Here is a 49,971-nt window from a genome sequence, read left to right on the forward strand (position 1 = left end):
GCGGACTGTCTGCCGAGCAAATTCCTGTGCTGGTGGTAAGAGATCGCAGTGGTCAGCAGGCAGACTTCAAGTTGGAAAAGCTGGATGCACAGCACATAGGGGAGCGGCTACGCCCGCTGATAGACGCGGATGCGATTCTCTGTACTGACAGCGCAGGTGTCTACGCCCATTTCGCCAAGGTTGAAGGCATCACTCACCGACCGATTAACCCGAGCCAGAATCGACGGGTTGATGGTGCTTTCCACATCCAGAACGTGAATGCCTACGACAGCCGACTCAAGAGCTGGATGATTCCTTTTCATGGTGTGGCCACCAAGTACCTAACGAACTATCTGGGCTGGCGCCGCCTGCTTGAGCGCTACAAAACACAGCTCAACCCATTGATTTGCTTGAAAGAGGCGTTGGGGTATAGGGATATGCAACAGTTAACTCAGACATAGCCATAAAAAAAGCCCGCATCTTTCGATGCGGGCTTTTTCGTTACAACACTGGCGGGCAAGGCCGCGCCAATACAGCCTTAGAGCAGCGGCAGGGTGTAGCTGACGATCAGACGGTTCTGGTCAACATCAGTTGCAGCGTTGCCACGCAGCACGCCGTAACGCCAGCCCAGACCCAGACCCTTCAGGGCGCCATCCTGGAATACGTAGTCCAGAGCGACGTCACGCTCCCATTCTTTAGCCTCAGTACCGTCGGCACGCTGCACATTGGTGCCCTTCAGGTAAGCAACCGAAGCTTTAAGCCCCGGGACGCCGACACCAGCGAAATCGTAGGTGTACTGACCAAAGGTGGTGCGCTCACCAGCACGGGTGAAGCTGTGAGCCAGACGGTCGGTCAGCAGATACACGCTAGCGCCCGCAGAACCTTCGATACCGCCCTGGTTCAGCTGTACGAAGTTGCTGTCCTCGGAAACGCGCTGATAACCCAGCATGAGCGCGTGGCTCTGCAGGGTGTAGGTGAAGGCAGCGCTCCAGGTGTTGTTATCGATCTCGCCGGTGCCGTCACCGAAGGTTCGGTTGGCAGAATAACCCGCAGTGCGACCGGCGGCGTTGCCGTTCTTGCCATCAGAAGTGGTACGGAAGTAACGCAGATCAGTCTTCAGGCTGCCCTCACCCAGCGCCAGGTTGTGGCCCAGGCCGGCAAAGTGCTGCTTGTAATAGTCTTCAAGGTTGGCGTAGTAGTACTGCGCAGTCAGATCCTTGTTGATCTTCCAGTCACCACCACCAAAGTAGAACTTGTTGGAGGCTTGGCTACCACCATCCACAGCCAGACCGGTGCTGTTGCTCGAGGCACGGCCTACTGCGTGCTCGATCTGACCAGCAGTCAGGGTCAGATTGTCAATCTCGTTGGAGGTGATCATGCCACCTTCGAACAGCTGCGGCAGCATACGACCGTCGTTGGAGACCAGGATCGGCAGACGCGGAGTCAGGGTACCAATGCGAGCCTCAGTCTTGGAGACACGAACCTTACCGGTCAGGCCGCCCTTGCTGAACTCATCAACAGCGCTGCCATCGCTTTCCAGCGGGAACAGCTGACCCGGAGTACGGTCACGGCCAGCCTTGGTGTTGCGGCCACCACCATCCAGACGCACGCCCAGCATGCCGACAGCATCGACACCAAAGCCAACGGTGCCTTCAGTGAAACCGGACTGATAGTTGAGAATAAAGCCCTGGCCCCACTCGCTGGCCTCACCATTGTTGTTGGTGGTGTTCACGGTGTTCTGGTCGAAGTAGAAGTTGCGCATGGTCAGGCTGGCTTTGCTGTCACCGATGAAATCGGCGAAGGCGACTTGGCTCAGGCCCAGGGTGCTGGCGGCTACGGCCAGTGCCAGGGAGGTCTTTCTCATTATGTTTCTCTCCAGTGTGTTTAAGGTGACGCATCGTCCGGCGCAGACTTCGGCACGAAGAGGCAGGCCGGAACGAATAGGGCACACACACCCACGAGCCAGGGCACGGCAAAGCCAGGCTCGAATGGGCGTATGAAAAACTCAGGAAGAACAGAACAACGGCGAACGCAGCGCAGCGGCCGAAATAAAGCGGGCAGAGTGGTGCATGGTGAATGCTCTCTCGTCGTTGTTATTGTGCGCCGACATCCTGGCCGGCATCTGCCGGAGCCTATGCAGATAACGCGCCAGTTCCTTATAGCAAGCCCGCGAGGCCTCTAGAACAATAGGTTACATTTTTCCTGCAGCACAGTGACCATGTAATGACAATCAAGATAGGCAAATTTCCGCTTATGAGAACCTGTTCCCAGGCGGAAAACCGCCAGAACCTCAGCCCAGGACGATCTGGTTCTTGCCTTGGCGCTTGGCCGTGTACATGGCGGCATCGGCGCGCGCATAGAGCCCATCGAGGCTGGCGTCCGTCGCACGCATCACGGTCAGCCCCTGACTGACCGTGATGCCGAAATGCCGGCCCTCATGCTGGAAGCCGAGGCGCTGCACCTCACGCTGCAGCCGCTCTGCAATCTGCAGGGCCACATCTTGCTCACAACCAGGAAACAGCGCCGCGAACTCCTCACCGCCAATACGCCCGAACAGATCGCCGCGCCTCAGGGCATTGCTGCCGCAATGCGCCAGGCGCCGCAACACTTCATCACCGACCTGATGGCCGTACTGATCATTGATTTTCTTGAAATCATCGAGATCGAGCAGTAGGAAAGCCAGCGGGCTGCCGAACTGGCGCGCCTGTTCGAACTCACTGCGGGCACATTCGAAGAAATGCCGGCGATTGCTGCTCTGAGTCAGCACATCGGTGGTGGCCAGGCGATGCAGTTCGCCTTCCAGACGCTTTTTCTCGGTGATGTCTTCGGCAATACCAACAATCACGCAGCCCTGCTCGGCGCTTCCCATGCGGGGGCTGACGAAACACTTGTCGCTGAGCCAGCGCAATTGGCCATCAGCGCGAATGATGCGGTACTCGCGAGACTCCACCGCACCGGCTTCCAGCACCTTGCCAGGCTTTCGGCAGCGTAGTCGATATCGTCCGGATAGATGCTGTTGCGCCATTCGCCATAATCGGCCAAAAGCAGCGCGGCGGAACGACCGAAGATACGCTCATAGGCAGGGCTGACATAGATCATCCGCTGCTCGTTCCAGTCGAAGGCCCAGAGCACGGCATTGACGCTACCAAGCAGGCTGCTGAACAGTTGCTCACGCTCGCCCAGGCGCTCCACTTCGGCCCGACTGTGCAGCAGAGCCAGGGTCAGCGCCTCCAACTCGGAAACAGCGTTGCCTTGATCGTCCATTACAGCGGCCATCCGTCCTTCGCCTCGCATTGAAATGAACATAGTGCGAGCTGTTGGACATACACAAAGGCCCGCCAGTTCGGCGGGCCTTTGCTTGTAACGAGCGGCGATCAGGCAGTTGCGCTGGACGGTCGCAGCGAGTAGGTCTTGAGCTGCTCGGCAAACTCACGCAGCGACTGGATACCGCTGGCCTCGGCCTCGTGTACCCACTGCTTTATGGCTTCGAGCATGTCGTGGCCGTTGCTGCTGGTCTTGACCCAGATCTGCTGCAGCGCCAGACGCTTCTCGTAGATCACCTTGAGAGCCTGACTTTGCGCCAGCATATCGGCGATGTGCGCGTGATGCTGCTCTTCCAGCAGGCTCGGCTCACGCGAGAGCAGGCGCTTGGCGCGACGGAACAGGTAACGCACGGACTCGTCCGCCTTGGCCATTTCCTGCTTGACCAGCGGTACGATAACCAGCTTGCGGTACTGCGCCATGATCTGAAAGCGGTTGTTGAGGATGGCCATGGCGGTGTCCATGTCCAGATTGCGCTTGCCTTCGACGCGATGGGCGATGGGCGCTACACGCTGCACCTGAGCCAGGCCGAAGAAGCTGAACAGCTTGATCCAGGCCCAGCCCATGTCGAACTCCCACTTCTTCACCGACAGCTTGGCGCTGTTGGGGTAGGTGTGGTGGTTGTTGTGCAGTTCTTCACCGCCGATCAGGATGCCCCAGGGCACCAGATTGGTGGCAGCGTCGCGGCATTCGAAGTTGCGGTAGCCGACAGCATGGCCAAGACCGTTGATCACGCCCGCGGCCCATACCGGAATCCACATCATCTGGATCGCCCAGACGGTCATACCGAGCACACCGAACAGGGCCAGATCGATGATCGCCATCAACGTCACGCCGCCAATCGGATAGCGGCTGTAGACATTGCGCTCGATCCAGTCATCCGGGCAGTTCTTGCCGTAGATACGCAGGGTTTCCTGGTTCTTTGCCTCTTCCTGATAGAGTTCGGCGCCCTTGCGCAGCACAGTGCCCAACCCCTTGATGACCGGGCTGTGCGGGTCATCGACGGTTTCGCACTTGGCGTGATGTTTGCGGTGGATGGCCGTCCACTCACGGGTGTTCTGGCCGGTGGTCAACCACAGCCAGAAGCGGAAGAAATGCTTGAGTGCAGGATGCAGCTCCAGCGCACGGTGCGCGGAGTAGCGGTGCAGGTAGACGGTGACGCTGACGATGGTGACATGCGTCATCAGCAGAGTGACTGCCACCAATTGCCAGACCGACAGGTCGAGTAAACCGTTGTACCACATGGGCGCTGTTGTCTCTTGAAAGGGGGGAACGCGGCTTGTCCTGCAAGGACGAACCTGATCACATTATCCCTGACCCATGCCAGAAAACCAGGTGGTCTTTTAGATGAGAATGTTTCAGCAGTGAAGCATATATACTGGCCAGCATTTACAGGGAGCACTGCCGCTTGCCCATGCGTATCGACATCGCCGCCTTGCGTCTGACCCTGGGCTACCTCCTGCTCGCCGCTCTGTGGATTCTTTTCAGCGACCATCTGTTGACCGCCCTGGGCCTGTCCGTGACGCAGCAGGAGCACGCGCAATCCCTCAAGGGCCTGTTGTTCGTCGCGCTCACCAGTTCGCTGCTCTACTTGGTGCTGCACCGCTATGCCCTGCAGTACCGCCGCGCACGCCTGGAACTGGCCAGTAACGAGGAGCGTCTGCGCCTGGCGTTGGATGCCACGCGCGATGGCCTGTGGGATTGGGACGTGTCCAGACGCAAGGTATTCTTCTCCGAGAGCTACGCCAGGCTCCTCGGCCTCACTCCGCAAACCCTGGGCGATACCCGCGAAGACTGGGCCGCGCGCCTGCATCCGGATGACATGGAGCGCGCGCTGCATACGCTCAACACCGAGTTCAACGAACAGCACTACGACAACATCTATCGCCTGCGCCATGCCGATGGCAGCTATCGCTGGATTCACTCGCGCGGTCGCCTGCTGCGTGACGAAAACGGCCAACCACAGCGCTTCATCGGCATCGCCAGCGACATCACCCAGCAACGCGCCATCGACGACAGCATGCGCCAGGCCGCAGCGGTGTTCGATGCCACCCAGGAAGGGGTACTGGTTACCGATGCCGAACAACGCATCGTTCACGTCAACCCGGCCTTCAGCCGCATCACCGGTTACAGCAGCGAGGAAATCCTCGGTCAGCACCCCGGCCTGCTCAAATCCGGCCGTCATGACACCGCCTTCTACCAGAGCCTGTGGCACGCCCTGCAGAACCGCGGCGCCTGGAGTGGCGAGGTGTGGAACCGACGCAAGAGCGGCGAAATCTACCCACAGTGGCAATGCATCCGCGTCATCCACGACGCGCAGGGGCGCGTCAGCCATTACGTGGCGGTGTTCTCCGACATCACGGCGCTCAAGCGTTCGCAGCGTGAGCTGGATTACCTGGCCCACCACGATCCGCTGAGCAACCTGCCCAATCGCCTGCTGTTCACCGAGCGCGTCGCCCATGCACTGGAGCGCAGCAAGATCGAGGAACTGCGCGGCGCAGTGCTGCTGATCGACCTGGACCATTTCAAACACATCAACGAGAGCCTCGGCCACAACGTCGGCGACCTGCTGCTCAAGGGCGTCGGTGAACGCCTGCAGCAGGACTTGCCCAGTGGCTGCACGCTGGCCCGGCTGGGCGGCGACGAGTTCGGCCTGCTCAGCGAAAATTGCGCCGACGCCGCTCAGGCAGCTGAGCTTGCACAACGCCTGCTGCGCAGCCTGGAAACGTTCTTTCACCTCGACGGTCACGAGCTCTACATTGGCGCCAGCATCGGCATCAGCCTGTTCCCCGAAGATGCCGATAGCGTCGAGCAGATCCTGCGTAACGCCGACTCGGCGCTGTTCAAGGCCAAGAGCAGCGGCCGTGAAGGCTATGCCTTCTACGTGCAGGAGCTGACCGATTACGCCCGTCAGCGCGTGGAACTGGCCAGCAGCCTGCGCCATGCCCTGGACAATGACGAGCTACGCGTTTACTACCAGCCGCTGCATGACCTGGGTGCCGGTAGCCAGGTGGGCATGGAGGCACTGGTGCGCTGGCAGCACCCGCAACGTGGGCTGATTGCGCCTGGCGAATTTATCCCGATTGCCGAAGATAACGGCATGATCGCCGCCATCGACGCCTGGGTGCTGGAGCAGGCCTGCCGCCAGATGGTGCGCTGGAACGCCGAAGGTGGTGGGCTGAGTTTCGTCGCGGTGAACGTCTCCAGCCGCCTGTTCAGCCGCGGCGAGCTGGACCAGAAAGTTGCCAGCGTGCTGGCTGCCACCGGCCTGCCACCCGAGCAGCTGGAGCTGGAAGTGACCGAGAGCGCGATCATGGAAGACCCTGACGCCGCCCTGAAACTGCTCACCAGCCTGCGTGCACTGGGCGTGCGCCTGGCCATCGACGACTTCGGCACCGGTTATAGCTCGCTGGCGCGGTTGAAGCGCCTGCCGGTAGACAAGCTCAAGCTCGATCAGAGTTTCGTGCGTGGCCTGCCTGACGACCCGGAGGATGCCGCCATCGCCCGCGCAGTGATCGCCCTGGGCAAGAGCCTGGGCCTCAAGGTTCTCGCCGAAGGTATCGAACAACCCGCTCAAGCCGCCTTCCTGCGCGAGCTAGGCTGCAATTACGGCCAGGGCTACCACTTCGGCCGTCCGCAACCTGTAGCCAGAGCCGTCGACGCCACCACACTGAGCGAAGCGAAGGATAGCCCGTCCAGCACCAGGAGCTGAGCATGCGTGTGCTGATTCTCGAAGACGATCCCTGGATCGCCGATCTCCTCAAGCAGATCGTACTGAGCCTACGCCCCGGCGCTCGCGTCGACTGCCAGGTGCGCGTGGCAGACGCCATCTCGGCCTGGCAGCGCGAACCGGCGCAGTTGGTGATCGCCGACTGGAACCTGCCGGACGGCAGCGGCACTCTGCTGTTGCAGGCGGTACGCAGCCAGGACCCTGAGGTGGCGCTGGTGATGATCACCGCGCGCGCCGACCGCGGCAGCGTACTCGAGGTGCGCGCCCTGGGCATCAACGCCTTTATCAGCAAACCCTTCCAGGTACCCAAGGTTCTGGACTGCCTGCGCCGCCTGTTACCCGACGATGATGAGCCGCACGTGGCGGCAGCCAACGACGAGGATTTTCTTCACCATCTCGGCGCCTTGCCCGATGAGGAGCTCGATCTGCCACTGCATGACGAGCTCTTTCAGCAACTGCGCGACATCACGGCAGCACCCGGTACCTTGGAGCAACTCGGCGAACACTGGCAGCAGGACCCAGCCGTGCAGGCGCGGCTGATCGCTGCGGCCAACAGCAGCCTCTACAACAGCACCGGACAGCCCTGCGTCAGCCTGCCCGATGCCGTGCGCCGACTGGGCGCAGCCACCGCGCTGAATCTGATTCAGGGCCTGGCGCTACGCCCGGCAGCCAGCCTGCAGGACGCCGACCTGAGAACCCTGGGCCAGAATCTGATGCAGACGCAGTTGGACCTGCGGCACAAGGTCGGTGCACTGGCCAAAGCCTGTCAGCTAGACCCGGCACCCCTGCACAGCGCTGCCCTGCTACAACGCATGGGCGAGCTGGCCGTGCTGCAGCAGGCGCAGATCTGGCGCAACCGCGGTCTGCCGTTGAGCGAGGAACAAGTGCAACAAGCGCTGCGCCAATACAGCGGCGAACTGGCCAACCGCCTCAAGGCAAATTGGCGTTTGCCCATCGGGCTGCGTGAACTGATCGGCGCCTGTTACGGCCTGGCTCCCGGCAATACGCGCCGCGAGCCGATTCTCATGCGCCTGGCCAGCGTCGAACAGCAGAACGCCGATAGTCAGGAAGTACAGCGCCTGCGCCGCCTGGCCGGGCTGAGCTGAGGCGCGACGAATGAGTAAACCGAGGCTGAGTAATCGCTGGTTCGGTCAATTCAATGCCAGTGGCCGCGGCGCCAGTGGTCGGGACGCCGGCCGCCGGGACGCCGGCCGCTGGATAGTCATCGGTGGCAGCCTGTGTCTGGCGCTGTTCTTCGCCTTTCTCGGGCGCCAGGCGCTGAACGAGCGCGAAGCGCTCTGGCAACTGCAGATCAGCAAACAGGCAGACATCCAGCGCATGGCCCTGAACAGCACCCAGCATGGGATGCAGGAACGCGCGCAGTTGCTGGCGGAAACCATCGCTGCCGATGCCTGGGTGACGGAGTTGGTGCGCCAGGCTCACGCCCTGCCGGCGAGCGATCCGCAAAGCCTGGCCAGCATCCGCAGTCAGCTCTACACCCGCCTGGCGCCGCGCTGGCGCAACCTGCAGGCGCACCAGCCGTTTCGGCTGTACGTGCACCTGGCGCCAGACGTGAAGGTGCTGCTGCGCGTGCACGAACCCGAGCACTTTGGCGACCTGCAGATTGGCTGGCGCCCGATGGTGCTGGAGGCGCTGCGCAGCGCCAGGAGCCAGGCCGGTCTGGGTCTGACCCGCGGCAGCGTCGGCATGCGCGCCATTGTCCCGTTGCCGGCCGAGAGCAACAACGGACCCCAACAGGTCGGCGCCATCGAAGTGGCAATGGGCGTGCTCGAGGATCTTGCCCAGCTGGACCGCGAGTTCGACAGCGGTGTGGCCCTGCTGCTGCGCGACGACCTGCTGCTGAGTTCGGACAGCGGCGAAGAACTACGCGGCCTGCCCGGCGATACCCAGCGCTGGCAGTTGATGGATCATTCGCGGCCCCAGGTCCTGGCCTGGCAACAGCAACAGCGACTGCCCGCCCCGAGCGAGGGCGATAGCGTGCGCCTGCTGGACGATGGCGAACGCCATTATCTGGTCAATCAGGTGGCGCTGAGCAGCTACCGGCAACGTCACGACCCCAGCGCAGCGCCTCTGGCGGTCGCACTGATCTGGCACGACGTCAGCGATCAGTTCAACCTGCACCGCAGCGACAAGCGCTGGCTGGTGATCAAATGGCTGCTCGCCTGGTGCGGCGCCGAGGCCCTGCTGCTGGTTCTGCTGCGCAGCACCCGGCGCAGCACGCAGCGCCTGATGCAGCGCCAACAGGCGGTGCTGCGCGCGCTCAATGAGATCGCTGCGCTGCCCAGCCTGAGCCGCACCGAGCAACTGCGCCAGGCGCTGCGCCTGGGCGCGGAGCATTTCGGCATGCCGCTGGGCATCATCAGCCGTATCCAGGGCGAGCAGTACCAGGTGCTGGTACAGGTATCTCCCGACGACGCCCTCAGCGACGGCCAACTGTTCGAACTGGGCGACACCTACTGCAGCCTGGCCTTGCAGCACAACGATGTGCTGGCCATCACCCATATGGCCGACTCGCCACACAGGCACCAACCCTGCTATCGCCAGTTCGCCCTGGAAAGCTATATCGGCACCGTCGTGCGCGTGGAGGGCAAGCCATTCGGCACCCTGGCCTTCGCCAACCCCGAGCGACGCAGGCAGCCATTCGATGACGCCGACCGCGACTTCCTCGGTTTGTTCGCCCGCTGGGTCGGCGCCATTCTGGAACGCCAGCAGCAGGAGCGCGCCGTGCGCGCGGCACGCACCTATCTGCAAGCGGTGCTGGACTCGGCCACCGGGGTATCGATCATCGCCACCGATGCCGGCGGCACCATCAGCCTGTTCAATTCCGGCGCCGAGCGTCTGCTCGGCTACAGCGCCGAGGAGATGATCGGACAGCGGACTCCGGCAATGCTTCATCTCGCGGACGAAATCCAGACCCGCGCCCGCGAGCTCAGCGAGGTCGCCGGCCACCCGCTGGAGAGCTTCGAAGTCTTAGTACACAACGTCCGTGGCGGCGAGCCGGAAACCCGCCAGTGGACCTATCGCCACAAGGACGGCAGCCTGCGCCAGGTCAACCTCACCGTCAGCGCCATGTTCGACGAGAGTAGCCAGATCAACGGCTTTCTCGGCATCGCCAGCGATATCAGCGAGTTGCAACAGGCCACCCGCGCCTTGCAGAAGAGCGAGAGCCGCTTCCGCGGCCTGGTGGCCAACCTGCCTGGTGTGGTGTATCGCTGCGCCAACGACGCCGACTGGAGCATGCGCTACATCAGCGATGAAATTGCCAACCTCAGCGGTTACCCGGCCAGCGACTTCATCGACAACCAGGTGCGCAGCTTTTCCAGCATCGTGCATCCCGACGACCTGGCCATCACCTACCGTATCGGCGAGGCCATCGCGCGCCAGGAAAGGTTCGAGCTCACCTACCGCCTGCGCCATGCCGATGGCCATAACGTCTGGGTGCGCGAGAAAGGCCGTGGCGAATACAACAGCCACGGCAGGCTGTTGTGGATCGACGGTTTCATCTGGGACATCAGCGAACGCCAGGCCATGGAGGACGAACTGCGCCTGAGCCAACAGCGTTTTCTCAATGCCTTCAATACCGCGCCACAGGGCATGGCACTGGTCAGCCCGGACGGCCGCTGGCTGGAGGTTAACGACGAGCTGTGCCGCATGCTCGGCTACGACCGCGAAGAGCTGCTGGCCTGTACCTACCAGCAGGTCACCCATCCGGATGATCTCGATGCCGATCGGCAGAACGTCGCCGATCTGCTGGCCGGGCGGATCAACGCCTATCAGATGGAGAAACGCTACCTGGACAAGCGGGGACGCACGCTGTGGGTACTGCTCAGCGTGTCGCTGGTACGTGACGGCGAGGGTCGGCCTGTGCATTTCGTCTCGCAGATTCAGGATTTCAGTGATCGTGTCGCTGCCGAGCGCGCGGTGCGCGAGCGCGAGCATTACCTCAGTACCCTGCTCGACAACGTGGTCGACGCCATCGTCACCATCGATGAACAGGGCCGCATCGAGACCTTCAACCATGCGGCCGAAGCGATATTCGGCTATCGCCAGCCCGAGGTCGCCGGTCAGAGCATCACCCAACTGGTTCCGCACCTGGCGAGCGACTTACTGCGGCAGGGCTGCGCCATCAACCAGCTCTGCGAAATGGAAGGCCTGCGTCAGGATGGTGAATGCTTCCCCATAGAGCTGGCGATGTCACAGATCAGCCACCAGGGGCAGCGCCGCTTTATCGCGGTGATCCGCGACATCGCCGAGCGCAAGCGCACCGAACAGATGAAGAACGAGTTCATCTCCACCGTCAGCCACGAACTGCGCACCCCGCTCACCGCCATCGCCGGCTCACTCGGCCTGATCAATGGCGGCGCCCTTGGCGCGGTGCCGGAGCAGATGCAGCAGATGCTGGAAATTGCCCAGAGCAACAGCCAGCGCCTGCGCAAGCTGATCGACGACCTGCTGGACATCGACAAGCTGGCCGCTGGCAAGATGCGCTTCGATCTGCAGCCGTTAGCCCTGCGCCCACTGCTGGAGCAGGCGCTGCGCAGCAACCAGCCCTATGCCGAGCAGTACGGGGTGCAACTGGTGCTACTGCCGGGCATCAATTGCCAGGTATATGCCGATGCCCAGCGCCTGGAGCAGGTGCTGGCCAACCTGCTGGCCAATGCCGCCAAGTTTTCTGCCGCCGGACAGAGCGTGGAGCTGGCAGCCGTGCCCACGGACGGCTGGGTACGCATCAGCGTGCGAGACCAGGGCCAGGGCATCGCGCAAGACTTCAAGCCGCGCATCTTCAGCAAATTTTCTCAGGCCGATGCCGGCGACACCCGCCGCCAGGGCGGCACAGGCCTGGGCCTGGCGATCAGCAAGGAGCTCATCGAACACATGGGTGGCCGTATCGGCTTCGACTCCGTGGAGGGGCAAGGCAGCACCTTCTGGCTGGAGCTGCCGCAAGTCGGGGTGCAGCCATGAACGACAACATCACGCTACGCCTGCAACTGCTCGGGCAGCTGTTCAGCCACAAAAATCTGTTGGCCTGGGGCGTGCTGGCGCTGGCGCTCGGCGCGACGCTGCTGGCCTGGGACAGCTTGCGCCAGAGCCAGAGCGCGTCCGCCTCACGCCAGCTCGAGCTCCTTGCCGACGAAATCAGCGAGGCCATCATCCAGCGCATGCATAACCAGGAAAGCATCCTGCTCGGCGGCGCCGCCCTGCTCGATGCCAATAAAGAGGTCAGTCGCGACGACTGGCGCACCTACGCGCGTCGACTGAACCTGGAAGAACGCTACCCAGGCATCCAGGGCCTGGGGTTCAGCCAGGTATTGCCAGCCGAACAGCTGCACGCCTTCGAAACCGAAATGCGTGCCGAGGGCTACCCCAACTTCCGCGTGCGCCCGCTTGGCGAGCGTACGCTGTACAGCGCCATTCGCTATATCGAGCCTTTCACCAGACGTAATCTGGTCGCCTTCGGCTTCGACATGCTGTCCGAACCCGTGCGCCAGGCCGCCATGCTGAGCGCCGCACGCAGCGGCCAGAGCCGTCTGTCCGGCCGCGTCACGCTGGTGCAGGAAACCAATGGCAAGGTCCAACCGGGTTTGCTGCTGTTCACCCCGGTGTACCGGCACAACCAACCGCTGGACACTCCCGAGCAGCGCCTCGCCGCGCTGCGTGGCTTTGTCTACAGCCCCTACCGCGCGCACGACCTGATGGACGGCATCCTCGGTGCACGCCAACGTGACCTGGAGTTCGAGGTCTATGCCGCCCCCGATACGGCTGCCGCCGACCTGCTTTACAGCAGCGCTGGCAACGCCATTGATACGCCTGCCGACGCCCAGCGAAAGCTGGAACTGTTCGGCCAGCGCTGGTACCTGAACTTTCACTACGCCCCAGGTTTTCTCGATGCCGCCCATCGCGGCGAGGGCTCACTGCTGGCCTTGGGCGTCTGCATCAGCCTGCTGCTGTTCTTTCTGATCAGCAGCCTGAGCCTGCGCCGCGAGCAGGTACAGCAGTTGGCCGAGCGCATCACCGAACAGCTGCACCGCAGCGAAGAGCGCCTGGCGCTGGCGCTCAAGGGCGGCAATGACGGTTGGTGGGATATCGAGGTCAAGGCCGGCAGCTTCTTCGCCTCGGCCCACGGCTGGCAGATGCTCGGCTATCCGGAGCAGGGCCCGCCGGGTTTTGCCGATGCCCCCTGGGCCTGGGAAAAACTGGTGCACCCGGACGATCTGCCAGCAACGCGCGCCCGTCTGAAACATGCGCTGTCCACAGGCGCCAGCAACTTCACCATCGACTGTCGCCTGCTGCGTGTCGACGGCAGCGAACTGCCGGTGCTGCTGCGCGGCTACATCCAGCGTGATGACAAAGGCTACCCGCTGCGCATCTCCGGCACCATCATGGACCAGAGCGAGGCCAAGCGTATCGAGCGCCTCAAGAGCGAGTTCGTCTCCACCGTCAGCCACGAGCTGCGCACACCGCTGACCGCCATCGCCGGCTCGCTGGGCCTGATCAATGGCGGCGCACTGGGCACGGTACCGGAAAGCATGCGCACCATGCTGGGCATCGCCCAGGCCAACAGCCAGCGTCTCAGCCACCTGATCAACGACCTGCTGGACATGGACAAACTGGGAGCCGGCAAGATGCAGTTCGACCTGCAACCCTGCTCGCTTGCCGCCCAGCTCCAGGAGGCACTGGACAGCAACCAGGCCTACGCCGACCGCCACCAGGTCAAGCTGCGTCTGCTCGACTGCGTAGCGGTTCGCGTACGGATCGATGCCATGCGTCTGCAGCAGGTGCTGGCCAACTTCATCTCCAACGCCGTGAAGTACTCGCCGCCCGACGGCGAGGTATGCCTGCGTGCCGAAAGTCATGGCGCTCGCGTGCGTGTCGAGGTCAGCGACCAGGGCCAAGGCATCGCCGCCGAATTTCACCAGCGCATCTTCAGCAAGTTCTCTCAGGCCGACGCCAGCGACAGCCGCAGTAAAGGCGGCACCGGCCTGGGCCTGGCGATCAGCAAGGAGCTGATCGAACGCATGAGCGGACAGATCGGCTTCGACTCGGTAGAGGGCCAGGGCGCCTGCTTCTGGTTCGAGCTGCCCGCGCTGGCCGAAGCCGCCCTGCCCGCGGCCAGCGACGGCCGGCGTAGCCTGCTGGTGGTCGAGGACGAACCGGAAATCGCCAACCTGCTGCGCCAGTTGCTGGAAAATGCCGGTTATCGCGTGCGTCTGGCCCACAGCCTGGGCGAAGCACGCGCCCGTCTGCGTGAGGAAATACCCGCCGCCATCAGCCTCGATCTGCGCCTGCCGGACGGCGACGGCATGCAACTGGTACAAGAACTGCGCGCCGACGCGCGCTATCGCAAGCTGCCAATTCTGGTGGTATCGGCCGCCTGTGAGGAGGGCCGCCTGGCACTGGACGGCGTGCCCGCGCTGGACTGGCTGAGCAAGCCGATCGACCCGCAGCGCCTGCTCGCCAGCCTTGCTCAGGCCCTGCAGAATCTGCCGCAGAGCCCACGCGTGCTACACGTGGAAGATGATCACGATCTGCGTCTGGTGGTCGCCGAACAGGCCCGCGAGCTGGCCGAGTTCGTTCCCGCCGACAGCCTCGCCGAAGCGCGTCGCCTGCTCGCCGAGCAGCCTTTCGACCTGGTTCTGCTCGATCTCGGTCTGCCCGACGGCAACGGCCTGGAACTGCTCGACGAACTGCAACAGCAGCGGCCAGGGCTACCGGTGGCCGTGCTCTCGGCCAGCGAGATGGATGGCCATGAATTGGCCGGGGTGAGCGCGGCACTGGCCAAATCACGCAATGATGGACAACACTTCCTGCACATGCTCAACCGCCTGTTACCCGCCAAGGAGACCCGCCATGACTGAGCTCAAGCGCATCCTTCACGTCGAGGACGACCCCTCGATCCAGGCCGTGGCCAAGGTCGCTCTGGAAGCCGTCGGCGGCTTCCAGGTGCTGAGCTGCGCCAGCGGCCAGGAAGCGCTCGATCAGGTACAAGGCTTCGCGCCCGACTTCATCCTGCTCGACGTGATGATGCCCGGCATGGACGGCCCGCAAACGCTGGAGAGGCTGCACGAACTGGTGGATATCGGTGAGGTGCCGGTAGCCTTCATGACGGCCAAGGTCCAGCCCGGCGAAGTGGCCCATTACCGCAGCCTGGGCGCGCTCGACGTGATCGTGAAACCCTTCGATCCCATGCAGCTCGCCGCCCAGATCCGGCAGATCTGGAGCCGACGCCATGGATAAACACGACGGCAACGCCATCCCTCAGACCCTGCAAGAACGCCTGCAGCAGCTCGGCCAGCAGTTCGCCGAACGCCTGCGCCAGGAGCTGCCGCAACTGACGCAGCAGGGCGAGCAACTGCTCGAGGCCGGCGACGAGCAGCGCAGGCATCTGTTGCAGACGCTACGCGACCAACTGCATCGCCTGGCCGGCAGTGCCGGCACCTTCGGTTTCGACCAGCTCGGCCAGCACGCGCGGGAGCTGGAACAACAGGCCGAACGCTGGCTTCAACACCAGCAACGCCTGCAGCATGAACTCGGCGAATTCATCGCGGCGCTGCAACGCCTGGGCAACCAGACCTCCAGCAACACGGCACCCGGCGCAGTGCAGCAGCAGATACCACAGGCGCTGCGTGGAGACACCGAGTCCCGGCTCATCTACATCCTCGAGGATGAAATAGCCGTAGGCGAAAACATGCGCCTGACCCTGAACAACTTCGGCTATCAGGCCGAGCACTTCAACTCCATCGCCGGCCTCGATGCGGCCCTGGAGCAGCAGATACCGGACGCGCTGATCGTCGACGTCAACCTGGCCAACGAAGACTGCAGCGGCCTGGACTACGCTGCACGCTTGCAGCAGCGCCTGGAGGTGCCCCTGCCGCTGCTGGTGCTGACCCACCAGGATGACTTCGCCACCCAGTTGCAGGCAGTGCGGGCCGGGGCATTGGGTTTCTTCGCCAAACCGGTGGACATTCCGCAGCTGGAAAGCCGCCTGGAACGCTGCTTCGCCCAGCAGAGCGGCGAGCCCTACCGGGTGCTGATCGTCGACGACGACCGCGATCTGGCCAGCCGCTACAGCCTGGTACTGCGCGATGCCGGCATGCTGGTGGAATTTCTTCAGGAGCCGGCGCAGATCTTCGAGCATCTGCGCGACTTCAATCCCGAGGTGGTGCTGCTCGACGTCAACATGCCGGACTGTACCGGCCCTGAGCTGGCGCAGATCATCCGCTGCAACGACGACTGGCTGCGCATCCCGATCATCTACCTGTCGGCGGAAACCGATATCGGCAAGCAGATGAATGCGCTGATCAAGGCCGGCGACGACTTCGTCACCAAGCCGATTTCCGACAACGCCCTGGTCGCCACCGTGTTCTCCCGCGCTCAGCGCGCACGTCTGCTGTCCAACGCCCTGGCGCGCGACAGCCTCACCGGCCTGCTCAAGCATGGCGATATCAAGGAGCAGGTGGCCATCGAGCTGGAGCGCGCGCTACGCAGCGGCGACCGCGCCAGTGTGGTGATGCTGGATATTGATCACTTCAAACGGGTCAACGACGAACATGGTCACGCCGCCGGCGACAACGTCATCCGCGCCCTGGCCAACCTGTTGCGTCAGCGCCTGCGTCGGGTCGACAGTCTGGGGCGCTATGGCGGCGAGGAGTTTCTCGCGGTACTGCCGGACTGCACCCCGCAACAGGCCAAGCAGATCGTCGACGAGATTCGCGAACGCTTCGCCGAGTTGCGCTTCATCGCCGATGGCAGCGAATTCTCCTGCACCCTGAGTGCCGGTATCGCCGGCACCGATGTGCACAGTGAAGCCGAGCAACTGCGCGAGCGCGCCGACAAGGCGCTGTATGCGGCCAAGCATGGTGGTCGCAATCAGGTGCAGGTGGCAGCGTCGGAAGAGCATCGCGGCTGAAGCCGCTCCTACACCAGCACCACGCTCCGTAGGAGCGGGTTCAGCTGCGATAGGAAATGAAGCCCCTAGGGATGCCACTCTTCACATCCACCATAAGCGTTCACCCTGATCAGGCCTCGGCGCGTTGCATCAGCTGGCGCTGACGCCACTCCATGAACGTCTTGAGGAACAGGGTGAGCAGCGCCATGCACGCCAGCAGGCCGGCAGCGGTGAAGGCAGCCGCGGGCTTGTAGTCGTTGTTGAGCTGGTCGACCAACAGCGGCAGGGTCAGGGTCTGGTTGATGATGCTGCCGGAGACCACCGATACCGCGCCGAACTCACCGACCGCTCGGGCGTTGGTCACCACCACGCCATACAGCAGCGCCCATTTGATCTTCGGCAGGCTGATGCGGCGGAAGATCTGCCAGCCGCTGGCACCCAGGCACATGGCAGCGGCTTCTTCGTCCTGACCCTGGGCCTGCATCACCGGAATCAGAATGCGCGCCACATAGGGCGCGGTGACGAACACGGTGACCATGACGATGCCCGGCCAGGCAAACATCAGCTGCATGCCGTTATCGTAGAACCAGCGCCCGACGAAGCTCTCCAGGCCGTAGACCACCAGGTAGCAGAGACCGGCGACCACCGGCGACACCGCATAGGGAATGTCGATCAGCGTGGTCAGCAGCTTGCGCCCACGAAAATCGTAGTGGGTCACGCACCAGGCCAGGCAGATGCCGAAGCACAGGTTCAGCGGCACGGTGATCGCCGCCACCAGCAGCGTCAGGCCGATGGCGTGGAGCATGTAGTCCTCGCCGAGGTTGCTCCACAGCAGATCCAGCCCGCCGGCCAGCGCCTTGGTGAAGATCAGCGCCAGCGGCACCAGCAACATCAACGTGACGACCATCAGGCCGAGCACTACCAGCGCCCACTGGCGCCAATCCTGAGGTTTTTTCATCGACCTTGCCGTTGCCATGCGAACAGACGCCCCTGCACGACCTGCAGGAGGAACAGAAGAGCCAGCGACGCGAGCAGAATCACCGAAGCGATGGCCGCCGCCGCCGGGTAATTGAACTCCTGCAGACGGACGAAGATCATCAGCGAGCTGACTTCCGTCTGGTAGGGAATGTTGCCGGCGATCATGATCACCGCGCCGAACTCGCCGAGGCTGCGCACGAAGGCCTGCGAGCCGCCGGTGACCAGCGCCGGGGTCAGGGTCGGCAGGATCACCTTGCGAAAGGTCTGCATGCGGCTGGCGCCCAATGTGCGCGCGGCCTCTTCGTATTCCGAACCGAGATCCTGCAGCACTGGCTGCACGGTACGCACCACGAAGGGAATGCTGGTGAACACCATCGCCACCACGATACCGGCGTAGGCGTAGGCCACCTTGAAGCCCAGCCACTGGCCGATCCAGCCATTAGGCACGAGAAGTGTGGCAAGGGTCAGGCCGGCCACCGAGGTGGGCAGGGCAAAGGGCAGATCGACCAGCGCATCGACGATGCGCCGACCGGGAAAATCGTAACGGGTGATGATCCAGGCCAGCAGCAGGCCGATCACCAGTACCGCTAGGGTCGAGTAGAAGGCCGCCGAGATGGTCACCTTGTAGGTCTGCACCACGCGCGGATCGCTGATGGCGAACCAATATTGCGCCCAGCTCATGTCACTGACGTACAGCAGCAGCGCCGACAATGGCAGCAGGATCACCAGCGACAGGTACAGCACGCTGACGCCGAAGCTCAGGCCGAAGCCAGGCAGCAGCGGAGTCTGCAGGAAGAACAGCGTCGGTTTACTCACGAAAAGCTCGGCTCTACAAATGCAGTTGGCCGCCAATAAAGCGGCCAACGGACCATTACGATGCTCGCGTAGGGCGGGTGCAACCCGCCACTCATGGCAGGCGGGTTACACCCGCCCTAACAGGCCGTTGAAAAACTACCTACGTTGGCAATACTGCGTTAAAAACGGCCTCGCGTGCGAGCCCAGTCAAAATGCTCATTTACAGCACGTAAACCCGAGTGCGGGCCCAGTGCTTTTTTCGGCCGTTTTTGCGGGGCCGCCATCGGTATTGTCTTGCCTGCCTCGCCTACGTTTTTCAACAGCCTGCTACGCCAGACCGGCGCGCTCAGCGCCCAGTCGCGAGAAGCTGGTCAAGGATACCACCGTTGTCGAAGTGCTTGGCGGTGATGTCATCCCAGCTACCGAGGATCTCGTTCGGGTTGATCAGACGTACCGGCGCGAACTGTGCCTTGGTCGCCTCGACCACTTCCGGGTTGTGCACGCGGTAGTTGTAGCGGGTCAGTAGCTGCTGGATGTCCTTGCTGTACTGGAAGTCGAGGAAGGCCTTGGCCTGCTCGCGGGTGCCGCGCTCGTCGGCAACCTTGTCGACGATGGCCACCGGGAACTCGGCCAGCACGCTGACTTCAGGCACCACGATTTCCAGCTTGGCGGACTTGAATTCGTCACCCTTGGCGATGTTGATCACTTCCGACTCGAAGGTCAGCAGCACGTCGCCCTGGCCGTTCTGGGCGAAGGCCACGGTGGCGCCACGGCCGCCGGTGGGGAAGTTCTCGACGTTCTTCAGCAGCTTGCCGACGAAGGCCTTGACCTTATCCTGGTCGCCGTTGAATTTCTCGTTGGCGAACAGCCAGGCGCCCAGGTAGCTGTAGCGGGCGTTACCGGAGGTTTTCGGGTTGGGGAATACCAGTTTCACGTCATCGCGAATCAGGTCGTCCCAGCTCTTGATGTTCTTCGGGTTGCCTTCGCGCACCAGGAACGCGGTGGTGCTGTAGTACGGCGAGGCGTTGTTGGGGAACTGCTTGGCCCAGTCTTCACGCAGCAGACCGCGCTTGGCCAGGATGTCCACATCGGTTACCTGGTTAAAGGTGACGACGTCGACCTTCTTGCCCTGGATGATGTCCTGCGCCTGACGCGAGGTACCGGCGAAGGACTGGATGATCTTCACTTCCTTGCCGCTCTGCTGCTTCCAATGCTCGACGAACAGCGGATTGATCTCGCCGAACAGCTCGCGGGCGATGTCGTAGGAGGCGTTGTGGAATGGCGTATCGGCAGCAGCATGGCTCAGCGAGCCAGTGAGCAGGGTGGCGCTGGCCACGGTGGCCAGAACGATCTTCTTCAGCATCTATGGCGTCCTTCTTATCGCGAGAGGAACCTGCAGGCAGGCTATTTGATGGCGCGATTCTGCAGAAAAATCATATAGCTGAAAAATATCTTTTTATTTACTTCTTATAACCAGTCTCCTTTCAGCGTTGAAAACGCCATGCAGCCCTAGTCGCCGAGGCTGCTCAGGCAACCACTCTTTGCTCGTTCCTCACGCTCCGCGTGGGAATGCATCCAGAGACGCTCTGCGTCAGATGCTGGTGCAGCACCAGAGCAAGCGGGCGCAAAGCGCCCAGGCTTGGGCTCCCACGCTGAAGCGAGGGAGCCATCATCCGCCAATCACAGCTTGGCAATGGACACTTCGGTGGACTTCACGAAGGCAATCACTTCACTGCCCACCTGCAATTCCAGTTCCCGCACGGAACGGGTGGTGATCACCGAGGTGACGATGCCGGCAGCGGTCTGCACGTCGATTTCCGACAGTACGTCGCCGATGACGATTTCCTTGATTTGCCCTTGAACTGGTTACGCACGTTGATGGCTTTGATGGTCATGGCGTTTCTCCTGATGGTTCACTGATGTAGCCCAGATGCAATCCGGGAAAGTCGTGCGCCTGCCCTCTCTCCCCAAAGGGGCGAGGGAGCTATCAGGTGCCGTCGGAATACCCAGCGGCACGCTTTGGCTCCCCTCTCCCATTCATGGAGAGGGGCTGGGGGAGAGGGCGCTTTTCAGCTCGCCGAAGCCGCCTTCGGCAGGATGTCGCTGGAGATCATTTCGCCGAACGGGCTGACATAACCGCGACGTTCCGGACGCGTAGGCGCGGCTACGTCCAGATGCGGGAACAGCAGTTCGGCGACCCGGTACGACTCCTCCAGGTGCGGGTAACCGGAGCAGATGAAGGTGTCGATGCCCAGCTCCGCATACTCCTTGACCCGCGCCGCCACGGTCGGGCCATCGCCTGGCGCGCAGCCACGGTTGGCGAAATGATCCCCGGGCGCAGGGCAGCGAGGAACTTGAGGTGCTGCGTCACCGGGATGCGGGACGCAGCAACCAGCCAGGAGTCCTCGCAGGAACGTCCAGTGGGGATCAGCACGCCGCTGAAACCGAGACGGTCGGAGCCTGAGCGACCTGGGCCAGGTCGCCGTGGTCGACGGCGCGCGCACGTAGTCCAGCAGCACTTCAGTGCGCGAGCGCGCCGCAGGGCTGCCGGACAGCAACACGACATGCATGATGTTTCCTTAACGGTTGGGCTGCGGCGTCAGGCGCAGATAGGGTTTAACCGCGCGCTAGCCTTGCGGGAAGCGCTGAGCGATCTCGGCTTCATCCTTGAGCGACGGCACGATCACCACCTCGTCACCGTCCTGCCAGTTGGCCGGCGTGGCAACCTTGTAGTTGTCGGTCAGCTGCAGCGCCCCGGCCATCACAGCCCCGCCAGCCCGGTGGGTGGCGATGCGCAACAGCGCCGCCACGCAATGCACCGCATAATCCACCACTCAACCCAACAGATGCGCCACCAGCCCGACGACAGCGCACCCGGCAATGGTCTCGATCACCCCGCGTTTGAAGCCCAGCAACGCCACGCCCGCACCGAGGGTAATCAACGCCGACACCCAATCGAACGTGCCAGCGAAGCCCTCGGGCCAGAGCACGTGATAACCGAAGAACAGCGCCAGATTGAGGATCACCCCAACCACGGCGGCAGTGATCCCGGTCAGCGGCGCTGTAAACTTCAACTGCCCGTGGGTTGACTCCACCAACGGCCCACCGGCGAGGATGAACAAGAACGACGGCAGGAAGGTGAACCAGGTGACCAGCACCGCCGCCAGCGCACCGCTGACGAAGGCCGCATCGCCCCCGAACACCGGCTGGCCGTAGGCGCCGACGAAGGCAACGAAGGCCACCACCATGATCAACGGCCCCGGCGTGGTCTCGCCGAGGGCCAGGCCATCGATCATCTGCCGGGGCGTCAGCCAGCCGAAGTGGTCGATGGCGCCCTGGTACACGTAAGGCAGCACCGCATAGGCACCGCCGAACGTAAGCAGCGCTGCCTTGGTGAAGAACCAGCCCATCTGCGTCAGCGTGCCCTGCCAGCCGAACGCCAGGGTCAGCAGGCCCATCGGCAGCAGCCAGAGCAGCGCGCCGACCAGCAGGATCAGCGCCAGGCGGCTGGAGCGAAAATGCGTATGCGCCAGGCGCGTCTCGTCATCGATCAGCGCCGGCGCATGCGCCCCGCCCGCATTGCCATGCCCGGCGCCGACCGCGAAGTGCTGCGGCGCCAGCCGCCCACCGATATACCCCACCAGCGCGGCACCGAGCACGATCAGCGGGAACGGCACCTGCAACGCAAAAATGGCGACGAAGGCCGCTGCTGCAATGGCCCACAGCCAGGCGTTCTTCAACACCCGCCCGCCGATGCGCCAGGCCGCCTGCACCACGATGGCCGTCACCGCCGGCTTGATGCCATAGAAAATCCCCGCCACCAACGGCACATCGCCGAACACCAGATAGACCCAGGACAGCACGATCAGGATCAACAGCGACGGCAGCACGAACAGCGCCCCGGCGATCACCCCGCCCCAGGTGCGGTGCATCAGCCAGCCAATATAAGTGGCCAGCTGCTGCGCCTCCGGCCCGGGCAGCAACATGCAGTAGTTCAGCGCATGCAGAAAACGCCGCTCGGACAACCAGCGGCGCTTCTCCACCAACTCCTGATGCATGATCGAAATTTGCCCGGCCGGCCCACCGAAACTGATCAGCCCCAGCTTCAACCAGAACCAGAACGCCTGCAGCAAACTGACCGGGGCGGGACGTTCAGAGGAATCGGGCATTAGATGGCTCCAGCGGCTGCAAATCGACCGATCACTATAGCCACGAAAGATGACAGCCGCGCGACACCGCACGAAAAATCACCAGCCCCACGCAGCCCTTACCCCACCTGGCCTGGACGCGTTTTCCCGCATGTTATCCACAACGCTTTCCCCAGATTTTGTGCACGACACCCGGCAACACGCCCCCGCCCTGCTCAGCAGTTGAGAACCAGAGCCAAGTAATTGATTTAAAGCGATATTCCGCCTGGCGATAACGCCAGCAGAGCGTCATTGGACAAAAACTGAACGGCCTGCTGAGACCCGCTTGAATGCTAGGCGCAGAGGGCTTTTGCAAAGGTTATCCACAGCGGTGTTCACAGAATTTGTGGGTGGGTTTGGGAAGGTCTTGATCGCCAACTCTGGCGTCTGGCGCGCGAAAACAACCGAGATGGCATTTTGCCCGCGAAGCGTGGACAGCCTCGCGGTGGATGGAAGAGCAAGTAGCCCGGACAACCTCGCCCCACGGTGGATGAAAAAAGCGTCATCCTCCCTACGCAGATATCCCCGCCGCGTAGGGTGGACAACGCGGAGTTTGTCCACCATGCCACGTGTCGGAACAGCAACTAGGCTGGTTAGAGCAAAGCAATACCCAAAGCAATTGCGGTGATGGATTTCGCGTTGCTCTTCTCATCCTACGGTCGTTGATCGGCGCACATCCGCAGTCTCTGGCGGACTGCTCGCTTCGCGACGAGCGGCAGGCGTCGCGGGCAGCCCTACTTCAGCCCACCTTCGCTGGCGAAGCATCCTCGAAGCGATTCACCTGGCGCAGACTCTTGAAACCGAGCATCCAGCCGCCCGTCACCATCAGGGTGCAGGCGCAGCCGATCAGCGCTGCCGGCACCACGCCGAACCAGGCGGCGCTGGTGCCGGCGCGGAATTCGCCCAGTTCGTTGGAAGATCCGATAAACAGCATGTTCACCGCATTGACCCGGCCACGCATGGCGTCCGGGGTGGAGAACTGCACCAGGGATGAGCGGATGTACATGCTCACCATGTCCGCACCACCGGCCACCACCAGCGCGGCGAACGACAGCCAGAACAGGCTGGACAGCGCGAACACCAGGTTGGCCACACCGAACAGCGCCACCGCGCCGAACATCACCAGCCCGACATTGCGGTTGAAGGGTTTCATGCTCAGGTACAGCCCCACCGATACCTCGCCGATAGCCATGGCACTGCGCAGCAGGCCGAGGCCGGTCGGGCCGACTTCCAGCACTTCCTGGGCATAGATGGGCAGCAGTGCGATCACGCCGCCGAGCAGCACCGCGAACAGGTCCAGCGAGATGGTGCCGAGGATGATCGGGCGCGTACGGATAAAGTGGATACCGGCGGTGAAGCGCGCCCAGGCAGTGGCTTCCAGTGCCTGCATTTTCTCGGCATAGCGTACCGGCACCCGCAGCAGCAACACGCAGCCGGCGAGGAAGCAGGCCAGGCACACCGAGTAGGTCAGCCCGCCACCGCCAATGGCATACAGGCCACCGCCGATCACCGGGCCGGAAATGGTCGCGCCGCGCATGATCATGCTGTTGGCGGCGATGGCCGCGGCCAGGCGCTCGCGCGGCACGATCTGTGGCAGCAGGCTGGATAACGCCGGCCCGGTGAAGGCGCGGCCACAGCCGTAGAGCACCAGCACCGCGTAGTACCAACTGACCGCCGCCTCGCTCAGCGACAGCCACAGCAGCGCTGCCGCGCACACCCCCTCGACCAGCCAGCTGAGCATCAGGATCAGCTTGCGGTCGTAGCGGTCGATCAAGTCGCCGGCCGGCATCAGCAGCACCAGCATGGGGATGAACTGGGCCAGGCCAACATAGGCCAGCGACAGCGGGTCGCGGGTCAGATCATAGACCTGCCAGGCCACCACAACGGCCTGGATCTGTACGGCGAAGACCACGACGATGCGAGCGATGAGAAACGCCAGGAAACCGGGAAGTCGGTAAACGGAAACGGGAGCAGCGGACACGGCGAAAATCTCGAGGCAGAACCGGCCAGTGCCGGACGAGGTAAGCCGGCCAATCTACGGGAATGCTCCGCCACGGGGCAAACCCGGGAACAGGCTGTTGCGCAGATCGCGCCCTGGTCAGCGCGCAGGCGTCAGACACACACCAGCGCCTTACTGGACAACGCCGGGTACCGCGCCTGGTTCGGTCACTGCTGGTTCGGTCACTGCTGGTTCGGTCACTGTAGGAGCGTCGCCCCGGCGCGAAAACGGATGCGACCGTATCGCAATAGTGAGCTGCCGGCTCCATTCGCCGCGGGGCGCGGCTCCTACAGGTGTTGACAGCGCGGGCGGATACGGGAGGTCATTCCTCCCGCCAATATCCACTAGACGAATGCCTGGTCGCCGAAACCACGCGGCAGACACTGCGGGCCTGGCAAGGCAGCCAATCGAGCCTCCCAGGAAGTGCGCCAGTCGTTGACGGCGCGCGCGGCCTTCTCGCGGCGGACGGCACGGCGCGCGGCATTGCGTGAGTTACGTCAAGCTTCGGTGAACACTTCGGTCTTGCGGCAATTGCGGTATTTGACCTTGTCCAGCTCGGTGGTGGCGGGCAGCTTTTCACCATGAGAGCCACAAGCGAGATGGCCAGAGACTTTGTAGTGCGTAACCATCGCGTTATCTCCTTGATTGTGGGCGCCCGGCTGCAGACAGCCGGTCTACACCCCTCAGGAAATGGGGCTGTGCAAGCGGCACGCAGGTTCATTGACCACCAAACAAGGGCCTTGCCGTGTGCCCCGCCAAAGGGTTTTAATGCGCTCTTTTACCGGAACCTCACCATGCCCCTGAGCCCCGATGAACTCGCGCAGATCAGCGCTCTCACCCTGGCCCACTACCAAAGCAGCGCCGAGGACTTTCGCGAAGGCACGCGCGACCATGACGTGAGCCAGAACATCGCTGCGCTGCTGCGGCATATCGAGGGCGAGAAGCCCTGGCGCATCCTCGATTTCGGCTGCGGGCCGGGGCGCGACCTACGCACCTTCAGCGGCCTCGGCCACGAAGCCATCGGCCTGGATGGCTGCGCCGAGTTCGTCGCCATGGCGCGTGCCGACAGCGGCTGCGAGGTGTGGCAGCAGAGCTTCCTCGAACTGGAGCTGCCGGCCGGGCATTTCGACGGCATCTTCGCCAACGCCAGCCTGTTCCACGTGCCCGATCAGGAGCTGCCGCGCGTACTCGGCGAGCTGCATGCGGCACTCAAGGCCGGCGGCGTGCTGTTCAGCTCCAACCCACGTGGCGAGAATCAGGAAGGCTGGAACGGCCCGCGCTACGGCAGCTACCACGACCTGGAACGCTGGCGCGCGCGGCTCACAGCGGCCGGTTTCGTCGAGCTGGAGCACTACTACCGCCCCGCCGGCCTGCCACGCGACCAGCAACCCTGGCTGGCCAGTGTTTGGCGACGCAGCCGATCTCAGCCGGATTGACTTATAGGTCAGGTTTGGCCTGATGCAGCACGCACAACGCCATCTACCCCCGGCCTGAGTCCCGCCATGATGGCTTGGCCAGTCACCGGCGTACATCGTGCCTGTCGCTATATACAAACAAATATAACGAAGTAGTATGGCTGCGCGATTCATCAACGGCCCCACAGACCGGAGCAACGAGATGCAGGTACGCGACATTCCCATGATCAAGACAGTGCAACGCAGCCTGCTCGGCCTCGCCCTGCTGTTCACCGGCGGCGTGGCGGCCGATGAGGTCAAGGTCGCCGTAGCCGCCAACTTCACCGCACCGATGCAGGCCATCGCGCCCGCGTTCGAGAAAGCCACCGGGCACAAGCTGGTCGCCTCATTCGGCGCCACCGGGCAGTTCTATGCGCAAATCAATAACGGCGCGCCCTTCGATGTATTCCTCAGCGCCGACGACTTAACGCCGGCCAGGCTGGAGCGCGAGGGCGCGAGCGTGCCCGGCTCGCGCTTCACCTATGCCATCGGCAGCCTGGTGCTGTGGTCAGCCGATGCCAGCTACCTCGACGGCACGGACGCGGCGCTGAAGGCCGGCCAGTTCAGGCACCTGTCGATCGCCAACCCCAAGGCCGCCCCCTATGGGCTGGCCGCGATGCAGGTGCTGGACAAGCTGGGCCTGAGCGAGGCGGTGAAAGCCAAGCTGGTCGAGGGCCAGAACATCACCCAGGCGCATCAGTTCGTCTCCACCGGTAATGCCGAGCTGGGTTTCGTCGCGCTATCGCAGGTGTATAAGGACGGCCAGGTCAGTAGCGGCTCGGCCTGGATCGTCCCGGACGATATGTACGACCCGATCAAACAGGACGCGGTGATTCTCAAGCAGGGCGCGAACAACCCGGCAGCGGCGGCACTGGTTGAGTATCTGAAAGGCCCGGAAGCGGCCAAGGTGATCAAGTCGTTCGGTTATAAGCTGTAATAGCCGTGGCCCGGATCGCATTCGGGCCACGCTTTCCACTTCCGGAATTCCTGCATGCCGCTGTCGAAGAGTGACCTCGACGCCATCCTCCTGACCCTGGAGTTGGCCTCACTGACCACCGTGCTGCTGCTGATTATCGGCACGCCGATTGCCCTGTGGCTGGCGCGCACCGACTCCTGGCTCAAGCGCCCGGTCGGCGCGGTGGTGGCGCTGCCGCTGGTGCTGCCACCGACGGTGATCGGTTTCTACCTGCTGGTGAGCATGGGGCCCAATGGTTTCTTCGGTCAGCTGACGCAGAGCCTCGGTCTCGGCACCTTCACTTTCACCTTTACCGGTCTGGTGATCGGTTCGATCTTCTACTCCCTGCCCTTCGTCGTGCAGCCGCTGCAGAACGCCTTCGAGGCCATTGGTCGCGGCCCGCTGGAGGCCGCCGCGACCCTGCGCGCCAATCCCTGGGACAGCTTCTTCAGCGTGGTGCTGCCGCTGGCCCGCCCCGGCTTCATCACCGCCGCCATTCTCAGCTTCGCCCATACCATCGGTGAGTTCGGCGTGGTACTGATGATCGGCGGCAATATCCCCGGCAAGACCCAGGTGGTGTCGGTACAGATCTACAACCATGTCGAAGCCATGGAATACGCCCAGGCGCACTGGCTGGCCGGCGGCATGCTGGCGTTCTCCTTCATCGTTCTGCTCACGCTGTACAGCGGGCGCAGCCATAAGATGAGGGCGCTGTGATGTTCGGTTTCGGCAAGCGCCCGGCAGCGGCCGTCGCTGACGATGGGCGCATTCGCGCGCGCTTTCTGGTCAGGCATCCGGGCTTCACCCTGGATGTCGACCTCGACCTGCCCGGGCGCGGCGTCAGTGCGCTGTTCGGCCATTCCGGTTCGGGCAAGACCAGTTGCCTGCGCTGCTTCGCCGGGCTGGATCGCCCGCAGCAGGGCTACCTGCAGGTCGCCGGTGAGCTCTGGCAGGACAGTGAGCGCAGTTTCTTTCTGCCGGCGCACAAGCGCGCCATCGGCTACGTGTTCCAGGACGCCAACCTGTTCCCGCACCTGAGCGTGCGCAAGAACCTGGAGTACGGCCAGCGGCGCATCCCCGCGTCGCAAAGCAAAGTAGCGCTAGAACAGGCGCTGCAGTTGCTGGGCATCGGCCACCTGCTCGAGCGCATGCCCTCGGCGCTGTCCGGCGGCGAACGCCAGCGCGTCGGTATCGCCCGCGCGCTGGTCACCAGCCCGCGCCTGCTGCTGATGGACGAGCCGCTGGCTTCGCTCGACCTCAAGCGCAAGCAGGAAGTGCTGCCGTATCTGCAGCGCCTGCACGAAGAGCTGGACATCCCCGTACTCTACGTCAGCCACGCCCCGGACGAAGTGGCGCGCCTGGCCGATCATCTGGTGTTGCTCGACGAAGGCCAGGTGCGCGCCAGCGGCCCGCTCAAGGAGACCCTGCTGCGCGCCGATCTGCCGTTCGCCAGCGACGACGAGGCCGAGGCCGTGATCGACGGCCAGGTCTGCGCTCACGATGCCGCCTACGATCTGCTGCAACTGAACCTTCCCGGCAGCGAAGCCTGCCTGCGTCTACCCCATGCAGCGCTGCTCAGCGGGCATCAGGTACGGGTGAAGATCAAGGCGCGCGACGTCAGCCTCAGCCTGCAACGTGCCGAAGGCAGCAGCCTGCTCAACCTGCTACCGGTGCGGGTCGATGGCTGGCAGGCGCTGGACGCGCAGATGCTGTTGACCCTGCGCATCGGCGATCAGCGCCTGCTAGCGCGAATCACCCGTTACTCCTTCGATCAGTTAGGCATTCACGCCGGCCAGGCGCTATGGGCGCAGATCAAGTCGGTGTCGCTGCTCGCGCCGTAGGGCGTGCACCGATCACACGCAGATACCGCAGGTCCGTAGCCCGAATGTAATCCGGGGCGATTACACGCCTCCTGGCAGCTCCAGATGCTCCGGCCCAATCTCGGCGTTACCGGCCAGCAGCAGGGCGAAGTGGATGACGTTCTCCAGCTCGCGGGTATTGCCCGGCCAGCGGTGCGCCTCCAGCACGGCCTGCGCCGCCGGGCTGATCGACGGAATGGTCAGGCCCAGGCGCAAGGCATGTTTGCCGAGGAAGTATTCGGCCAGCGGCAGGATGTCGCCGACGCGCTGACGCAGCACCGGGAACAGCAACTGGCCGTCGCACAGGTAGGCGTACAGGCGCTCATCGAAGGTACCCGCAGCCACCGCGCGGGCCAGATCGATGCTGCTCGCCGCCAGCAGACGCACATCCACCGGCAGCGCCTGGTTGGCGCCGACGCGATACACCTCGCGGGTTTCCAGCGCGGCCAGCAGCTTGCTCTGCAGAGGGCGCGAGAGGTCGGCGATCTCATCCAGGTAGAGCGTGCCGCCATTGGCCGAACCGAACCAGCCGGCACGGCTACTGCCGGCGCCGACATGAGCACCGGCGGCATGGCCGAACAACTCGGCCTCGCCCCACTGCGGGCTTATCGCCGCGCAGCTCACCGCCACGAACAGGCCAGCGCGCTCACTGTGGCGATGGATATAGCGCGCCAGCAGCTCCTTGCCGGTGCCGGTTTCACCGAGAATCAGCAACGGCTGGCCATTGCCCGCCAAGGCTTCGGCACGCTCGCGCAACTGGCGCGAACGCGCATCGACGAATACCAGCGCCTTGGCCCGAATGCTCAGTGGACTTTTGTCGGCGTCGGTGAAGGTCAGTGGAGATGACGTGTTCGGCACGAGTGACACCCTGGAAGAAAGCGCAATGGCATAACCGTAGGAGCCGGCTTGCCGGCGATCCGGCGTCCGCTGACGAAAAGCATCGCCAGCAAGCTGGCTCCTACCTAGTTGTGCAAAATCAGGCGCGCAGCCGCGCCTGCTGCTCGATGCGGCTCTGCAGGCGATACAGATAGCCGAAGCCCTGCTCCCAGTAACGGTGCCCGGACTTCACGTTGATATGCCCGGCACCGGTCAGAATCGCCGCCTCGCTACCCCAGGCCCGCGCCAGTTCCATGGCGCGCAGGGCACTGGCCGCTGCGTCGTTGTCGGATCCCACCAGCAGGCTGGGAAAGGGCAGCAGATCGCGCGGCATCGGTGCGAAATTGCGCAGCGGCTCGGGGCAACCCGGGCGTTCCACATCAGCCGGCGCCACCAGCAGTGCGCCACGTACACGGCGCAGCAGTTCGATGGGTGCCTGCGCCGCCCAGTGCGCCACCGTCACGCAACCCAGGCTGTGGGCGATGAGGATAAGCGGGCGTGGATCGTCGGCAATCGCCTGGTTCAGCGCAGCCACCCAATCCGCGCGTTGCGGGTTGAGCCAGTCCTGCTGCTCGACCCGCGCGCTGTTGGGCAGGCTGCGCTGCCAATGGCTTTGCCAGTGTTCTGCGGACGAGCCCTGCCAGCCCGGCAGGATCAGATAACGGATTGCTTCGCTGGCCACAACGGCGCCTCCCTGAATCGAATGGCGTCAGTCTAGGCAGCATGAACTGATTACAAAAAGAATAAGAATTTATTTGCTTATTCCATAAATGCGCTTCCGGCGACCACTTTTATATTTCTAAAAGGAATATAAATGTTCTTAAACAATACTTTTAAGAATATTTCCATCTCTCTACTATCCGCTCCACGCCAGCATCGGTACTCCATACCGCCGCCTTGGCGACCTATTCACAAGGAGCCTGGAAATGACCGCGACGCTGAGAAACCTCGAAGGCCAGGATGAAGCCAGCATCCTGCGCGAGATCCAGACCGCCCTGCATGGCCTGAAATTCGGTTCGGTGGAAATCACCGTGCACAACGGCCAGGTCGTGCAGATCGAGCGCAAGGAAAAGATCCGCCTGCAACAACCGAGTACCAAGAACAGCTGAAACATGATGCGGCCCGACTGGACCACCAGAGGGCTCGAGAAAGATCGCCCCGCCTGACACCCAATACGCCAACACAAGAATTTCACAGTTAGGAGCTGCACCATGTCCATTCGCCGTTTTGCCCTGGCCGCGCTGGCCAGCGCACTAGTTATTACAGGGGTCGCCGGCCCGGTGGCCGCCGCGCAAACCCTGCTCAACGTGTCCTACGACCCGACCCGTGAGCTGTACACCGAATTCAACGCCGCCTTCAACACGCACTGGCAGGCCCAGGGCAACGAAGCGCTGACCATCCAGCAATCCCACGGCGGCTCGGGCAAGCAGGCCCGTGCGGTAATCGATGGCCTGCGCGCCGACGTGGTGACCCTCGCTCTGGCCGGCGATATCGACGAGCTGTACAAGCTCGGCAAGCTGATCCCGGAAAACTGGCAGGAGCGTCTGCCGGACGCCAGCACCCCCTACACCTCGACCATCGTGTTCCTGGTGCGCAAGGGCAACCCGAAAGGCCTGAAGGACTGGGATGACCTGGTCAAGCCGGGCGTGGAAGTGATCACCCCGAACCCGAAAACCTCCGGTGGCGCACGCTGGAACTTCCTCGCCGCCTGGGCCTATGCCGAGCAGAAGTACGGCAGCGAAGCCGAGGCCAAGGCCTTCACCGAGAAGCTCTACAAGAACGTCCCGGTGCTCGATACCGGCGCCCGTGGCTCGACCATCACCTTCGTCAACAACGGCATCGGCGACGTGCTGCTGGCCTGGGAGAACGAGGCCTTCCTGGCGCTCAAGGAAGAAGGCGGGAAAAACTTCGAGATCGTCGCGCCGTCGCTGTCGATCCTCGCCGAACCGCCGGTGAGCGTGGTCGATCAGAACGTCGACAAGAAAGGCACCCGCAAAGTCGCCGAGGCCTACCTCAACTACCTGTACAGCGAGGAAGGCCAGCGCATCGCCGCCAAGCACTTCTACCGCCCACGCAACCAGGCGGTGGCGGCCGAGTTCGCCAAGCAGTTCCCGCAGCTCAAGCTGGTAACCATCGACGCTGACTTCGATGGCTGGAAAACCGCTCAGCCGAAGTTCTTCAACGACGGCGGCGTGTTCGACCAGATCTACCAAGCCCAGTGATTGCCACGGCGCGTCCGCCCATGTAGGGCGGATGCAGCCGCAAGATCGTCGCAGCCAGTGGCGGGTTCCACCCGCCCTACCAAGGAGCTTGCATGTCTCGCCGCACTTCCCCCGTCATACCCGGCTTCGGGCTGACGCTGGGTTACACCCTGGTGTACCTCAGCCTGTTGGTGCTGATTCCCCTGGGTGCCATGTTCGTCCACGCTGCCCAGCTCACCTGGGATCAGTTCTGGGCAATCATTTCCTCACCGCGCGTGCTGGCCGCCCTGAAGCTGAGCTTCGGCACCGCCTTTCTCGCTGCCATCATCAACGGCGTGATCGGTACCCTGCTGGCCTGGGTGCTGGTGCGCTACACCTTCCCCGGTCGCAAGATCATCGAAGCGATGATCGACCTGCCGTTCGCCCTGCCCACCGCCGTTGCCGGTATCGCCCTGACCGCGCTCTATGCGCCCAACGGTTTGATCGGCCAGTTCGCCACGTCCCTGGGTTTCAAGATCGCCTACACCCCGTTGGGCATCACCCTGGCGCTGACCTTCGTCACCCTGCCCTTCGTCGTGCGTACCCTGCAGCCGGTGCTGGCCGACATCCCGCGCGAAGTCGAGGAAGCCGCCGCCTGCCTCGGTGCCAAGCCGCTGCAGGTGGCCCGCCACGTGCTGCTGCCGGCGCTGCTGCCGGCCTGGCTGACCGGCTTCGCCCTGGCCTTCGCCCGCGGCGTTGGCGAGTACGGCTCGGTGATCTTCATCGCCGGCAACATGCCGATGAAGACCGAGATCCTGCCGCTGCTGATCATGGTGCAGCTGGACCAGTACAACTACGCCGGCGCCACCGCCATCGGCGTGCTGATGCTGGTGGTGTCGTTCATCCTGCTGCTGCTGATCAACCTGCTGCAGCGCCGCATCAGCCGTTCTTAAGGAGCCAGGCATGTCATCTGCAACCCTGACGGCCAGCGCCGCCAACAATGCCGCGCGCCGCGGTAACGCCCTGGGCCGCCGCCTGCTGATCATTTCGGCCTGGCTGGTGTTCGCCTTCTTCCTGCTGCTGCCCTTGTTCGTGGTGGCGACCGAGGCGCTCAAACAGGGCGCCGGCGTGTTCGTCGCTTCGATCCTCGAACCCGACGCCATCAGCGCCCTGAAACTGACCCTGCTCGCCGTGGGCATCGCCGTGCCGCTCAACCTGGTGTTCGGCGTAGCCGCCGCCTGGTGCGTGAGCAAGTACGAGTTCCGCGGCAAGAGCATTCTGGTGACCCTGATCGACCTGCCGTTCTCGGTGTCGCCGGTGATCGCCGGTCTGATCTACGTGCTGCTGTTCGGTGCCCAGGGCTTCTTCGGCCCCTGGTTGCGCGAGCACGACATCCAGATCATCTTCGCCCTGCCCGGCATCGTCCTGGCGACCATCTTTGTCACCGTGCCCTTCGTCGCCCGCGAGCTGATCCCGCTGATGCAGGAACAGGGCACGCAGGAGGAAGAGGCCGCGCGCCTGCTCGGTGCCAACGGCTGGCAGATGTTCTGGCACGTGACCCTGCCCAATATCAAATGGGGCCTGATCTACGGCGTGGTGCTGTGCACCGCGCGGGCCATGGGCGAGTTTGGCGCAGTATCGGTGGTCTCCGGACACATACGCGGCTACACCAATACGCTGCCGCTGCATGTCGAGATTCTCTACAACGAATACAATCACGTCGCCGCCTTCAGCGTTGCCAGCCTGCTACTGCTTCTGGCGCTGTTCATCCTGCTGCTCAAGCAGTGGAGCGAATCCCGTATCAACCGCCTGAAAGCCAGTGCGGGCGAGGAATAAAACATGAGTATCGAAATCCGCAACGTCAGCAAGAACTTCAATGCGTTCAAGGCGCTGAACGAGATCAACCTGAATATTCAGAGCGGCGAACTGGTCGCCTTGCTCGGCCCGTCCGGCTGCGGCAAGACCACCCTGCTGCGCATCATCGCCGGCCTGGAAACCCCGGACAGCGGCACCATCGAGTTCCACGGCGAAGACGTCTCCAACCACGACGTGCGTGATCGCAATGTCGGCTTCGTGTTCCAGCACTATGCGTTGTTCCGCCACATGACGGTGTTCGACAACGTCGCCTTCGGTCTGCGCATGAAGCCCAAGCGCGAGCGCCCGAGCGAAGACGTGATCCAGCAGAAAGTGCACGAACTGCTCAACCTGGTGCAACTCGACTGGCTCGGCGATCGCTACCCGGAACAACTCTCCGGCGGTCAGCGCCAGCGTATCGCCCTGGCCCGCGCCCTGGCGGTGGAGCCGAAAGTGCTGCTGCTCGACGAACCCTTCGGCGCGCTGGATGCCAAGGTGCGCAAGGAGCTGCGCCGCTGGCTGGCGCGCCTGCACGAGGACGTGCACCTGACCAGCGTGTTCGTCACCCACGACCAGGAAGAAGCCATGGAAGTGGCCGACCGCATCGTGGTGATGAACAAGGGCGTGATCGAGCAGATCGGCACGCCGGCCGAGGTATACGAAAACCCGGCCAGCGATTTCGTCTACCACTTCCTCGGTGATGCCAATCGCCTGTATGTGGGCAACGATCATCACGTGCTGTTCCGCCCGCACGAAGTCGACCTGTCCAGCGAACCGAGCCCGGAGCACAAGGCCGGCGAGGTGCGCGACATTCGTCTGCTCGGCGCGATCACCCGCATCACCCTCAAGGTCGAAGGCCAGGACGAGCTGATCGAGGCCGAGGTAGCCAAGGATCACGTCAGCCTGGACAACCTCGCCCGCGGTACCACCCTGTATTTCAAGCCCAAGGGTGGCAAGCCGGTCAGCGCCCAGGTGTAGCTCTTCGTAGGGTAGGACGTAAGGTGGGCGTAGGGTGGGCTTCAGCCCACCGAAACAGAGCTCAGCCTTTATTTGGTGGGCTAAAGCCCACCCTACAAAGCTGCAGGCCGCCGCGCTGCTGATCATCCCGTCGATGGTGACCAACATCTGGCAGCTGTGCGACGGTCGCAGCCCGCTGCCGATGCTGCTGGGCATGGCCGGCGGCCAGTGGTTGCGCAAACGCATCAGCGCGGAGCGCTTCAAACGCTGGTTCTTCATCGGCCTGTTGCTGCTTGGGGCAGAACTGGCGCTGCGCGGTCTCTGAGCCTGACCATCAAACGGCGGCAGCCTGCGAGTGCTTGAGGCCGAACCATTGCAGCTCGGCCAGCAGCGTCACCGCCAGCGCCTGAGCGATAACGAAGGCGTAGCCGAACAGGTTCGGCGACACCCTGCCGATCACCAGTACCAGCAGGCTGTCGATCACCCATAGCGCGTTGACCGCGATCACCACCCAGATCGCCTGACGGCTGATTTCGGCGCGGTTGGACAACCACACCAGCAGCGCTGCGAAGGGCAGCAAGGCGCTACCGGCGACCAGCAACAGCAGGCGCGGTAGTTCGAGCAAGACGCCCAGCCAGCCGGCCGCCAAGACCAGCAGCAGGCCGGTGACACCGCTGAGCAGGCCATCGAGCAAGAGGGTGTTGCGCAGCATCGGGGTGGGTTGCAGTGCGTTCATGGCGAATCCTCCGTAGCGGCACCGGGGCGGTGCCTGGCCTACAGATTTCGCCGAAACGCGCGGGGCGTCGATTACCTGCCAGGTAATGGCTGACATGACCTGGCTGAACTATCGTGCTGACCATGAACAATACCCAGACCGCCGGCGCCCTGTTGTGCCAATGGCGCCAAAGGCGCCGCCTGAGCCAGCTCGACCTCGCCTGCGAGGCACAGATATCCACCCGCCACCTGAGCTTCGTCGAAACCAGACGCGCCCGACCCAGCCGCGAGATGCTGCTGCATCTCGCCGAGCAGCTGGAGATTCCCTTGCGCGAGCGCAATCGCCTGCTCAGCGCCGAGTACCTGCGCAATCTGGCGAACAGCACCTGAACGGTAGCGATTTCCGACGAAATCACTCTTTTGGGTCATGCTACAGGGCGTCCGACGCAGTAGTCTTGGCGCTGCGTCATTGACGCTGCCCACTGCATACCTGCTCAAAACAATAACAAGGAGCACCCCGGATGCGCTGTAAAGCACTGTTGCGCCATGCTTTTTTCTGGTCGCTCGGACTTTTCGTCGGGCTCTCGCCAATGGCCTTCGCCGAGGCCGTCAGCCCGCAGGAGCAAATTCAGATACACGCCAGCCGCGCCACCAGCAGCCTCATGCTGTTACGTGGCGAAGGGTTCCAGAAGACCCATCAGCAGCGCCTGGACGCCGACCTGACCGCGCTGGCGGGTGCCATGCAGAACCTGGCGCAAGGCAACGCCGCACTTACCAGCGCCCATCAGGCACTCGTTACCCAATTGCGCAACGGTGTTTCCTATGGCCCCGGCGAAGAGAACGTACCCTGGCGTTTCCCCGAAGACCTGAGCCGTGCCCTGCGCGATTTTCTCAGCGCCGCACGCGCCCTACCCGGCGCCGAGGGCCAGAGCGAGCTGGCGGCGAAGATCGAATACCTCAGCGTGCAATACCTCAGCCGCTCCTACCTGGGCACCTTCGAGATCGCCCGCGAGCAGCCCGGCACCTACCTCGGTCAGGACGAACGCCTGCTGCTGCCGGCCATCGACAGTGAACTGCAGGCACTCAAGGACCAATCCGACCCACAGGTGAGCAAGCTACAGACACGCTGGAGTTACCTGCGTGCGGCGCTGGCCGACATGAACAGCCAGAGCAACACCCTGCAGAGCGTTTCCGGCCGTCCCTTCGCACCCATCACCGTGGACCGCCATGCACGCTCGATGACGGCACAGTGGATGGAAATGTTCTAGCCCCGCGACCGTGCAGAGCAATCGTAGGAGCCGGCTTGCTGGCGATGCTTTTCGTCAGCAGGGATGATGATCATCACGCCGCCGGATCGCCAGCAAGCTGGCTCCTACATGCGCTCCGTATCTACGTTTAACTGACCGGCTCAGGCCAGCGCCTTCTTCTCGCGAATGCAGGTGGGCCCGGCGATCTCCACCACGGCATGCTCGATTTCCTTGCGCAGGCCGAGCAGGAAGGCCAGTTCGGCGACCACGAACAGCGGGCCGATCACCAGGCCCATGACGTCATCGACGAATGCCGGCTTGCGCCCTTCGTAGTAATGACCGACGAACTGGATGACCCAGCCCACCACGAACAGGCCGATGCCGGTGCTCAGCCAGAGCGCCGTGGAGGCCTGCGCCAGGCCGGCAGCGGCCCACAGGCAGAGGCCCAGCAGCGCCGCCATCAGCAGGCCGAAACGGGTATCCAGGCGCAGGTAGAACCAGGCCGAAACCAGCGCCACCAGGGTGGCCGGTGCCAGCCACAGGCCGGCCATGGCGAAGCCGGGCCGCGACAGCAGCACCGCCACGGCCAGCACTATCATGGGAATGCCGATGAAATGACTGGCGATATTGCGCCGGTCGCGATGGTAGGCCGCATACTGGGCCAGATGATCGACGAGGGTTTTCATTGTTATCGTCCTCAGCTGTGGAACAGGCCCGCTCATGATCGCCGCGGCCCGTGCCACCGCTCTGTCGGCTAGCCGACAATGGCAGGGATCGCCGTACCGACCGCAACAGCCGACAGGAGCTGCGATGCCCGATCCACACCGCTATCTCGCGCTGCTACGCCAGGGTCACTGGTTCGCCGCGCTGCCCGATGAACTGAGCCAGGCGCTGCTGGCCATGGCCAGGGTGCAGCGTCTGGAGGCCGGGCAGCGCCTGTTCCACCGCGGCGACAAACCCTGCGGCCTGTACGCCGTGGTCGAAGGCGCGGTGCGCGTCGGTGCGGTCAGCGAGAGCGGCAAGGAGGCGCTGCTGACGCTGGTGGAGCCACCCTACTGGTTCGGCGAGATCTCCCTGTTCGACGGCCTGCCGCGCACCCACGACGCCTTCGCCGACAGCGCCAGCACCCTGCTGCTGTTGCCGCAGCACGAGCTGCTCGCCCTGCTCGAATGCCAGCCGCAGTACTGGCGCGACTTCGCCCTGCTGATGACGCACAAGCTGCGCCTGGCCTTCGTCGCCCTGGAGGACATGAGCCTGCTGCCGGCGGCGCCACGTTTGGCCCGGCGCCTGCTGCTGATGGCCGAGAACTATGGCGAGAGCGAGCCGCGCCGGGTGCTGCACCTGGCCCAGGAACAGCTGGCGCTGATGCTCGCGCTGTCGCGCCAGACCACCAATCAGATTCTCAAGGAGCTGCAGGCCCAGGGCGTGGTCCGTCTGACCTACGGCGAAATCGAAATTCTCGACCTCCACCGCCTGCGCCAGCTGGCCGGCTGAACCGCCAGCATTGCGCCACTGTCCAAGGCCAGTCTTGCCACAGGATGCCTGCTTCGATGCCCGTCACCGCCACTGCACTGCCCGATGTCCTCGCCGGCCCGCTACTGCGCCGCATGGAACCCGGCCGCCTGGTGCTGTGGCTGGTGGCCAGCCGCGCGCTGCGCCTGCAGCTGTGGCTGCGCCCCGACGACCAGGCGCCGCACCTGCACGCGCTGGACGATCACTGCCGGCAATTGCCGCTGGGCCGGCATGCCGTGCTGCACCTGATCGACCTGCCGCTCGAACAGGCACTGCCGCAGGACACGCGCATCGCCTACGACCTGCAGATCATCGACAGCGCAGGCGCGAAAGGCATGCGCGACTGGGCGCCGCACCTGCTCTACAACGGCGCTGAGCACGCTGATTTCGTCCTGCGCGCGCGGGTCGACCAGCTGCTCCATGGCTCCTGCCGCAAACCGCATCACGCCGCGACGGATGGCCTGCTCTGCGCCGACCGCCTGCTGGCCGAGCCTCACGACGCCAGGCAACGCCCGGCGCTGCTGCTGATGAGCGGCGATCAGGTCTACGTCGATGACGTCGCCGGGCCGCTGCTCTGCGCCATCCACCAACTGATCGCCCGCCTCGGCCTGTTCGACGAGTTTCTCCAAGGCGCCGTGGTCGAAGACAGCCAGGCGCTCTACGCCAACCCGGTGGGTTATTACCAGCGCGCCGACCTGCTGCCGGCGGTGAAGAGCAACCAGACCCTGCGCGACAGGTTCTTCGGCGGTGTAGAGAAACCCGTCTTCACCAGCAGCAGCGCCGACAACCATCTGGTGACCTTCGCCGAGATGATCGCCATGTACCTGCTGGTCTGGTCGCCAGTGCCCTGGACGCTGATCAGCGAACAGCCGCCGCCGCTGAGCGCAGAACAGCAGCAGCGTTATGCCCGTGAGCGCGAACGCATCGATGCCTTCCGCCAGAGCCTCGGCCAGGCTGCACGGGTGTTCGCCCACCTGCCGACGCTGATGATCTTCGACGACCACGACGTCACCGATGACTGGAACCTCTCCGCACGCTGGGAGCAGACCGCCTACGGCCACCCGTTCTCCAAACGCATCATCGGCAACGCCCTGCTTGCCTACCTGCTGTGCCAGGGCTGGGGCAACAACCCCGATGTATTCGATGAGCCGCTGCAGGCCTTTGCCGACCTGCTGCAGCAGCGGCAGAACGAGCATCTGCGGGCCGCAGCGCAGGACGCGCTGATCGACCAATTGCTGCACTTCGAGCAATGGCACTACGTGCTGCCGACCACGCCCGCGCTGCTGGTGCTGGACACCCGCACGCGTCGCTGGCGCAGCGAAGGGCATTTGTCGAAACCCTCGGGGCTGATGGACTGGGAGGCGCTGTGCGACTTCCAACAGGCACTGCTCGATCACCCCAGTTGCATCATCGTCTCGCCGGCGCCGATGTTCGGCGTGAAGCTGATCGAGGGCATCCAGAAGCTGTTCACCTACGCCGGCCACCCGCTGATGGTCGATGCGGAAAACTGGATGGCCCATCGCGGCGCGGCCAGCGTGATGCTAAACATCTTCCGCCACTCGCGTACGCCGGGGGACTTCGTCATTCTCTCCGGCGACGTGCACTACTCCTTCGCCTACCGCGTGAACATCCGCCACCGGCGCGCCAGCCCGACCATCTGGCAGATCACCAGCAGCGGTATCAAGAACGAATTCCCGGCCGACCTGCTGGACTGGTTCGACCGCCTCAACCGCTGGCTCTACGCGCCCTGGTCGCCGCTCAACTGGCTGACCAAGCGCCGCCGCATGCGCGTCACCCCGCTGATCCCCGACCGTAGCCGTTCGGGTGAACGCCTGTGGAACAGCGCCGGCCTCGGCCAGGTGTTCTTCGACGAGCAGGGTCGCCCCAAGCGCATCCTTCAGCTCAATGCGGATGGCTCGCAGCCGGTGACGTTCATCAGCGAACGCGAAGAGCAGCCGGCCCCCGCCACTACGCCTCGCAGTCACAATACTGCGCCTTAGGAAAACGACCCATCACAGGTGAGGACTTGCGGCACTCAGCGCAGCTTCTCCAGCATCTGGTAGTACCACATGCCCGCCGCCAGCATCGGATTGCCGAGCTGGTCACCCAGCGGCACCTTGATGTGCTTGCAGGCGGCGAATGTGTCGTACTGCTCCAGGTCGCCAGTGATCGCCTTGGCCATGATCTCGCCCATGATGTGGCTGGTGGCCACGCCATGGCCGGAGTAGCCCTGGCAGTACCAGACATTGCTCGACAGCTTGCCCAGTTGCGGGATGCGGTTCATCACGATGCCCATGGCGCAGCTCCACTGGAAATCGATCTGCACGCCCTTGAGCTGCGGGAAGGTGCGTTCGATGCACGGGCGCAGCTCGCCGGCGATGTCCCGTGAGTCGCGCCCGGAGTAGTTGGCGCCGCCGCCGAACAGCAGGCGGCCATCGCCGGTCAGGCGGTAGTAGTCGAGCACGAAGCGGCAGTCGTACACCGCCAGGTCATGCGGGTTGATCGCCTCGATCAGCTCGGCGCCCAGCGGCGCGGTGGTGACGATGCCGCCCATGGCCGGGAAGATCATGCCCTTGAGCTTGCGCCGCTCCAGCTTGTGGTAGACATCGCCGGCCAGCAGCACCTGTTTGGCCTCGATCCGCCCGCCGGTGGTGACCACCGCCGGGCGCGGGCCGTGGACGATATCCAGCACCTCGGAGTGTTCGAAGATCAGCGCACCCAGGCTCTCGGCGGCCTTGGCCTCGCCGAGGCACAGGTTGAGCGGGTGCAGGTGCATGTTGCGGGTGTTCTTCAGCGCGCCGCAGTACAGCTCGCTGCCCAGTTGCGCACGCACGCCGGCGGCGTCGAGCAGGGTCACATCATCGCCCATGCCACGGCGCAGCGCTTCGTCGTAGGTGGCCTTGAGCTCGTCCATATGGCTGGCTTTCATTGCCGTATGCAGGTGGCCGTGCTTGAGGTCGCAGTCGATGCCGTACTTGGCCACGCGGCTCTTGATGATCTCGTGGCCGCGCCAGCGCAGGTGCCAGATGAAGTCGTCCACTTCATCGCCCAACGTGTTGCGCATCTGCTTGCGCATGGCCTCGTCGCCGGAGAGGCTGCCGGTGACCTGGCCACCGTTGCGCCCGCTGGCGCCCCAGCCGACCTTGTTGGTTTCCACCACGGCCACCTTGAGGCCGCGCTCGGCCAGCTCCACTGCCGTGGCGATGCCGGTGAAACCGCCACCGATGATGGCCACGTCGACGGTGACACTGCCCTGCAGTGTCGGGTAGTCGCTCTCGAAGTTGAGCGAGGCCGAGTAGTAGGACGGCGCGCGCTCGGCGGCGGGTTTGACGGGTTGCTTGATCGTGTTCATTGCAGAATCCTTGTAGCGGCGGCACCGCCGTTGGGTGTCGCGGGGCCGCCTAGGCAGTGCGCACCAGTAAATCCGGAGAATTCGCGGCTGAAGCCGCTCCTACAGGGGGTGCACGCTTCGTAGGAACGGCTGGGCGGCACTCCGCTTTAGCCGCGAGCTGTTCAATTCATGCCCTCAAGCGTTGCTCAGATACCAACGCCAATCCTGCTCGCCGACCTCGCCCATGAACTGGCGATACTCGGCACGCTTGACGGCGAGAAAGACCTTGAGGAATTCGGCACCAAAGGCATCACGCGCCCAGCTGGAGCGCTCCAGCGCCTGGATCGCCGCCGACCACTGGGTCGGCAGGTACTCCGTGGCCTGGGCATAACCGTTACCTTCGATCGGCGCACCGGGATTGAGGTGGTCACGAATGCCACGGTGAATCCCGGCGAGGATCGCCGCCGCCGCCAGATAAGGGTTGGCATCGGCGCCACAGATACGATGCTCGACATGCCGGGTATTGGCGGGCCCGCCCGGCACGCGCAGGCTGACGGTACGGTTATCCACACCCCAGGTTGGCGCCAGCGGCGCATAGCTGTTGGCCTGGAAACGTCGGTAGGAGTTGGCGTTGGGGCAGAACAGCAGCAGCGAGTCGAGCAGGCTGGCTAGCATGCCGCCCACTGACTCGCGCAGCAGCGGCGTACCTGCCGGATCCTCGCTGGCGAACAGGTTGTTGCCCTGCGCGTCGGCCAGGCTCACATGCATATGCATGCCGGTGCCGGCCAGATGGTCGAACGGCTTGGCCATGAAGCAGGCCTGCATGCCGTGGCGGTGCGCCACGCCCTTGACCAGGCGTTTGTAGCGTACCGCCTGATCCATCGCCGCCAGCACCGGGCCGTGCTCCAGGGTGATCTCCACCTGGCCGGGGGCGTATTCAGAAATCGCCGTGCGCGCCGGAATGCCCTGCGCCTTGCAGGCGGCGTAGAGATCACGCAGGAAGGGTTCGATCTGCTCCAGTTCGCGCAGGCCGTAGACCTGGGTCTGCCGCGGGCGGCCGCCATCGGCGTCCAACGCTGGCTGTGGGCGACCCTCGGCATCACGTTTCTGGTCGAGCAGGTAGAACTCCAGCTCGCAGGCCATCACCGGGTAATAGCCCTCGGCTTCGAGCTGCTCGATCACGCGGATCAGCAGCTGGCGCGGATCGGCCGGCGTGGCCGGCAGGCCTTCGGTCGGGTGCATCGACACCTGCACGGCGGCGGTGGGCATCTGCCGCCAGGGCAGGCGCACCAAGCTGCCGGGCAGCGGATAGGCGCGGCAATCGATATCGCCTACCTCCCAGACCAGGCCGGAGTCCTCGACATCCTCGCCCTGGATGGACAGGCCGAGCATGGTGCTCGGCAGCGGCCGGCCGCTCTGGTACAGCGCCAGCAGTTCCTCGCGGTGCAGCAGCTTGCCGCGCGGCACGCCATTGGCGTCGAGAATGAATAGCTCGATCAGCTCGATATCGGGATTGTTCGTCAGGAAGTCCTGAGCTTCCTGCACGGGGGCGAAAGTCGTCATATCGCACTCGCTTGCGCCAGTTGGGCGCTCGGTGTCCGCACGGCCCGTTCGATTCGTGAACAGGTTGCACAGGCAGACAAATGGGCATCAGCGGCTGCGGACATGGCGCAGCCATCGGTGTCAGCGGGCGGGGACGGCGTCCGGTGGGCGGGCGTGGCGGCAGTGCCACAGCGCCCAGAAGGCGAGGATGATGGTCAGCAGCGGGTTGAGCCGCTCCAACAAGCGCCGCCGCGCAGGCGCGCGGTACAGCGGAACATGGACTTGGCAGGCCAGGGAGATCATGGCTTGGCAGCGTCGCACAGGGTTTGACGTGCGTTAAATCGGGGTTTTCATACGTTTGGTTATGCGCTGGCTAAACAATCCCGCCCATGCAAACCAAATCGACCCGTAGGGTGCGCCGTGCGCACCATTACCCACACGACAGACAGCAGTGCGCACAACGCATCCTACGGCTCCGGCCGATAGCCCAGGCGCAAACCACCCCAATGCTTGCCCTGCACCATGATTGGCACCGACAGGTCATGCATCAGCTCGCCGGTATCGCGCATGTAGGTCTGCAGCAGCAGCGCCTGCCTGTGGCTGCCGCAACGAATGCCGGTGCGGTCATTGAACAGGCGCTTACCGCGGCTGCGGGTGGCATCGACGGCCGGGTCGCCGCTGGGCGGGTGGTTGAACGCAGCGTTATGGGTCGGCACGTAGCCTTCCGGGGTGGTGGAAATGGCGAACACCAGCCCTTCATGGCGCTTGAGCAAGGGCTCCTGCAACGCCGGCAACACCTGGTCGGCGTACTGGTCAAAGCGGGTGCGGTACTTCTGCGGTTGGGTGCCGGCGATTGGTTGGTAGCGACGGTCGAACAGATCGTCGAGGCCGATGCGACCGGCCTGCAGGTCCTGCTCGAACTGGGCCGCGATGGCGGCGGCGCCTTCGCGGGCCAGGTCGTAGGCGCGCTGGTGGTAATCATCCAGGCCCACTTCGGCGAGCTGCTCGCTGACGGTCTCGGCCTGGCCCACCAGTTGTTCGGCTGCGTCTGCCAGTTGCCGCGTCTGCCCTTCGCTGCCTTGCACATCGTCCTGCAATTGCAGGGCGGCAGCCGAGAGGCTGGCCAGGCGCTGGTGGTTGTCCGCCGTGCCGGCGCTGATCTGCGCCACCTGCTGTTCGACTTCCTCGGCCTGGTCGGCGATGCCGTGCAGGTGGCTGCCGGCCGTCTCGATCTGCTGTGCGGCCTGTTCCAGCTCGACACTCTGGCGCTGGATATGAGCGACCACCGCCGCGCTCTGCTGGCGGATGTCGGCGACCATCTGGCTGACTTCCTCGGTGGCGCTGGCGGTGCGCGCGGCAAGGTTGCGCACCTCGTCGGCGACCACGGCAAAACCGCGGCCCATCTCGCCGGCGCGGGCAGCCTCGATGGCCGCGTTGAGCGCCAGCAGATTGGTCTGGCTGGCGATGGACTGGATCACCTGGGTGACCTGCTCGATCTGTTCGGTACGGCTACCGAGACCATCGATCAGCTCGCGACTGGCCAGGGTCTGGGCGCTGAGCTGCTGCATGCGTTCGATGGCCTGATTGAGTTCGGCCTGACCGTTGGCGCTGGCATCACGCACATGGCGGGCCGCGGCCAGGGTCTGCTCGGCACGAGCGGCGCTGTCCTGCTCGGTGTGGGTGATGGCCTCGGCAGCCTGGCTGACCTGCTGCACCGCCGTCAGCTGCGATTGCAGGCGAGCGGCCAGATGCTTGACCGCATGGGCCACCTTGGCTGCGGACAGCGCGTTGTGGCAGGTGTGACGCGACAGCCCGCGGCTGAGCTCGACGAAGTCAGTGCTGGCGACTTGCTGCGCGGCGGGCGAACTGTCGTCGCGACGCTGCCATAGTCCCAGCCAGGGCCATAACGCCAGCAACAGATAGGACGGCACGCTCACGTAGAGCGGCAACTGCATCTGCTGGTAGACGAGCATCAGCCCGGCAAGGCCAACGGCATGCAATACGAAAGCGATCGGTGAACGGACAAAGGCAGCTTGCATGACCGACCTCAGAGTTCTTGTTCTGGCGCGCGGCGAGGCGCTGTAGACGGACGGGGTCACGGCGGGTTCTCTCCTTGAATATCCCACGCAACCTGGGCAGCAGGCTACGTGTACGACAGGCCCGACGAAAAATAAGCGTGTGCAGGCCGGGCACGATGACCGGGATTCGAGCAGCTTGGACGCGCCAGCACCATAAAACTTTGGTAGCAAGCTGCCATGAATTTAGGCAGTGCCCCATCAGGCTCAACAAGGCTTCCATAGCTGCCTTTCGCAGAAAATCCGCACCGGGCGCAGCACCTACACACTCGCTGTATCGACACTTAACTCAGTGGCATTAGCAGGCTGTTGAAAAACCACCTCGGCTCTGGCCTCCTGCATCCGAGCATCCGAGCATCCGAGCATCCGAGCATCCGAGCATCCGTGCATCCGTGCATCCGTAGCCCGGGTTTTCAGGCCTGCTACCCCACCATGCGATGGCGCTTGACGAAGCGCCGGTCCAGCCAGTCCTTGCAATGCCCGTACAACTGCCCGCCGGCGCTCCAGTCGTGCCAACCGAACAGCGCCCCGCCATCGCCGGTGGCGAGCAGGGCCAGGCTTTGCCATTGCGCCCGATACTGGCGCAGCGGGCGCCCCTGCAGCGCGGCCTGCAGATTGGTGCTGAGTACCGGCGCCTGACGCACTGCGAAACGCCCGCTGCGACGCATGCCGTCGAGGCTGGCGCTGTCGCCGACAGCGAAGATCTGTGCATGGGACTCGCACTGCAGGGTCGGACGAATGGCGATGAATCCGGCTGCGTCGCTGGCCAGTTGGCTCGCCGTCAGCCACGACCAGGGACGCGCACCGCTGGCCAGTAGCAGGCGCCGCCCGCGCCATACCGGCTCGTCACCACTGAGCAGCCAGTCTTCCTCGATTCGGCCGATCGGGCAATGCTCGCGCACCTGCACGCCGCGCTGACGCAGATGCCCCAGTGCGCGCAGCCGCAGCCCCGGCCCCAGCCCGTCGAGCAGGGTTCCGCCGCAGAACAGCGCCAGCGCCGGTACCTTGCCGGCCAGCGCCAGGGCCAGCTCCACACCACCAGCCCCGCCACCGAGAATCGCCATGCGCCGTGGCTCGGCCTGCCATTGCTGCCAGCCTTCGAGCATCCGCTCGATGGGCCTGGCGGCCAACACCTGCATCCCTTCGCCCTGCTGCGGTGGAATGGCCATACCGGCACCGACGTTGAGCGACAGCCACTCACTCTGCAGGCTTCGGCCGTCTGCGAGCTGCAGGATGCGCGCATCGGCATCGAGCGACGCGATCTCGCCCTCGATCAGCTCGACCTTGGCCGCCCGGCACAGCGGCTGCAGCTCCACGCGGCAGTCTGCCGGGCTGAAACGGCCGCTGATCAGCCCCGGCAACATACCGGCGTACCAGGCTTCCGGGCCAGGGCTGAGCAAACCAATGCGGCCTGGCGGACGCTCCACCAGCGCCCAGCGGCGCAACACGCCAAGGTGGGCATGGCCGGCCCCGGCCAGAATCAGATCGTACTGGGTCATGCGTTAATTGCATCCGTCGCGGAACTGGCTCGGCACTTGGCCGGCACAGCGTTTGAAAGCTCGATAGTCCAATTCATGCTCGTGCAGCAGGGCAGACCATTCTGCGGACTCTGACGCCTGCCACGACTCAGCAAAGTCACACTCGGGCAAAGAGAGTGTCGTTACACCTGCGTAACCGCAACCGTTGACCGCAAGAAACTTGTGACGTGCTGTAAGTCGTCATTCGTCGCGCGATCCAGACGGATGAGACTCGCAGCGCAATCATCGCGCCAGTAGTCGGCTAGAATGGCTCTGCGCGCGACCGCTCCTCAGACCTGACAGCGTCCACCGGACTTCGGCGCCCTCGTAGTAGCCATGAGGCGCCCAGGATGCTTCGACCGCTTCGCTCACTGATCTTGCTGCTTTGCCTGGCCTGCGTCGTGCCGGCCTGGGCGACCAGTGCGTTGCCGTTACTCAAGCTCAGCGCTGCCGATCTGGCCACGCCGCTGAGCATCGAGCACAGCCTGCTGCTGGAAGACCCCAGCGGCCAGCTGAGCGCCAGCGAGGTACTGCAGCGCATCGCGCAAGAGGGCCGCCAGGTTCAGGGTACCGCCCGCATCGGCTATACACGCAGCGCCTGGTGGCTCGCCGTGCAATTGCAGACACCGCCAGCCGAACGCCTGCAACTGATCATCGGCCAGACCTTCCTCGATGATCTGGAGGTCTGGCTGTTCGATGGCGAGCAGTCGCTCGGCCCGCTGTACAGCGGCGCAAAACGTCCATTCGCCGAACGTGGCGAGCCCTATCCACAGTTTCTGCTCAACCTGCCGCGCTTGGGCGATGGCCCGCACAGCCTGCTGCTGCGCGTGCAGAGTCATTCGGCGATCAACCTGCCGCTGCAGGTGGTCGGCGCCGAACAGGGCCAACAACTGATCGCCTACAGCTGGCTACAGAGCGGCCTGCTGATCGGCGCCCTGCTGGCGCTGGCACTGTTCTATCTGGTCAAGTTCAGCACCCTGCGCGAGGCGCAGCTGGCCTACCTCAGCCTCACCTCGTTGTGCGTAGCGCTGTACAACACCAGCCTGTACAACATTGCCGGCCTGCTCTGGCCGCAGTGGACGCTGCTGCCCAAATTGCTGATCAATCTACCCACCGCCGGGATGATGATCTTCAGCTCGCTGTTCATCGCCAGCGCCCTGGGCCTGCAGCTGGGACGTCTGCGCTGGCTGCGCGATGCCCTGTTCGGTGCCACCTTGCTGGTCTGCATCGGCGGCGTCTTCATCGACCATCCCCACGCCTACCAGACCCTCAACCTGCTGACGCTGGCCACCGGGCTGTATCAGTTGCTGCTGATGATCCTCGGCGTCTATCAGCGCCGCCCTTATGCACCGGGCTATCTGCTGTGCTGGAGTGCTGCGCTGGTGCTGATGCTGCTGGTGCCGCTGAGCCGCGCCGGGCTGATTCCGCTACCTGCTGGCTTCTATGCGCTGTATGCCTACCTGCCGGCGCTGAGCATGCTGCTGTTCGGCGCCCTGCTCGACAAGCAGCTGGAACGCGTACGCCGCGTGCTGCTGAGCAGCCAGGCGCAGGCCATCGATAATCTGGAGCAATACCAGGCGCTGTTTCGCCACAGCGGCGAAGGCATCTTCCGCTGCCATCGCGACGGCCAACTGCTGGACGCCAACCCGAGCCTGGCGCGTCTGCTCGGTAGCGAGACCCTGCCGGACGATCTCAGCCAGCTGTCACTGCAGAGTCTGGTGGGCGAAACCCAGTGGCGCTGGCTGCTGTTGCAACTCGACGTGCAGGCTGGCGCAGTCAGCTGCGAGTGCCAGCTGTACGACCTCGAACAGCGGCCACGCTGGGTCTACCTGTCGCTGCACCTGCGTCCGCATCAGGAATTCATCGAAGGCATAGTGGTCGACCTCAGCGAGCGCCGCGCACTGGAAGAACGCCTGCAACAGCTCGCCGCCCACGACGCCCTGACCGGCCTGCTCAACCGCCGCGAGCTGGAAAGACTGCTCTCGGAAACGCTCAGCGGCGCAGCCAAACGGCGCTTCAGCCACCTGCTGTTACTGGGGCTGGATCGCTTCAAGCAGGTCAACGACCTCTGTGGTCATTCCGCCGGTGACCAGTTGCTCAGGCAATTGGCAACCCAGCTCGCGCACCAGTTGCCGCGACATGCCGAGCTGGCCCGCGTCGGCGGTGACGAGTTCGCCATTCTCCTTCGTGAAGTCGATGACGAAGCTGCGCTGAGCCAGGCCGAGCAGTTGCGCCGCGCCGTCGAGCAGTTCGTTTTCACCTGGCAGGGGCGCCCCTTCCGTCTCCACACCAGCATCGGCCTGCTCGCCCTTGGCTCTGGCGTGCGCGACTGGGAGACCGCACTGACCTGGGCCAGCAGCGCCAGCCAACTGGCCAAGCACCAGGGCCGCAACCGCGTGTGCCAGTTCAACCCGGAAGACGGCGCGCTGCTCGAACATCAACGCCAGTTGCAGTGGATTACCCGCCTGCGCGAGGCCTGCGAACGCGGTCATTTCGAGCTGTTCTACCAACCCGTACAAGCGCTGCAGAGTGCCACCGCCGGCCTGCACTACGAAGTCCTGCTGCGCTACCGCGATCCGCAGAGTGGCGAGTGGATCAGCCCGGCGCAATTTCTCGATGCAGCGGCGCGTTATGACTTTCTCGGCGCCATCGACCGCTGGGTCGTCCAGCATCTGTGCGCCTGGCTGGCCGCCAACCCGCGGCACCTGGCGCAATTGGCTCAGGTCAACGTCAACCTCAGCGCCAACTCTCTGCTCGATTCCGACTTCCACCGTTTGCTGCAGAATGAGCTGCAGCAGCACGGCCTGCCGCCCGGAAAATTCGTAACCGCTCCATAAACCCCGTCCTGGCGGACGGTTTTTTCAGGAAGCAGAGGCAGAAGCTGGCGAGCAGTTCCACGGCAGCAGCGCTTCGTAATCCTCGACGCGGCTCGCCGCTGACAGGCGTTCAAGGATGTGGCGCAACCAGGCGTAAGGCTCTTGCCCGTTGGCTTTGGCAGTTTC

36 protein-coding genes and 8 pseudogenes are annotated in these 49,971 nt (G+C 63.9%); 22 read left to right on the forward strand and 22 right to left on the reverse strand.

Annotated features, from left to right (window positions below; genetic code table 11):
• Positions 1-440: pseudogene (locus DBO86_RS15540) on the forward strand (IS1595-like element ISAchd1 family transposase); the annotation flags it as partial.
• A 77-nt stretch (positions 441-517) separates the two neighbouring features.
• On the opposite strand, the gene DBO86_RS15545 reads toward DBO86_RS15540, so the two are convergent.
• The 3 genes and pseudogenes from DBO86_RS15545 to desA all read right to left on the reverse strand — a co-directional run bounded on the left by DBO86_RS15545 (position 518) and on the right by desA (position 4,544).
• Positions 518-1,843 (reverse strand): OprD family porin, encoded by a 1,326-nt coding sequence (locus tag DBO86_RS15545; protein ID WP_108234152.1) that lies wholly within the window; start codon positions 1,841-1,843, stop codon positions 518-520.
• 426 nt (positions 1,844-2,269) lie between these two features.
• Positions 2,270-3,243 (reverse strand): annotated as a pseudogene (locus tag DBO86_RS15550) (GGDEF domain-containing protein).
• Positions 3,244-3,353: 110 nt separating this feature from the next.
• Entirely contained in the window at positions 3,354-4,544 is a 1,191-nt protein-coding gene (gene desA / locus DBO86_RS15555) for a delta-9 fatty acid desaturase DesA (RefSeq protein ID WP_108234153.1), read from the reverse strand.
• Positions 4,545-4,714: 170 nt separating this feature from the next.
• Between desA and DBO86_RS15560 the strand changes: the two genes are divergently transcribed.
• Genes DBO86_RS15560 through DBO86_RS15585 form a run of 6 tightly spaced genes read left to right on the forward strand, consistent with a single transcriptional unit; the run spans position 4,715 to position 16,958 of the window.
• Positions 4,715-7,012 carry a putative bifunctional diguanylate cyclase/phosphodiesterase gene (locus DBO86_RS15560; RefSeq protein WP_108234154.1) on the forward strand — a complete coding sequence of 766 codons (2,298 nt, stop codon included), beginning with the start codon at positions 4,715-4,717 and terminating at the stop codon, positions 7,010-7,012.
• Positions 7,013-7,014: 2 nt separating this feature from the next.
• Complete coding sequence (locus DBO86_RS15565; protein ID WP_108234155.1) at positions 7,015-8,136, forward strand: HDOD domain-containing protein; 1,122 nt, start codon at positions 7,015-7,017, stop codon at positions 8,134-8,136.
• A gap of 10 nt (positions 8,137-8,146) precedes the next feature.
• A complete protein-coding gene (locus DBO86_RS15570; RefSeq protein WP_108234156.1) occupies positions 8,147-12,013 on the forward strand; it encodes a PAS domain S-box protein in 3,867 nt (1,288 codons plus the stop codon).
• Positions 12,010-14,907 (forward strand): CHASE domain-containing protein, encoded by a 2,898-nt coding sequence (locus DBO86_RS15575; protein ID WP_108234157.1) that lies wholly within the window; start codon positions 12,010-12,012, stop codon positions 14,905-14,907. The genes DBO86_RS15570 and DBO86_RS15575 overlap by 4 nt, the downstream gene beginning before the upstream one ends.
• A complete protein-coding gene (locus DBO86_RS15580; RefSeq protein WP_084340842.1) occupies positions 14,900-15,286 on the forward strand; it encodes a response regulator in 387 nt (128 codons plus the stop codon). The genes DBO86_RS15575 and DBO86_RS15580 overlap by 8 nt, the downstream gene beginning before the upstream one ends.
• A complete protein-coding gene (locus DBO86_RS15585) occupies positions 15,279-16,958 on the forward strand; it encodes a diguanylate cyclase (RefSeq protein ID WP_108234158.1) in 1,680 nt (559 codons plus the stop codon). The genes DBO86_RS15580 and DBO86_RS15585 overlap by 8 nt, the downstream gene beginning before the upstream one ends.
• A 109-nt stretch (positions 16,959-17,067) precedes the next feature.
• On the opposite strand, the gene cysW (DBO86_RS15590) is transcribed toward DBO86_RS15585, so the two are convergent.
• The 9 genes and pseudogenes from cysW (DBO86_RS15590) to DBO86_RS15630 form a co-directional block, all read right to left on the reverse strand.
• Positions 17,068-17,895 carry a sulfate ABC transporter permease subunit CysW gene (gene cysW / locus DBO86_RS15590; protein WP_108234159.1) on the reverse strand — a complete coding sequence of 276 codons (828 nt, stop codon included), beginning with the start codon at positions 17,893-17,895 and terminating at the stop codon, positions 17,068-17,070.
• Positions 17,892-18,731 carry a sulfate ABC transporter permease subunit CysT gene (gene cysT, locus DBO86_RS15595; RefSeq protein ID WP_108234160.1) on the reverse strand — a complete coding sequence of 280 codons (840 nt, stop codon included), beginning with the start codon at positions 18,729-18,731 and terminating at the stop codon, positions 17,892-17,894. Before cysT (DBO86_RS15595) ends, cysW (DBO86_RS15590) begins: the two co-directional genes overlap by 4 nt.
• A gap of 325 nt (positions 18,732-19,056) precedes the next feature.
• Entirely contained in the window at positions 19,057-20,073 is a 1,017-nt protein-coding gene (gene cysP, locus DBO86_RS15600; protein ID WP_108234161.1) for a thiosulfate ABC transporter substrate-binding protein CysP, read from the reverse strand.
• Positions 20,074-20,390: 317 nt separating this feature from the next.
• Positions 20,391-20,605: pseudogene (locus DBO86_RS15605) on the reverse strand (TOBE domain-containing protein).
• A gap of 174 nt (positions 20,606-20,779) precedes the next feature.
• Positions 20,780-21,212, reverse strand: a pseudogene (locus tag DBO86_RS15610) (LLM class flavin-dependent oxidoreductase); the annotation flags it as partial.
• A gap of 125 nt (positions 21,213-21,337) precedes the next feature.
• Positions 21,338-21,463 (reverse strand): annotated as a pseudogene (locus DBO86_RS15615) (peroxidase); the annotation flags it as partial.
• A gap of 81 nt (positions 21,464-21,544) precedes the next feature.
• The gene (chrA, locus tag DBO86_RS15620) at positions 21,545-22,879 is read right to left on the reverse strand and encodes a chromate efflux transporter (RefSeq protein WP_108234162.1); all 1,335 of its coding nucleotides are present in this window, start codon (positions 22,877-22,879) and stop codon (positions 21,545-21,547) included.
• A 757-nt stretch (positions 22,880-23,636) separates the two neighbouring features.
• Positions 23,637-24,878: an MFS transporter gene (locus DBO86_RS15625; protein WP_108234163.1), complete on the reverse strand. Its 1,242-nt coding sequence runs from the start codon at positions 24,876-24,878 to the stop codon at positions 23,637-23,639.
• 362 nt (positions 24,879-25,240) lie between these two features.
• Positions 25,241-25,525 (reverse strand): annotated as a pseudogene (locus tag DBO86_RS15630) (hypothetical protein).
• Positions 25,526-25,690: 165 nt separating this feature from the next.
• Here DBO86_RS15630 and DBO86_RS15635 point away from each other — a divergent pair.
• The 4 genes from DBO86_RS15635 to modC all read left to right on the forward strand — a co-directional run bounded on the left by DBO86_RS15635 (position 25,691) and on the right by modC (position 29,146).
• The gene (locus tag DBO86_RS15635; RefSeq protein WP_108234164.1) at positions 25,691-26,332 is read left to right on the forward strand and encodes a class I SAM-dependent methyltransferase; all 642 of its coding nucleotides are present in this window, start codon (positions 25,691-25,693) and stop codon (positions 26,330-26,332) included.
• 202 nt (positions 26,333-26,534) lie between these two features.
• Positions 26,535-27,287, forward strand: a complete 753-nt coding sequence (gene modA / locus DBO86_RS15640; protein ID WP_074859517.1) for a molybdate ABC transporter substrate-binding protein — start codon at positions 26,535-26,537, stop codon at positions 27,285-27,287.
• Positions 27,288-27,341: 54 nt separating this feature from the next.
• Positions 27,342-28,022: a molybdate ABC transporter permease subunit gene (gene modB / locus DBO86_RS15645; protein WP_108234165.1), complete on the forward strand. Its 681-nt coding sequence runs from the start codon at positions 27,342-27,344 to the stop codon at positions 28,020-28,022.
• On the forward strand, positions 28,022-29,146 hold the full coding sequence (gene modC, locus DBO86_RS15650; protein WP_108234166.1) for a molybdenum ABC transporter ATP-binding protein: 1,125 nt from the start codon (positions 28,022-28,024) through the stop codon (positions 29,144-29,146). Before modB ends, modC begins: the two co-directional genes overlap by 1 nt.
• A gap of 60 nt (positions 29,147-29,206) precedes the next feature.
• On the opposite strand, the gene DBO86_RS15655 is transcribed toward modC, so the two are convergent.
• Positions 29,207-30,022, reverse strand: a complete 816-nt coding sequence (locus tag DBO86_RS15655; RefSeq protein ID WP_425266800.1) for a sigma 54-interacting transcriptional regulator — start codon at positions 30,020-30,022, stop codon at positions 29,207-29,209.
• A gap of 118 nt (positions 30,023-30,140) precedes the next feature.
• Positions 30,141-30,722 (reverse strand): RBBP9/YdeN family alpha/beta hydrolase, encoded by a 582-nt coding sequence (locus DBO86_RS15660; protein WP_108234168.1) that lies wholly within the window; start codon positions 30,720-30,722, stop codon positions 30,141-30,143.
• 244 nt (positions 30,723-30,966) lie between these two features.
• On the opposite strand from DBO86_RS15660, the gene oscA reads away from it, so the two are divergent.
• The 6 genes and pseudogenes from oscA to DBO86_RS25895 form a co-directional block, all read left to right on the forward strand.
• The gene (oscA, locus tag DBO86_RS15665; protein WP_003464528.1) at positions 30,967-31,149 is read left to right on the forward strand and encodes a sulfur starvation response protein OscA; all 183 of its coding nucleotides are present in this window, start codon (positions 30,967-30,969) and stop codon (positions 31,147-31,149) included.
• Positions 31,150-31,251: 102 nt separating this feature from the next.
• Positions 31,252-32,262, forward strand: a complete 1,011-nt coding sequence (locus DBO86_RS15670) for a sulfate ABC transporter substrate-binding protein (RefSeq protein ID WP_108234169.1) — start codon at positions 31,252-31,254, stop codon at positions 32,260-32,262.
• 92 nt (positions 32,263-32,354) lie between these two features.
• On the forward strand, positions 32,355-33,173 hold the full coding sequence (gene cysT, locus DBO86_RS15675) for a sulfate ABC transporter permease subunit CysT (protein WP_108234170.1): 819 nt from the start codon (positions 32,355-32,357) through the stop codon (positions 33,171-33,173).
• A gap of 10 nt (positions 33,174-33,183) precedes the next feature.
• Complete coding sequence (gene cysW / locus DBO86_RS15680; protein ID WP_108234171.1) at positions 33,184-34,056, forward strand: sulfate ABC transporter permease subunit CysW; 873 nt, start codon at positions 33,184-33,186, stop codon at positions 34,054-34,056.
• 3 nt (positions 34,057-34,059) lie between these two features.
• On the forward strand, positions 34,060-35,052 hold the full coding sequence (locus DBO86_RS15685; protein ID WP_108234172.1) for a sulfate/molybdate ABC transporter ATP-binding protein: 993 nt from the start codon (positions 34,060-34,062) through the stop codon (positions 35,050-35,052).
• A gap of 175 nt (positions 35,053-35,227) precedes the next feature.
• Positions 35,228-35,356: pseudogene (locus tag DBO86_RS25895) on the forward strand (sulfite exporter TauE/SafE family protein); the annotation flags it as partial.
• Between the two features lie 9 nt (positions 35,357-35,365).
• Here the strand turns inward: DBO86_RS25895 and DBO86_RS15695 are convergent.
• On the reverse strand, positions 35,366-35,767 hold the full coding sequence (locus tag DBO86_RS15695; RefSeq protein ID WP_104727146.1) for a hypothetical protein: 402 nt from the start codon (positions 35,765-35,767) through the stop codon (positions 35,366-35,368).
• Positions 35,768-35,889: 122 nt separating this feature from the next.
• On the opposite strand from DBO86_RS15695, the pseudogene DBO86_RS15700 reads away from it, so the two are divergent.
• Positions 35,890-36,102, forward strand: a pseudogene (locus tag DBO86_RS15700) (helix-turn-helix domain-containing protein); the annotation flags it as partial.
• 164 nt (positions 36,103-36,266) lie between these two features.
• Positions 36,267-37,013, forward strand: coding sequence for a hypothetical protein (locus DBO86_RS15705; RefSeq protein WP_108234173.1), 747 nt, complete (start codon positions 36,267-36,269; stop codon positions 37,011-37,013).
• Between the two features lie 140 nt (positions 37,014-37,153).
• On the opposite strand, the gene DBO86_RS15710 is transcribed toward DBO86_RS15705, so the two are convergent.
• Positions 37,154-37,678, reverse strand: coding sequence for an Mpo1 family 2-hydroxy fatty acid dioxygenase (locus tag DBO86_RS15710; protein WP_108234174.1), 525 nt, complete (start codon positions 37,676-37,678; stop codon positions 37,154-37,156).
• A gap of 124 nt (positions 37,679-37,802) precedes the next feature.
• On the opposite strand from DBO86_RS15710, the gene DBO86_RS15715 reads away from it, so the two are divergent.
• Both DBO86_RS15715 and DBO86_RS15720 read left to right on the forward strand, forming a co-directional pair.
• Positions 37,803-38,486 carry a Crp/Fnr family transcriptional regulator gene (locus tag DBO86_RS15715; RefSeq protein WP_108234175.1) on the forward strand — a complete coding sequence of 228 codons (684 nt, stop codon included), beginning with the start codon at positions 37,803-37,805 and terminating at the stop codon, positions 38,484-38,486.
• Positions 38,487-38,542: 56 nt separating this feature from the next.
• Positions 38,543-40,504, forward strand: a complete 1,962-nt coding sequence (locus DBO86_RS15720) for a metallophosphoesterase family protein (RefSeq protein WP_108234176.1) — start codon at positions 38,543-38,545, stop codon at positions 40,502-40,504.
• 35 nt (positions 40,505-40,539) lie between these two features.
• On the opposite strand, the gene DBO86_RS15725 is transcribed toward DBO86_RS15720, so the two are convergent.
• The 5 genes from DBO86_RS15725 to DBO86_RS15740 form a co-directional block, all read right to left on the reverse strand.
• A complete protein-coding gene (locus DBO86_RS15725; RefSeq protein WP_108234177.1) occupies positions 40,540-41,856 on the reverse strand; it encodes an NAD(P)/FAD-dependent oxidoreductase in 1,317 nt (438 codons plus the stop codon).
• A 174-nt stretch (positions 41,857-42,030) separates the two neighbouring features.
• The gene (locus DBO86_RS15730) at positions 42,031-43,398 is read right to left on the reverse strand and encodes a glutamine synthetase family protein (RefSeq protein ID WP_108234178.1); all 1,368 of its coding nucleotides are present in this window, start codon (positions 43,396-43,398) and stop codon (positions 42,031-42,033) included.
• A gap of 120 nt (positions 43,399-43,518) precedes the next feature.
• Positions 43,519-43,698, reverse strand: a complete 180-nt coding sequence (locus tag DBO86_RS25900) for a hypothetical protein (RefSeq protein ID WP_074682196.1) — start codon at positions 43,696-43,698, stop codon at positions 43,519-43,521.
• Between the two features lie 146 nt (positions 43,699-43,844).
• On the reverse strand, positions 43,845-45,416 hold the full coding sequence (locus DBO86_RS15735; protein WP_167399135.1) for a methyl-accepting chemotaxis protein: 1,572 nt from the start codon (positions 45,414-45,416) through the stop codon (positions 43,845-43,847).
• A 458-nt stretch (positions 45,417-45,874) separates the two neighbouring features.
• Positions 45,875-46,951 (reverse strand): FAD-dependent oxidoreductase, encoded by a 1,077-nt coding sequence (locus DBO86_RS15740; protein ID WP_108234179.1) that lies wholly within the window; start codon positions 46,949-46,951, stop codon positions 45,875-45,877.
• Positions 46,952-47,319: 368 nt separating this feature from the next.
• Between DBO86_RS15740 and DBO86_RS15745 the strand changes: the two genes are divergently transcribed.
• Positions 47,320-49,806 carry a diguanylate cyclase domain-containing protein gene (locus DBO86_RS15745; RefSeq protein ID WP_244185565.1) on the forward strand — a complete coding sequence of 829 codons (2,487 nt, stop codon included), beginning with the start codon at positions 47,320-47,322 and terminating at the stop codon, positions 49,804-49,806.
• A gap of 24 nt (positions 49,807-49,830) precedes the next feature.
• Here the strand turns inward: DBO86_RS15745 and DBO86_RS15750 are convergent.
• Positions 49,831-49,971, reverse strand: a 141-nt coding sequence (locus DBO86_RS15750) for a transposase domain-containing protein (RefSeq protein WP_146173178.1), incomplete at its 5' end; no start/stop codon positions are given.

It is taken from the genome of Ectopseudomonas oleovorans (genome assembly GCF_003052605.1).
In the GTDB taxonomy this organism is placed as follows: Bacteria; Pseudomonadota; Gammaproteobacteria; order Pseudomonadales; family Pseudomonadaceae; genus Aquipseudomonas; species Aquipseudomonas oleovorans_A.

What these genes read in the sequence shown, in the direction of transcription:
- modC (WP_108234166.1), top strand. Translation starts at nt 28,022, where the DNA reads ATGTTCGGTTTCGGCAAGCGCCCGGCAGCGGCCGTCGCTGACGATGGG.
- DBO86_RS15735 (WP_167399135.1), bottom strand. Translation starts at nt 45,416, where the DNA reads ATGCAAGCTGCCTTTGTCCGTTCACCGATCGCTTTCGTATTGCATGCC.
- DBO86_RS15720 (WP_108234176.1), top strand. Translation starts at nt 38,543, where the DNA reads ATGCCCGTCACCGCCACTGCACTGCCCGATGTCCTCGCCGGCCCGCTA.
- DBO86_RS15695 (WP_104727146.1), bottom strand. Translation starts at nt 35,767, where the DNA reads ATGAACGCACTGCAACCCACCCCGATGCTGCGCAACACCCTCTTGCTC.
- DBO86_RS15715 (WP_108234175.1), top strand. Translation starts at nt 37,803, where the DNA reads ATGCCCGATCCACACCGCTATCTCGCGCTGCTACGCCAGGGTCACTGG.
- chrA (WP_108234162.1), bottom strand. Translation starts at nt 22,879, where the DNA reads ATGCCCGATTCCTCTGAACGTCCCGCCCCGGTCAGTTTGCTGCAGGCG.
- cysW (WP_108234159.1), bottom strand. Translation starts at nt 17,895, where the DNA reads ATGAAAAAACCTCAGGATTGGCGCCAGTGGGCGCTGGTAGTGCTCGGC.
- oscA (WP_003464528.1), top strand. Translation starts at nt 30,967, where the DNA reads ATGACCGCGACGCTGAGAAACCTCGAAGGCCAGGATGAAGCCAGCATC.
- DBO86_RS15705 (WP_108234173.1), top strand. Translation starts at nt 36,267, where the DNA reads ATGCGCTGTAAAGCACTGTTGCGCCATGCTTTTTTCTGGTCGCTCGGA.
- DBO86_RS15575 (WP_108234157.1), top strand. Translation starts at nt 12,010, where the DNA reads ATGAACGACAACATCACGCTACGCCTGCAACTGCTCGGGCAGCTGTTC.
- modA (WP_074859517.1), top strand. Translation starts at nt 26,535, where the DNA reads ATGATCAAGACAGTGCAACGCAGCCTGCTCGGCCTCGCCCTGCTGTTC.
- DBO86_RS15745 (WP_244185565.1), top strand. Translation starts at nt 47,320, where the DNA reads ATGCTTCGACCGCTTCGCTCACTGATCTTGCTGCTTTGCCTGGCCTGC.
- modB (WP_108234165.1), top strand. Translation starts at nt 27,342, where the DNA reads ATGCCGCTGTCGAAGAGTGACCTCGACGCCATCCTCCTGACCCTGGAG.
- DBO86_RS15545 (WP_108234152.1), bottom strand. Translation starts at nt 1,843, where the DNA reads ATGAGAAAGACCTCCCTGGCACTGGCCGTAGCCGCCAGCACCCTGGGC.
- DBO86_RS15725 (WP_108234177.1), bottom strand. Translation starts at nt 41,856, where the DNA reads ATGAACACGATCAAGCAACCCGTCAAACCCGCCGCCGAGCGCGCGCCG.
- DBO86_RS15740 (WP_108234179.1), bottom strand. Translation starts at nt 46,951, where the DNA reads ATGACCCAGTACGATCTGATTCTGGCCGGGGCCGGCCATGCCCACCTT.
- DBO86_RS15730 (WP_108234178.1), bottom strand. Translation starts at nt 43,398, where the DNA reads ATGACGACTTTCGCCCCCGTGCAGGAAGCTCAGGACTTCCTGACGAAC.
- cysW (WP_108234171.1), top strand. Translation starts at nt 33,184, where the DNA reads ATGTCATCTGCAACCCTGACGGCCAGCGCCGCCAACAATGCCGCGCGC.
- DBO86_RS15710 (WP_108234174.1), bottom strand. Translation starts at nt 37,678, where the DNA reads ATGAAAACCCTCGTCGATCATCTGGCCCAGTATGCGGCCTACCATCGC.
- DBO86_RS15560 (WP_108234154.1), top strand. Translation starts at nt 4,715, where the DNA reads ATGCGTATCGACATCGCCGCCTTGCGTCTGACCCTGGGCTACCTCCTG.
- DBO86_RS15670 (WP_108234169.1), top strand. Translation starts at nt 31,252, where the DNA reads ATGTCCATTCGCCGTTTTGCCCTGGCCGCGCTGGCCAGCGCACTAGTT.
- DBO86_RS15585 (WP_108234158.1), top strand. Translation starts at nt 15,279, where the DNA reads ATGGATAAACACGACGGCAACGCCATCCCTCAGACCCTGCAAGAACGC.
- DBO86_RS15580 (WP_084340842.1), top strand. Translation starts at nt 14,900, where the DNA reads ATGACTGAGCTCAAGCGCATCCTTCACGTCGAGGACGACCCCTCGATC.
- desA (WP_108234153.1), bottom strand. Translation starts at nt 4,544, where the DNA reads ATGTGGTACAACGGTTTACTCGACCTGTCGGTCTGGCAATTGGTGGCA.
- cysT (WP_108234170.1), top strand. Translation starts at nt 32,355, where the DNA reads ATGTCTCGCCGCACTTCCCCCGTCATACCCGGCTTCGGGCTGACGCTG.
- DBO86_RS15565 (WP_108234155.1), top strand. Translation starts at nt 7,015, where the DNA reads ATGCGTGTGCTGATTCTCGAAGACGATCCCTGGATCGCCGATCTCCTC.
- DBO86_RS15570 (WP_108234156.1), top strand. Translation starts at nt 8,147, where the DNA reads ATGAGTAAACCGAGGCTGAGTAATCGCTGGTTCGGTCAATTCAATGCC.
- DBO86_RS15685 (WP_108234172.1), top strand. Translation starts at nt 34,060, where the DNA reads ATGAGTATCGAAATCCGCAACGTCAGCAAGAACTTCAATGCGTTCAAG.
- DBO86_RS15635 (WP_108234164.1), top strand. Translation starts at nt 25,691, where the DNA reads ATGCCCCTGAGCCCCGATGAACTCGCGCAGATCAGCGCTCTCACCCTG.
- cysP (WP_108234161.1), bottom strand. Translation starts at nt 20,073, where the DNA reads ATGCTGAAGAAGATCGTTCTGGCCACCGTGGCCAGCGCCACCCTGCTC.